56 protein-coding genes and 1 pseudogene (2 of these 57 only partly in view) are annotated in these 56387 nt (G+C 70.2%); 34 read left to right on the top strand and 23 right to left on the bottom strand.

From position 1 onward, the window contains the following. From Aph01nite_RS03990 to Aph01nite_RS03970, 5 genes are all read left to right on the top strand, one after another. Positions 1–44, top strand: partial view of an STAS domain-containing protein gene (locus tag Aph01nite_RS03990; RefSeq protein WP_204039334.1) — the 3' end only. It extends 307 nt beyond the left edge of the window; only the last 44 of its 351 coding nucleotides appear in the window; its start codon lies beyond the left edge, outside the window; the stop codon is at positions 42–44. A 2-nt stretch (positions 45–46) separates the two neighbouring features. Next, positions 47–514 carry an ATP-binding protein gene (locus tag Aph01nite_RS03985; RefSeq protein ID WP_204039333.1) on the top strand — a complete coding sequence of 156 codons (468 nt, stop codon included), beginning with the start codon at positions 47–49 and terminating at the stop codon, positions 512–514. A gap of 555 nt (positions 515–1069) precedes the next feature. Beyond that, positions 1070–3397 (top strand): sodium-translocating pyrophosphatase, encoded by a 2328-nt coding sequence (locus Aph01nite_RS03980; protein WP_204039332.1) that lies wholly within the window; start codon positions 1070–1072, stop codon positions 3395–3397. Between the two features lie 102 nt (positions 3398–3499). Then, a complete protein-coding gene (locus tag Aph01nite_RS03975) occupies positions 3500–3955 on the top strand; it encodes a SixA phosphatase family protein (protein ID WP_204039331.1) in 456 nt (151 codons plus the stop codon). 4 nt (positions 3956–3959) lie between these two features. After that, the gene (locus Aph01nite_RS03970) at positions 3960–6056 is read left to right on the top strand and encodes an FUSC family protein (RefSeq protein ID WP_204039330.1); all 2097 of its coding nucleotides are present in this window, start codon (positions 3960–3962) and stop codon (positions 6054–6056) included. A 4-nt stretch (positions 6057–6060) separates the two neighbouring features. Here the strand turns inward: Aph01nite_RS03970 and serB are convergent, their stop codons facing one another. Beyond that, a complete protein-coding gene (gene serB / locus Aph01nite_RS03965) occupies positions 6061–7278 on the bottom strand; it encodes a phosphoserine phosphatase SerB (protein WP_204039329.1) in 1218 nt (405 codons plus the stop codon). Positions 7279–7494: 216 nt separating this feature from the next. On the opposite strand from serB, the gene Aph01nite_RS03960 reads away from it, so the two are divergent. From Aph01nite_RS03960 to Aph01nite_RS03945, 4 genes are read left to right on the top strand one after another with little or no spacing between them, the layout of a single operon-like run. Further along, complete coding sequence (locus tag Aph01nite_RS03960; RefSeq protein ID WP_239161380.1) at positions 7495–8280, top strand: GNAT family N-acetyltransferase; 786 nt, start codon at positions 7495–7497, stop codon at positions 8278–8280. Then, entirely contained in the window at positions 8277–9197 is a 921-nt protein-coding gene (locus Aph01nite_RS03955) for a lysophospholipid acyltransferase family protein (protein ID WP_204039328.1), read from the top strand. The genes Aph01nite_RS03960 and Aph01nite_RS03955 overlap by 4 nt, the downstream gene beginning before the upstream one ends. A gap of 11 nt (positions 9198–9208) precedes the next feature. Beyond that, positions 9209–10114 carry an ABC transporter ATP-binding protein gene (locus Aph01nite_RS03950; protein WP_204039327.1) on the top strand — a complete coding sequence of 302 codons (906 nt, stop codon included), beginning with the start codon at positions 9209–9211 and terminating at the stop codon, positions 10112–10114. Further along, positions 10111–11154, top strand: coding sequence for an ABC transporter permease (locus Aph01nite_RS03945; RefSeq protein WP_204039326.1), 1044 nt, complete (start codon positions 10111–10113; stop codon positions 11152–11154). The genes Aph01nite_RS03950 and Aph01nite_RS03945 overlap by 4 nt, the downstream gene beginning before the upstream one ends. Before the next feature lie 71 nt (positions 11155–11225). Here the strand turns inward: Aph01nite_RS03945 and Aph01nite_RS03940 are convergent, their stop codons facing one another. From Aph01nite_RS03940 to Aph01nite_RS03930, 3 genes are all read right to left on the bottom strand, one after another. Next, positions 11226–11762: a DUF11 domain-containing protein gene (locus Aph01nite_RS03940; RefSeq protein WP_204039325.1), complete on the bottom strand. Its 537-nt coding sequence runs from the start codon at positions 11760–11762 to the stop codon at positions 11226–11228. A 151-nt stretch (positions 11763–11913) separates the two neighbouring features. Beyond that, positions 11914–12912 (bottom strand): S-adenosylmethionine:tRNA ribosyltransferase-isomerase, encoded by a 999-nt coding sequence (locus Aph01nite_RS03935; protein WP_204039324.1) that lies wholly within the window; start codon positions 12910–12912, stop codon positions 11914–11916. After that, positions 12909–13571: an SDR family NAD(P)-dependent oxidoreductase gene (locus tag Aph01nite_RS03930; RefSeq protein ID WP_204039323.1), complete on the bottom strand. Its 663-nt coding sequence runs from the start codon at positions 13569–13571 to the stop codon at positions 12909–12911. The genes Aph01nite_RS03935 and Aph01nite_RS03930 overlap by 4 nt, the downstream gene beginning before the upstream one ends. Before the next feature lie 161 nt (positions 13572–13732). Between Aph01nite_RS03930 and Aph01nite_RS03925 the strand changes: the two genes are divergently transcribed. Both Aph01nite_RS03925 and Aph01nite_RS03920 read left to right on the top strand, forming a co-directional pair. Beyond that, complete coding sequence (locus tag Aph01nite_RS03925) at positions 13733–14872, top strand: GAF domain-containing sensor histidine kinase (protein ID WP_204039322.1); 1140 nt, start codon at positions 13733–13735, stop codon at positions 14870–14872. Positions 14873–14942: 70 nt separating this feature from the next. Further along, positions 14943–15578, top strand: a complete 636-nt coding sequence (locus Aph01nite_RS03920; protein WP_204039321.1) for a response regulator — start codon at positions 14943–14945, stop codon at positions 15576–15578. A 243-nt stretch (positions 15579–15821) separates the two neighbouring features. Here Aph01nite_RS03920 and Aph01nite_RS03915 read toward each other — a convergent pair whose 3' ends face one another. Continuing rightward, entirely contained in the window at positions 15822–16514 is a 693-nt protein-coding gene (locus tag Aph01nite_RS03915; protein ID WP_204039320.1) for a hypothetical protein, read from the bottom strand. A 134-nt stretch (positions 16515–16648) separates the two neighbouring features. On the opposite strand from Aph01nite_RS03915, the gene Aph01nite_RS03910 reads away from it, so the two are divergent. Beyond that, on the top strand, positions 16649–18817 hold the full coding sequence (locus tag Aph01nite_RS03910; RefSeq protein WP_204039319.1) for a WD40 repeat domain-containing serine/threonine protein kinase: 2169 nt from the start codon (positions 16649–16651) through the stop codon (positions 18815–18817). Here Aph01nite_RS03910 and Aph01nite_RS03905 read toward each other — a convergent pair. Further along, a complete protein-coding gene (locus Aph01nite_RS03905) occupies positions 18804–19604 on the bottom strand; it encodes an Rv1486c family protein (protein ID WP_204039318.1) in 801 nt (266 codons plus the stop codon). The genes Aph01nite_RS03910 and Aph01nite_RS03905 overlap by 14 nt on opposite strands. A 70-nt stretch (positions 19605–19674) precedes the next feature. Between Aph01nite_RS03905 and Aph01nite_RS03900 the strand changes: the two genes are divergently transcribed. Continuing rightward, a complete protein-coding gene (locus Aph01nite_RS03900; RefSeq protein WP_204039317.1) occupies positions 19675–20463 on the top strand; it encodes an ABC transporter ATP-binding protein in 789 nt (262 codons plus the stop codon). A 74-nt stretch (positions 20464–20537) separates the two neighbouring features. Next, positions 20538–21569, top strand: coding sequence for an SPFH domain-containing protein (locus Aph01nite_RS03895; protein WP_204039316.1), 1032 nt, complete (start codon positions 20538–20540; stop codon positions 21567–21569). A 74-nt stretch (positions 21570–21643) separates the two neighbouring features. Here Aph01nite_RS03895 and Aph01nite_RS03890 read toward each other — a convergent pair whose 3' ends face one another. From Aph01nite_RS03890 to Aph01nite_RS03865, 6 genes are all read right to left on the bottom strand, one after another. Then, positions 21644–21853, bottom strand: a complete 210-nt coding sequence (locus tag Aph01nite_RS03890) for a DUF8836 family protein (RefSeq protein WP_239161379.1) — start codon at positions 21851–21853, stop codon at positions 21644–21646. A gap of 64 nt (positions 21854–21917) precedes the next feature. After that, entirely contained in the window at positions 21918–22673 is a 756-nt protein-coding gene (locus Aph01nite_RS03885) for a sulfite exporter TauE/SafE family protein (protein WP_204039314.1), read from the bottom strand. A gap of 15 nt (positions 22674–22688) precedes the next feature. After that, the gene (locus Aph01nite_RS03880) at positions 22689–23588 is read right to left on the bottom strand and encodes a Rieske (2Fe-2S) protein (protein ID WP_204039313.1); all 900 of its coding nucleotides are present in this window, start codon (positions 23586–23588) and stop codon (positions 22689–22691) included. A gap of 47 nt (positions 23589–23635) precedes the next feature. Continuing rightward, on the bottom strand, positions 23636–24238 hold the full coding sequence (locus Aph01nite_RS03875) for an HD domain-containing protein (RefSeq protein WP_204039312.1): 603 nt from the start codon (positions 24236–24238) through the stop codon (positions 23636–23638). A 51-nt stretch (positions 24239–24289) separates the two neighbouring features. Beyond that, on the bottom strand, positions 24290–26431 hold the full coding sequence (locus Aph01nite_RS03870) for a molybdopterin-dependent oxidoreductase (RefSeq protein ID WP_204039311.1): 2142 nt from the start codon (positions 26429–26431) through the stop codon (positions 24290–24292). 136 nt (positions 26432–26567) lie between these two features. After that, a complete protein-coding gene (locus tag Aph01nite_RS03865) occupies positions 26568–26789 on the bottom strand; it encodes a hypothetical protein (protein ID WP_204039310.1) in 222 nt (73 codons plus the stop codon). 347 nt (positions 26790–27136) lie between these two features. On the opposite strand from Aph01nite_RS03865, the gene Aph01nite_RS03860 reads away from it, so the two are divergent. From Aph01nite_RS03860 to Aph01nite_RS03830, 7 genes are all read left to right on the top strand, one after another. Further along, on the top strand, positions 27137–28000 hold the full coding sequence (locus Aph01nite_RS03860) for a helix-turn-helix domain-containing protein (RefSeq protein WP_204039309.1): 864 nt from the start codon (positions 27137–27139) through the stop codon (positions 27998–28000). A gap of 59 nt (positions 28001–28059) precedes the next feature. Beyond that, positions 28060–28254 carry a DUF397 domain-containing protein gene (locus tag Aph01nite_RS03855; RefSeq protein WP_204039308.1) on the top strand — a complete coding sequence of 65 codons (195 nt, stop codon included), beginning with the start codon at positions 28060–28062 and terminating at the stop codon, positions 28252–28254. A 302-nt stretch (positions 28255–28556) separates the two neighbouring features. Continuing rightward, positions 28557–28760, top strand: a complete 204-nt coding sequence (locus Aph01nite_RS03850; protein ID WP_204039307.1) for a DUF397 domain-containing protein — start codon at positions 28557–28559, stop codon at positions 28758–28760. A gap of 188 nt (positions 28761–28948) precedes the next feature. Next, on the top strand, positions 28949–30019 hold the full coding sequence (locus Aph01nite_RS03845) for a CapA family protein (RefSeq protein WP_239161378.1): 1071 nt from the start codon (positions 28949–28951) through the stop codon (positions 30017–30019). Between the two features lie 67 nt (positions 30020–30086). Then, entirely contained in the window at positions 30087–31382 is a 1296-nt protein-coding gene (locus Aph01nite_RS03840) for a DUF2252 domain-containing protein (RefSeq protein WP_204039305.1), read from the top strand. A 165-nt stretch (positions 31383–31547) separates the two neighbouring features. Then, positions 31548–32105, top strand: coding sequence for a TetR/AcrR family transcriptional regulator (locus tag Aph01nite_RS03835; RefSeq protein WP_204039369.1), 558 nt, complete (start codon positions 31548–31550; stop codon positions 32103–32105). A gap of 367 nt (positions 32106–32472) precedes the next feature. After that, positions 32473–33006, top strand: a complete 534-nt coding sequence (locus tag Aph01nite_RS03830; protein ID WP_239161377.1) for a YfgM family protein — start codon at positions 32473–32475, stop codon at positions 33004–33006. Between the two features lie 197 nt (positions 33007–33203). On the opposite strand, the gene Aph01nite_RS03825 is transcribed toward Aph01nite_RS03830, so the two are convergent. The 8 genes and pseudogenes from Aph01nite_RS03825 to Aph01nite_RS03790 form a co-directional block, all read right to left on the bottom strand. Further along, a complete protein-coding gene (locus Aph01nite_RS03825; protein ID WP_204039303.1) occupies positions 33204–34037 on the bottom strand; it encodes a hypothetical protein in 834 nt (277 codons plus the stop codon). A 287-nt stretch (positions 34038–34324) separates the two neighbouring features. Beyond that, positions 34325–36928, bottom strand: a complete 2604-nt coding sequence (gene clpB / locus Aph01nite_RS03820) for an ATP-dependent chaperone ClpB (protein WP_204039302.1) — start codon at positions 36926–36928, stop codon at positions 34325–34327. A gap of 166 nt (positions 36929–37094) precedes the next feature. After that, positions 37095–37353: pseudogene (locus Aph01nite_RS03815) on the bottom strand (heat shock protein transcriptional repressor HspR); the annotation flags it as partial. A 3-nt stretch (positions 37354–37356) separates the two neighbouring features. Beyond that, positions 37357–38523, bottom strand: coding sequence for a molecular chaperone DnaJ (gene dnaJ / locus Aph01nite_RS03810; RefSeq protein ID WP_204039301.1), 1167 nt, complete (start codon positions 38521–38523; stop codon positions 37357–37359). A 79-nt stretch (positions 38524–38602) separates the two neighbouring features. Beyond that, on the bottom strand, positions 38603–39241 hold the full coding sequence (grpE, locus tag Aph01nite_RS03805) for a nucleotide exchange factor GrpE (protein WP_204039300.1): 639 nt from the start codon (positions 39239–39241) through the stop codon (positions 38603–38605). Continuing rightward, positions 39238–41118 (bottom strand): molecular chaperone DnaK, encoded by a 1881-nt coding sequence (gene dnaK / locus Aph01nite_RS03800; RefSeq protein WP_204039299.1) that lies wholly within the window; start codon positions 41116–41118, stop codon positions 39238–39240. The genes grpE and dnaK overlap by 4 nt, the downstream gene beginning before the upstream one ends. Positions 41119–41315: 197 nt before the next feature. Beyond that, positions 41316–41750, bottom strand: coding sequence for a hypothetical protein (locus tag Aph01nite_RS03795; RefSeq protein WP_204039298.1), 435 nt, complete (start codon positions 41748–41750; stop codon positions 41316–41318). After that, positions 41747–42124, bottom strand: coding sequence for a hypothetical protein (locus Aph01nite_RS03790; RefSeq protein ID WP_239161376.1), 378 nt, complete (start codon positions 42122–42124; stop codon positions 41747–41749). Before Aph01nite_RS03790 ends, Aph01nite_RS03795 begins: the two co-directional genes overlap by 4 nt. 140 nt (positions 42125–42264) lie before the next feature. On the opposite strand from Aph01nite_RS03790, the gene Aph01nite_RS03785 reads away from it, so the two are divergent. The 13 genes from Aph01nite_RS03785 to Aph01nite_RS03725 all read left to right on the top strand — a co-directional run bounded on the left by Aph01nite_RS03785 (position 42265) and on the right by Aph01nite_RS03725 (position 53741). Then, a complete protein-coding gene (locus Aph01nite_RS03785) occupies positions 42265–42993 on the top strand; it encodes an ABC transporter ATP-binding protein (RefSeq protein ID WP_204039296.1) in 729 nt (242 codons plus the stop codon). After that, positions 42990–43724, top strand: a complete 735-nt coding sequence (locus tag Aph01nite_RS03780; RefSeq protein ID WP_204039295.1) for an ABC transporter permease — start codon at positions 42990–42992, stop codon at positions 43722–43724. Before Aph01nite_RS03785 ends, Aph01nite_RS03780 begins: the two co-directional genes overlap by 4 nt. A 44-nt stretch (positions 43725–43768) precedes the next feature. Continuing rightward, entirely contained in the window at positions 43769–44563 is a 795-nt protein-coding gene (gene proC / locus Aph01nite_RS03775; protein ID WP_204039294.1) for a pyrroline-5-carboxylate reductase, read from the top strand. A gap of 137 nt (positions 44564–44700) precedes the next feature. Then, positions 44701–45849 carry an MFS transporter gene (locus tag Aph01nite_RS03770; protein ID WP_239161375.1) on the top strand — a complete coding sequence of 383 codons (1149 nt, stop codon included), beginning with the start codon at positions 44701–44703 and terminating at the stop codon, positions 45847–45849. 25 nt (positions 45850–45874) lie between these two features. Beyond that, positions 45875–47245 carry an efflux RND transporter periplasmic adaptor subunit gene (locus tag Aph01nite_RS03765; RefSeq protein WP_204039293.1) on the top strand — a complete coding sequence of 457 codons (1371 nt, stop codon included), beginning with the start codon at positions 45875–45877 and terminating at the stop codon, positions 47243–47245. Next, entirely contained in the window at positions 47242–47934 is a 693-nt protein-coding gene (locus Aph01nite_RS03760) for an ABC transporter ATP-binding protein (RefSeq protein WP_239161374.1), read from the top strand. Before Aph01nite_RS03765 ends, Aph01nite_RS03760 begins: the two co-directional genes overlap by 4 nt. After that, on the top strand, positions 47931–49115 hold the full coding sequence (locus tag Aph01nite_RS03755) for an ABC transporter permease (RefSeq protein ID WP_204039292.1): 1185 nt from the start codon (positions 47931–47933) through the stop codon (positions 49113–49115). The genes Aph01nite_RS03760 and Aph01nite_RS03755 overlap by 4 nt, the downstream gene beginning before the upstream one ends. A gap of 33 nt (positions 49116–49148) precedes the next feature. Beyond that, positions 49149–50312 carry an acetoin utilization protein AcuC gene (locus tag Aph01nite_RS03750; RefSeq protein WP_204039291.1) on the top strand — a complete coding sequence of 388 codons (1164 nt, stop codon included), beginning with the start codon at positions 49149–49151 and terminating at the stop codon, positions 50310–50312. Beyond that, positions 50309–51091 carry a phosphatase gene (locus Aph01nite_RS03745; RefSeq protein ID WP_204039290.1) on the top strand — a complete coding sequence of 261 codons (783 nt, stop codon included), beginning with the start codon at positions 50309–50311 and terminating at the stop codon, positions 51089–51091. Before Aph01nite_RS03750 ends, Aph01nite_RS03745 begins: the two co-directional genes overlap by 4 nt. A 302-nt stretch (positions 51092–51393) precedes the next feature. Continuing rightward, the gene (locus Aph01nite_RS03740; RefSeq protein ID WP_030456159.1) at positions 51394–51597 is read left to right on the top strand and encodes a helix-turn-helix domain-containing protein; all 204 of its coding nucleotides are present in this window, start codon (positions 51394–51396) and stop codon (positions 51595–51597) included. Between the two features lie 156 nt (positions 51598–51753). Beyond that, positions 51754–51852, top strand: coding sequence for a 30S ribosomal protein bS22 (locus Aph01nite_RS03735; RefSeq protein WP_018654693.1), 99 nt, complete (start codon positions 51754–51756; stop codon positions 51850–51852). A gap of 54 nt (positions 51853–51906) precedes the next feature. Beyond that, a complete protein-coding gene (locus Aph01nite_RS03730; protein ID WP_204039289.1) occupies positions 51907–52929 on the top strand; it encodes an NAD-dependent epimerase/dehydratase family protein in 1023 nt (340 codons plus the stop codon). Next, the gene (locus tag Aph01nite_RS03725) at positions 52926–53741 is read left to right on the top strand and encodes a lysophospholipid acyltransferase family protein (RefSeq protein WP_239161373.1); all 816 of its coding nucleotides are present in this window, start codon (positions 52926–52928) and stop codon (positions 53739–53741) included. The genes Aph01nite_RS03730 and Aph01nite_RS03725 overlap by 4 nt, the downstream gene beginning before the upstream one ends. Positions 53742–54092: 351 nt before the next feature. Here Aph01nite_RS03725 and Aph01nite_RS03720 read toward each other — a convergent pair whose 3' ends face one another. The 3 genes from Aph01nite_RS03720 to Aph01nite_RS03710 form a co-directional block, all read right to left on the bottom strand. Beyond that, complete coding sequence (locus Aph01nite_RS03720) at positions 54093–54905, bottom strand: HAD family hydrolase (protein WP_239161388.1); 813 nt, start codon at positions 54903–54905, stop codon at positions 54093–54095. Between the two features lie 125 nt (positions 54906–55030). After that, on the bottom strand, positions 55031–55711 hold the full coding sequence (locus tag Aph01nite_RS03715) for a DUF5667 domain-containing protein (RefSeq protein ID WP_204039287.1): 681 nt from the start codon (positions 55709–55711) through the stop codon (positions 55031–55033). Positions 55712–55808: 97 nt separating this feature from the next. After that, positions 55809–56387, bottom strand: the 3' portion of a protein-coding gene (locus Aph01nite_RS03710; protein ID WP_239161372.1) for a sigma-70 family RNA polymerase sigma factor. Its footprint extends 18 nt past the window's final position; the window shows 579 of its 597 coding nt (coding positions 19–597); the start codon falls outside the window, past its right edge; its stop codon occupies positions 55809–55811.

Raw genomic sequence — 56387 nt, 5'->3', positions numbered from 1 at the left:
CCTCCGTGGATGAGGCCAAGGAAGCCCACGGCCGAGACAAGTAGTCATGGCCACCGTCGAGCTGACGTTCAGCGCGTTGCCGGCGCACGTGCGCACGGCGCGGCTGGTCGCCACGGCCATCGCCCGTCGCACGGGGGTGGCCGAGGCGTTGCTGGACGAGGTGCGGCTCGCCGTCGGAGAGGCGTGCTCCCGGGCAGTCGAGGCGCATCGCGTCCACTGCCCGGGGGAGCCGATCCGGATCGAGCTCCGGGATGATTCGGGGCGTTTCGAGGTGACGGTCACCGATTCCGCACCCAACGACGACCTCCAGTCTCCGTCCGGTACGGCCAACGGCTTCATCTCCACTCCGGCCGCAGCCGAAGGGGTCTTCGGGATCGTTCCGGAGATGCCGGGTCTGGGGATCGCGGTCATCGCCGGTCTGGCCGACGACGTCGAGGTCTCGCCCGGTCCGACCGGGGTGCGGATCCGGATGAGCTGGCCGGCCGCGACTCCCAACGGCGTCCCGGCCCACTGAGGACGACACCGCGACCCGACCGTGTGACCCAGGTGTGTGTCCCAAACGCGTAAGGTCTGGCGGCGCGTCCCCCGTGACCCTAAACGTGTAAGGCCAACGCGTAAGGCTTGCGGCGTGTACTCCGCAGTGATCCGAAGCGTGCAAGGCCGAGGTGCGTTCCGGTCTCGTGCCCCGCACACCCCGAACGGGCCTGCGGGTTTGGGTCCGGCCGAATCAAACCTCCACCAAGTTTCGGGCGTAGCTAACTCCCAAACGAGGCCGTCCGTAACCTTATGGAAACTTTTTACTTATGTGCCAAACAGCCTGTTTGGGTGGGGGTGTAACCGGGCCTTACTGGACGCGGCCCTAATTAGCGGGCCCCAGGCCTTTCGTATCCGTCGGCGGGCTGCGTAGACTCCCCGCACCGGCCAAGGTATTGCGGAACGCAACCGGAAGCGGCACTGCCAACCACCCGGAAGTGCGCCGCTGAGGCCCCGCTCGCGATGGGGCACCTGAAGAAACTGTGAGGCTGCGCCTCCCGGGCAGGACCTACCCGTCTGGCCGAGGAGGACGGAATTGTCTGCCTATCCCGCCGCTGTCGATGACGCAGTGGTATCCCTGAGCGGCTCGCATCTCACGATCGTGGTCGTGGTGGCCGCCGTGGCCATGATCGCGCTGGCCGTCGCAGGCGGTCTCGTGCGCGAGGTGCTGGCCGCGCCTCAGGGCACAGAACGTATGCAGAACATCGCGAAAGCCGTACAACTTGGAGCTGCCGCTTACCTGACGCGGCAGTTCCGGACGCTGGCCGTCTTTGTCATTCTGATTCCCTTCCTGCTGTTCCTGCTGCCGGCTGACTCCACCAGCGTGGCCATCGGGCGCAGCGTCTTCTTCGTCGTCGGCGCGGTGTTCTCCGCGCTGACCGGATTCATCGGCATGTGGCTGGCGGTGCGCGGCAACGTGCGCGTCGCGGCCGCCGCCCGGGATGCGGGCGAGAAGACCGCGATGCGGATCGCGTTCCGCACCGGCGGCGTGGCCGGCATGTTCACCGTCGGGCTCGGCCTGCTGGGCGCGGCGATCGTGGTGTTCGCCTACAAGGGCGACGCGCCGAGCGTGCTGGAGGGCTTCGGCTTCGGCGCGGCCCTGCTGGCCATGTTCATGCGGGTCGGCGGCGGCATCTTCACCAAGGCCGCCGACGTCGGCGCCGACCTGGTCGGCAAGGTCGAGCAGGGCATCCCGGAGGACGACCCGCGCAACGCGGCCACCATCGCCGACAACGTGGGCGACAACGTCGGCGACTGCGCCGGCATGGCGGCCGACCTGTTCGAGTCGTACGCGGTCATGCTGGTCGCCTCGCTGATCCTGGGCAAGGCGGCCTTCGGCACCGAGGGTCTGGTGTTCCCGCTGATCGTGCCCATGATCGGTGTGATCACCGCGATCATCGGCATCTTCGTGACCTCGCCGCGCGCCAACGACAGGAACGCGATGGCGGCGATCAACCGCGGCTTCTTCATCTCGGCCGCGATCTCGGCCGTGCTGGTGGCGGTCGCCGCGTACGCGTACCTGCCGGCCTCGTTCGCCGAGCTGACCTCCGCCTCGCCCGCGGTGCAGGCGATCACCGCCGACCCGCGGATCATCGCGATCGGCGCGGTGCTGATCGGCCTGGTGCTGGCCAGCGCGATCCAGATCCTCACGGGCTACTTCACCGAGACCAACCGTCGTCCGGTGAAGGACATCGGCGAGTCCTCCCGTACCGGACCGGCGACCGTCATCCTGGCGGGCATCTCGGTCGGCCTGGAGTCCGCCGTGTACTCGGCGCTGCTCATCGGCGCGGCCGTGTACGGCGCGTTCCTGCTGGGCTTCGGCAACGTGACCGTGGCGCTGTTCGCGGTCGCCCTGGCCGGCACCGGCCTGCTGACCACGGTCGGCGTCATCGTGTCGATGGACACCTTCGGCCCGGTCTCCGACAACGCGCAGGGCATCGCGGAGATGTCCGGCGACGTCGAGGGCGAGGGCGCGCGGGTGCTCACCTCGCTGGACGCGGTGGGCAACACCACCAAGGCGATCACCAAGGGCATCGCGATCGCGACGGCCGTGCTGGCGGCGACCGCCCTGTTCGGCTCGTTCCGTACGGCGGTCGAGGGCGAACTGGCCAAGGCCAGCCAGGCCGTCAAGGACTCGCTGGGCGTCTTCCAGAACTTCAGCCTGAGCGTGGACTCGCCGAACGCCCTGGTCGGCCTGGTCATCGGCGCGGCCGTGGTGTTCCTGTTCTCCGGTCTGGCGATCATGGCGGTCGGCCGGGCGGCGATGCGGGTGGTGTTCGAGGTGCGGGAGCAGTTCCGTACCAAGCCCGGCATCATGGACTTCAGCGAGCAGCCCGACTACGGCCGTGTCGTGGACATCTGCACCAAGGACTCGCTGCGGGAACTGGCCACGCCCGGTCTGCTCGCGGTGCTGACGCCCATCGCGGTCGGCTTCGGCCTCGGCTACGCCCCGCTGGGGGCGTACCTGGCGGGCGCCATCGCGGCGGGCACGCTGATGGCGGTGTTCCTGTCCAACTCGGGCGGCGCGTGGGACAACGCCAAGAAGCTGGTCGAGGACGGGCACCACGGCGGCAAGGGCTCCGAGGCGCACGAGGCGACCATCATCGGCGACACCGTGGGCGACCCGTTCAAGGACACGGCCGGTCCGGCCATCAACCCGCTGATCAAGGTGATGAACCTGGTCGCGCTGCTGATCGCGCCCGCGGTCGTGGTGTACGCGGACAACGTCGGCCTGCGGATCGGCGTGACCGTGCTCGCGGTGGTCATCGTGATCGGCGCGATCCTGGTGTCCAAGCGTCGTTCCGGTGGCGGCATGGAGTCGTCGGACAACAACAAGGAAGAGCTGGAGCCGGTCGCCGGCTGATCTTCCCAGCGCTCTGAGGGTCCCCCGGTCTCGGCCGGGGGACCCTCTCGCGTGTGCGGGCGGCCTTCATAGAATCTTGGGCATGGAAGAGCGCTGCGCGCCATGAAGACGTTGATCGTGCTGCGGCACGCGAAGGCGGAGCACACCCCGGGAGTGCTGGACTTCGAACGCGGGCTGACCAACCGGGGGCAGCGCAACGCGCGCGAAGCGGGTGAGCTGATCGGCCGGCTCGAACCGGATCTCATCTTGTCCTCCTCGTCCAAGCGGACCCGCCAGACGGCGGAGCTGCTCGGGCTTCCCGCGCCGCTGGAGCTGGAGCGGGACATCTACGAGGCGTACGCGGACGAGCTGCTCGTGCTGCTGCGGCAGGTCGGCCCGGACGTGGGGACGCTGGTGCTGGTCGGCCACAATCCGAGCGTGCACGAGCTGGTGATCGGCTTGACCGGGCACCAGGTGGAGACCTTCCCGCCGGGGGCGTACGCGGTGATCGAGCTGCCCGGGCCGTGGGCGGAGGTCGATTCCGGCACGGGCACGCTGGTGGACACGCACCGGCCGTAGCACCGTGGCCAGATTCGACGACAGTGGACTGGCCGTCGGCTACGGCCTGGTGGTCGCCGCCGCGCTGGTGGTTCCGCTGGTCGTGGGGGTGGCGAGCGGGCATGCCGTACGCGGTGGGGTGGTGGCCGTCGGGGCCTGGCTGGTGGCGTTGCGGGCCAACGCCGATCCGCCGGGTGTGGGGGCCGTGTCGATGCTGGCCGGGGTTCTGTCGCTGGCTTTCGGCACGCTGCTCGGCATGGCGGTCGTGGACCACGGGTGGCTGCTGATCCCGATCGCGCCGCTGGTCGCCGCAGTGGGCATCATGGTGCCGATGGTCGGCTCCACGGCGGCCATCGCGTTGCTGATCACGGCGGCCACGCCGGTGCCGGTGGACCCGCTGGCGCATCTGGGGTTCCAGCTTCTGGGCGGGCTGCTGGCGGCCGTGCTGATCACGCTGCCGTGGTCGTGGCGGCGGACCCGGCCGCTGCCCGGCACGCTGAGCGAGGCGGCCGAGGAGGTCGCCGTCCTGGTCGAGCTGACGCTCTCCGACTCCGGTTCCTGGGGTGTGCAGCGGGTCCGCGCCGCCTCCGTCCTCCAGAGCGCCCGTACGGCCTGCGCCCGCCACCGCTGGGAACGCCGCTCCCGCGAGGCCGAGCAGATCACCGCCGCCCTCAGACGGGTCTTCTACGAGGCCGTCGCCCTGCACGATCTCGCCCAGGCGGTCAAACGTCAGATCCCGCCGGAGCACGTCGCCCTGCCGGACCTGCTGGAGTCCCTGGCGGCCTCCGTACGGTCGGTCTTCCATCCGGAGGAGAAGGTTCCCGCGGTGGATTTCGCGGGCCGGGTGGACGAGCTGCGCGGGGAGGGGCCCGGCGACGAGCGGGAGCTGCTCGGCCTGGTGCTGCTCCGCCAGATCGATCACGCCGCGGACCGGATCCGGGAGGCCGTGGCGAGCATCCAGGCGCCCGCCCGTAGGCTCACGGACGCGGTGATCGTGATTCCGCAACTGCCCGAATGGACCGAACCGCCCGTGCTGCGGTGGAAGGTGTCACCCGGGGCCGGGCTGCGGCTGGTGCGGATGGGCCTGGACAGGCCCGACATCAGGCACATGCTGCGGGCCGCGCTCGGCACGCTGATCGCGTGCGTGGCGATCGTGCTGTTCAACCCGTTCCACGCGCAGTGGCTGGCCCTGACGGTGCTGCTGACGATCCAGCCCACGTACGGGGAGACGCTCACAAAGGTCTGGGCGCGGCTGCTCGGGAGCGTGATCGGCGGTGCGGTGGCCGCGCTGGTGCTGCTGCTCGCGCCGGGCGAGTGGGTGACGATCGTGGTGGTCGCGGCGTCGGCCGTGCTCGCGTTCGGGCTGGTGGCGGTGCACTACGCGTACTGGGCGACGTTCATGACCATGTGCGTGCTGCTGCTGGTCGACTTCCAGACGCCGCTGGGGCCGAGCGCCGCCGCCGAGCGGGTGGCGCTGACCGTGTGCGGCGTGGCGATCGCGCTCGCCTGCACACGCCTGCTGTGGCCGCGCGGCGAGGCGGTCCGGCTGGCCGAGCGGGTGGCCCGGCTGGTGGAGTCGCATGCGGAGGCCACCCGCATGGTGGCCGAGGTGAGCCGGGGCAACCGGCCGGAGGGCTCGGCCGAGGAACGCATCGGCCTGGCCGCCCGGGAGGCGGAGACCGTCGCCCAGGCGGCCGACTCCATCGCGCACGAACCGGGCGCGGTGCCGCCGGCGCACCTGGACGACGTCCTGGACGCCGCGCGCCGGATCAGGGACGACCTGATCGCGGTGACCACGGTCCTGCGTGAGGATCCCGGCGAGGTCGGGCCCGCGCCGGCCGTGCTCGACGCGGTGGCGGACCGGCTGGCCGGCGGGGCGGAGGCCGTCAGGATGGGCGAGCCGTACCAGTCGGGCGGGGACGTGGACAGCCGGCTCGCCGAGCTCCGCCGCTGGCTGGGCGGGCTCGCCGACCGCCGGCTGGGCGAGCTGGCGAGCGACCCGGGCGACAGCCGTACGGAGGTGCGCCGCGCGCTCCTCCACGCCGCCGCCACGGATCACGCCCTGCGTGCCCTCAACGAGGGCTCCGCCCAGCTGGTCACCCAGGCGAGCACGACCACGTGACCCGTTAGGGCTCGGTGAGGCCGTCCTCGGCGTCGGCGGCCTCCACCTCCTCGCGGGAGATGCCGAGCAGGTAGAGGATCGAGTCCAGGTACGGCACGGTCACCGCGGTGTCGGCCGCCTTGCGGACGACGGGTTTGGCGTTGAAGGCGATGCCCAGGCCGGCCGCGGCCAGCATGTCGAGATCGTTGGCGCCGTCGCCGATGGCCACCGTCTGGCTGAGCGGGATGCCGGACTGGAGGGCGAACCGCTCCAGGGCTCTGGCCTTGCCGGGCCGGTCGATGATCTCACCGGTGACGCGCCCGGTCAGGCGGCCGTCCACGACCTCCAGGGTGTTGGCGGCCGAGTAGTCGATGCCCAGGTCGGCTACCAGGCCGTCGGTGATCTGGGTGAAGCCGCCGCTCACGATGGCGAAGTGGTAGTCCAGCCGCTTGAGCGTACGGACCAGGGTCCGCGCGCCCGGGGTGAGCACGACCTCCTTGGTGACCTTCTCGAACACCTCCTGCGGGAGCCCTTCGAGCAGGGCCACCCGGCGGGTGAGCGACTCGGTGAAGTCGAGTTCGCCACGCATGGCCTCCTCGGTGACCCGGGCCACCTCGTCCAGGTTGCCCGCGTGCTTGGCCAGCAGTTCGATGACCTCGCCCTGGATGAGGGTGGAGTCCACGTCCATGACGATGAGGCGCTTGGCCCGCCGGTGGATGCCCCAGCGCTGCACGGCCACGTCCACCTGCTGCAGGTGCGCCTCGGCGGCCAGTTCGGCCCGGAGCGAGGCCGGGTCGGCGCCGGAGACGGCCATCTCGATGCAGGTCACCGGGTAGCTGGAGAGCCGTTCTATGCGGTCGATGTTGGCCCCGCTGGCGGCGATCCGGCCGGCGATCCCGGCCATCGCGGACGGCAGGAGCGGCTCGCCGAGCACGGTGATGTGCAGCCGCCCGCGGGGGCGCTTCTCCTTGGAGGCGGTGCCGGTGGTCAACTCCAGATCCATGTCAAGGTCGGCGGCCACCTGCTCGATGGCGGTCCACAGGCCGCCGATTGTGCCGCCGGTGCCGGTCGAGGGCCCGCCCGAGTACGCCACCAGGACGCCGAGGGTGAGCCGTTTCCGGATCACCACCTGCTCGACGTCGGCGACGGTGACGGGAAAGCCCGCGAGTACGGTGAAAAGTCTTGAGGTGACGCCGGGCCGGTCGGGGCCGGTGAGCGTGATCAGAAGGGTGCGCTGGTTCATCCGGATCTCTGCAAAGGAGCGGGGAACGTACGACGTCTCAACGCTACTGGTCTCCGTTCCGTGCCTGCGCACCAGGTTCACCATCCGGACGCATCCGCAACGCCAACCGGAGAACTGACCGTCATGTCCGCATGTCGTCATGTCTCCATGCAAAACAAAACTCCCCTTACCACACCGGCCGGTCCGGGCGATTCGCGGCGTAGCACCATGGTCGAGATGCCCGTGACCTCGTCGAACGGGACCCGGGTGAGCCCGGCGGTGGTCATGGCGACGCGGTCGTCCAAGGAGATGACCATCAACCTGGCGGACGCGCGCGGCCGCTACACCGTCAGCCTGGCCCGTACGGCCGCGGACGTGCAGGCCGCGCAGCGGCTCCGGCACGAGGTGTTCGCCGGCGAGATGGGCGCCACGCTGGACTCGCCCGTCTCGGGGCTGGACGTGGACCGGTTCGACGCCTACTGCGACCACCTGCTGGTCCGCAGCGGCACCGAGGTGGTCGGCACGTACCGGCTGCTCCCGCCCGGTCGCGTGGACCGGCTCTACTCCGACGGCGAGTTCGACCTGGGCAAGCTGGCGGCCATCCGCGGCGGCCTGGTCGAGGTCGGCAGGACCTGCGTGCACCGGGACCACCGAGCCGGCGCGGTGATGGCGCTCATGTGGGCGGGCATCGCGCACTACATGGTGAACGGCGGGTACTCGTGGCTGGCCGGCTGCTGCTCGGTGCCGCTGGACGACGGGGGCGTCGCCGCGGCCGGGGTGGTCGAGCGCATCGAACTCGGCCCGGAGGAGTACCGGGTGACGCCGCACCGGCCGTGGTCGGGCGGCGGCGCGCCGGAGCGTTTCGTGATGCCGTCGCTGCTGCGCGGCTACCTGCGGCTGGGCGGCTGGGTGTGCGGGCCGCCCGCGCACGACCCCGAGTTCGGCACGGCCGACTTCTTCGTGCTGCTCTCGCTGGCCAACGTCGACACCCGTTACCTCCGGCACTTCCTGGGCGAGCCATGACAGTCACCTTCATTCCCCCGTCCATTCCTCCGTCGGTCACGCCGTGGCAGCCGCTGGCGCCGTGCCAGCCGTCCACGTGCGTCAGCCCCGCCCGGTCGGCGGCGTCGCCGCTGCGCCTGCTGGGCCGGATCGTGAGCGCCGCGGCGGTGCTGCTCGGCGGTGTTCCCGTCGCCCTGGTGGCGCGGCGGTTCGACCCGGTCACGCGGGCCAGGGTCACCCAGGTCTGGGCGCGGCTACTGCTCTGGGCGCTCGGCATAAAAGTGCTGGCCAGCCGGGGCTTCTCGGTCCTGGGCGGCGCGCCCACGGTCAGCGCGGTCCCGTCCGGCGACGGCACGCTGCTGGTGGCCAACCACATCTCGTGGCTGGATCCCCTGGTCATGGCGGCGACCCTCCCGTGCCGGCCGCTGGCCAAGAGCGAGGTCGGGGAGTGGCCGCTGATCCGTACCCTGGCGCGGGGCGCGGGGGTGCTGTTCATCCACCGGGACCGGCTGCTGGCGCTGCCGGAGGCGGTCGAGGGCGTGGCCTCGGCGTTGCGCGCCGGCGACACCGTGGTCGCCTTTCCGGAGGGAACCACCTGGTGCGGCGGCGAGATGGGCCCGTTCCGTCCCGCGGTGTTCCAGGCCGCGCTGAACGCGGACGCCGCCGTACGCCCGGCCACCATCCACTACCGCGAGCGGGCGGTCACCTCGGCCAGGCCCTGCTACGTCGGCGGCGACACCTTGGTCGGCTCGATCCTGCGGGTGGCCGGCACCAGGGACCTCACCGTCACCGTCACCCTCTTCCCCCCGGTACGGCTGTCGCCCGCCGGCCGCCCCCACGAGGCCAGGAAGGCCCTCGCGTCGGTCGCGGAAGCCCAGGTCCGTACGGCATTGCACGGAACGCCACCGGGAGCGCATGAGCGTCAGATGATCGCCTAATCTAGGCAAATATGGGGCAAACAATCATCGTGCAGGACCTCCGGAAACGGTATGGCGACGTCCATGCCGTGGACGGCGTGTCCTTCTCCGTCGAGCAGGGCGAGTTCTTCGGAATCCTCGGCCCCAACGGCGCGGGAAAGACAACCACGCTGGAGATCATCGAGGGACTGCGGCAGGCGGACGCCGGCACCGTCGAGGTGCTCGGCATGTCGCCGTGGCCGCGCAACCCCCGCCTGCTCCCCAAGATCGGGGTGCAGCTCCAGGCGTCCTCGTTCTTCGAACGCCTGACGGCACGTGAGCAGATCCGCACGTTCGCCTCGCTGTACGGCATCCCGGCCAGGAAGGCCGACGAGATGCTGACCGTCGTCGGCCTGGAGGACAAGGCCGGCACGCAGTCGGAGAAACTGTCCGGCGGGCAGGCCCAGCGCCTGTCCATCGCCTGCGCCCTCGTGCACGACCCCGAGGTGCTGTTCCTGGACGAACCGAGCGCCTCACTCGACCCGCAGGCCCGCCGCAACCTGTGGGATCTGCTGCGTTCGATCAACTCGACCGGCCGTACCGTCGTGCTGACCACGCACTATCTGGACGAGGCCGAGTCGCTCTGCGACCGGGTGGCCATCATGGACCACGGCAAGATCCTGGAGCTGGGCCCGCCGGCCGCGCTCGTGCGCGGGCTGGACAGCGCCACCCACATCAGCCTCGCCACCGGCGTCGTCGCCGTGGCCGCCGCCCAGGAACTCGCCGGCCCCGACGCGACCGTGACCGACGACGGCGTCTCGCTGACCATCGCCACCCGCACGCCCGCGCCGGTCCTGGCGGAGCTGGCCGAACGGAACCTGCTGACCGGCATCCAGGTCAGGGGCGCGACCCTCGAAGACGTCTTCCTGCACCTCACCGGACGGGAGTACCGCGCGTGAGCCCCTTCAGGTCGCTCTCCCGGGCCATGCTGCTCGGCTTCGTCCGCGACAAGACCAGCGTCTTCTTCACGATCCTGTTCCCCCTCATGTTCCTGGTGCTGTTCGGCGCGCTCCTGACCAACCAGGGCGTCTCCAAATCGAAGATCATCCAGGTCGGCCCGGTGGCGGTCCTGGACCAGTCCCAGGGGCTCGGCGAGATCCTGGACATCACCAGGCGCAACGATCTCGCCGCCGCCCAGGAGGAGGTCCGCCAGGGCGACTTCGTGGCCGTGGTACGCCAGGAGGGCGACCGCTACCAGCTCTTCTACACCGCCGCCGACCAGGTCAGGGCCGGTACGGTCCGGGGCGTCTTCGGCCAGCTCATCGGCCAGGCCAACGCCGCCGGAGTCCCGCAGCGCTTCACCCTGGAGGCCGAGCAGGTCGAGGACAAGTCCCTGAAGGTCATCCAGTACGTGACGCCGGGACTGCTCAGCTGGGCCATCTCCATGGGCGCCACCTTCGGCGCGGCCATGACGCTGGTGACCTGGCGGCAGAAGAAGACCCTGCGCCGGCTGCGGCTGGCCCCGGTGCGCACGACCACGGTGGTGTCGGCCAGGGTGGGGGCGAGCGTCGCCATCGCGCTGGTGCAGACGGCGATCTTCCTGGGGGTGGCCAGCCTGCCGATGTTCGGGCTGCGGCTGTCCGACTACTGGTGGATGTGCATCCCGATGGTCATCGCCGGGACGCTGGTGTTCATGGCCATCGGCATGGTGGCCGGCGGCGTGGCCAAGACGTCCGAGGCGGCGGCGGGCATCGCCAACCTGATCGTGCTGCCGATGGCGTTCCTGTCGGGGACGTTCTTCCCGCTGGACGCGGCCCCCGCGTGGGTACGGACGGTGTCCAACATCTTCCCGATGAAGCATCTCAACGAGGGCATGCTCGACGTCATGGTGCGCGGGCAGGGACCGGCGAGCATTCTGCCGGAACTCGGCATCATTCTCGGGTTCGGCCTGGTCATCGGGCTTATCGCGGTGTTGCTGTTCCGCTGGGACGACGTTTAGGAATCCCCTTTCAAAAGTGAAACGAGTCGCTCGCCCGGTGCCTGGGCGAGCGACTCGTTCACTTCACGGCTTTACTTCACGGCGAGGGTGCGGACCTTCTTGGTGAAGACCCAGCCCTTGATGCCGAGCTCCTTCAGGCGCTGCCGGTCCAAGTCGCCGGCGCCGGTCGGCACGTCGTACGCGATGGCGCCGACCTCGCCGTACTGGTAACCGCGGACGTTCTTCTTGAGGCGGAAGCGCACGGAGAGCGTGTCGCTCTCGTCCACCTCGAGGATGTGCGGGGTCCAGCACCAGAACTCACGGCCGGCCCAGTCGCACTCGGTGCCCTCGGGACCGCTCCAGTACAGCTTCTTCTTGGTGTCGACGCCCTTGGGCAGGGTGCCGCCGATCCAGTAGTAGTCCGCGGCGTGCGGGCCGGTGTTGGTGGCCCGGAACGAGTACTTGACCCAGCCGCCGGCCTTGGCCTTCTTGGTGTACTTCACGTTGGAGATCTTGAAGACCGAGAACGGGTCGTCGGCCTTGGCCGCCGCCGGCGCGGTCGCGAACAGGGCCGCGCCCACGACGGGAGCGAGCACGAAACTTGCGATCTTGACGATCGGGTGAGGCATGAGGATGTCTCCAGGGAGGACGAAGGGGGGGTCAGAAATGCCCCCAAAATCAACCGGAAAGCTTTTTATCAGTCTTTGACGCAAAACGTAAACAACTTTTGCTTTCGATTCGTATCGTCCCTCAGCCCACTTGGAGCGGTCTTGTCACCGACTAGAGCAGCAGGTGGACGTCCCCGAACTCGTGCCACAGGTATCCCTCGGCCAGCGCCTCCGCGTACGACGCCGCCACCAGGTCGGCCCCGGCGACCGCCGAGAGCATCATCAGGTGGCTGCTGCGCGGCTCGTGCAGGCCGGTGACCAGCCCGTCCACCGCGCGTACGCCTTCGGCCGGCGTGACGATGTGGGAGGTCCAGCCGGAGACCGCCCGGACCGGTCCGTCCAGGGCCGCCGTCTCCAGGGCGCGGACCACCGTGGTGCCGACCGCGATCACCCGGCCGCCGGACGCGCGGGTCAGGTTGACGAGGCGCGCGGTCCGCTCGGGGATGGCGAAGCGTTCGGGATACGGGGGTTCGTCCTTCTCCGGGGAGGCGACTCCGGTGTGCAGCGTGATCGGGGCCACCGTGATGCCCCGGGAGACCAGGCCCGTGACCAGCGCCGCGGTGAACGGGCGGCCCGCGCTGGGCATCTCCGCGCTGCCCGGTTCGACCGCGAACACGGTCTGGTAGTGCTCCAGCGGCCAGTCCTGCTCGACGTAGGAGTAGCGGATCGGGGTGCCGTACCTGGCCAGGTAGGCGGGCACGTCGCGGTCGAGGCGGGCGCGCCACAGGCGGGAGGTCTCGGCGGCGATCAGGCGCAGGGTGGCCCGGCCGGGCAGCGGCAGCCACTCGCCGGGGGCGCCACCCGCGTAGGGCTCGGTGGCGGCAGGCGTACGGCGGCGCAGTTCCACCAGCCACTCGCCGGACGGGAGTTCGGTGGAGAAGTGCACGGCCAGCCGGTCCAGCCGGACGGCGGCCGGCAGCGTCGCGGAGTTGTTGACCACCAGCAGGTCGCCCGGCGTGAGGATGGAGGGCAGGTCGGTGAACGTGTGGTGGGTGATCTCGCCGGTGTCCCGGCGCGAGACCATCAGCCGGACGGCGTCCCTGGCCAGGCCGCGCGCCTCCGGCGGCTCGTGCGCCTCCCGTACCGGCGGGAGGGCGAAGTCGATGCTCATGCCAGGCCGTCCCGGGTGAACCGGCCGCTGGCCGGGCGGCGTTCGAGCAGCGTGACCAGGGCGGGCGCGACCGCCTCCGGTTCGTCGGCGGTGGCGGCCTCCTCCGCGCCGATCGCGTCGGCGAGCATCCCGGTCCGCATCTCGCCCGGGTCCACCCACCAGACCGCCACGTCCGGCTCCTCGGCGGCCAGCACGTGCGACAGCTGCTCCAGGGCCGCCTTGCTCGCGCCGTAACCGCCCCAGCCCTCGTACGCCTCCACGGCCGCGTCCGAGGAGATGTTGATGATCGCGCCCTTCCGTTCCCGCAGCGCGGGCAGGGTCGCCTGGATCAACCCCAGCGGCGCGAGCACGTTCGACTCCAGCACCTCCCGCAGCCCGTCCACGGGATAGTCGGCCAGCACCGGCAACGGCACGGGCCCCAGCCCGCTCGCGTTGTTCACCAGCAGATCCAGTTCCGGTACGGCTCGCGCCAGCCGCTCCCGGTGCGCCGCGTCGGTGACGTCGCCGGGGATGGCGGTCGCGCCCAGTTCCGCGGCGGCGGCGTGCAGGTCCGCCGCGCCGCGCGCGGTCAGCGTGAGCGACCAGCCCTCGGCGGCCAGCGCCCGGGCCAGAGCGAGGCCGAGCCCACGCGACGCGCCGGTGATCAGTGCGTGCTTCATGTCACACCCTCCTGGGAGTTCCTGGGAGCTTTCACGCTAGGAATCCGGGGATTCGCGCACATCGGGCGGAAGGTCCGGCGGCCGGGGGCTCATCGGCCTAGGCCGTACGGCCGAGGAGAATGGCCGAGGAGAATGTCGGTGCGGCGGCCTAGGGTGAGGGCATGGCGGGAGTGGACTCGGGGGAGCGGGACGCGGTGTTGCACGCCGTGAGCTCGGCCGTGCTCGCGGTGACCCGGCATCTGTCGGCCCGGGAGGTGCTCCAGGTGATCGTCCGCTCGGCCAGCCGGCTGCTGGACGCGCGGTATGCGGCGCTGGGGGTGCCCGACGACCAGGGGGCGTTCGCGCAGTTCGTGGCCGAGGGGATCTCCGACGAGCAGTGGGAGGCCATCGGCCCGACGCCGCGGCAGCACGGCATGCTCGGCGCGATGCTGCGCGAGGGCGCGCCGGTGCGGCTGCCCGACCTGAGACGCGACCCGCGCTTCGAGTGGTGGCCGAAGGCGCATCCGGTGCTGAAGGACTTCCTCGGGGTGCCGATCCTGGACGGGGACCAGGTTCTCGGGATCATCTTCCTGGCCAACAAGCGCACTCCCGGCGGCTTCACCGCCGCCGACGAGGAACTGCTCACCCTGTTCGCCGCGCACGCCGCGATCGCCCTCATCAACGCCCGGCTGTACGAGCGGAGCCGCGAGCTCACCGTCGTCGAGGAACGCACCCGGATGGCGCAGGAGCTGCACGACGCCGTCACCCAGAAGCTGTTCTCGCTCCGGCTGACCGCCCGCGCGGCCGCGGCGCTGCTGGAGTCCGATCCGAAGCGGGCGGCCCGCGAACTGGACCTGGTCCAGCGGCTGGCCGGGGAGGCCCTCGCCGAACTGCGCGCGGTCATCGTCGAGCTGCGGCCCGCCGAGCTGGACCGTCACGGCCTGGTGGAGACCCTGCGCAAACACGTGGCCCTGCTGGATCGGCTGCATCCGGTCCAGATCTCCTTCGCCGCCGAGGGCGAGCTGCCGGAGGACCTGTCCCCGGCCGCGGAGGTGGCCGTGCTCCGGGTCGCCCAGGAGGCCCTGCACAACGCGCTCCGGCACGCCGGCTCCTGCGTGATCACCGTCGCGCTCACCCGCGCGGATTCCCGGCTCACCTTGGAGATCTCCGACGACGGCAAGGGCTTCGACCTGGTCGACAGCGAGTCCCGCGGCCTCGGGCTGGCCTCCATGCGCGACCGCGCCGAGTCCGCGTGCGGCTCCCTCGACATCACCCCGAACCCGTCGGGCGGCACGGCGGTGCGGCTGGTGGTGCCGGTATGAGCGACGTCATCTCCTTCGATGTGACCCCTGAACCGTGGGGCTGGACGGCGGTGCGGCTGGTGGTGCCGGTATGAGCGACGTCATCCGCGTGCTGATCGCCGACGACCATCCGATCGTGCGTCAGGGTCTGCGGACGTTCCTGGAGGTCCAGGGCGACATCGAGGTGGTAGGCGAGGCCGCGGACGGCGAGGAGGCCGTGGCCCTGGCGGCGTCGCTCGATCCCGACGTGCTCCTGCTGGACCTGAAGATGCCCCGGCTGGACGGCCTCGGCGCGCTACGGGACCTGGCTTCCCGGGATCTGAAGGTGCGCGCCATCGTGCTCACCTCGGTCAGCGACCGCGCGGACGTGGCTCCGGCCATGCGCGCCGGGGCCGCCGGCTTCCTCTACAAGGACGTGGACCCGGCCGCCCTGGTCCGCGCCATCCGCACGGTCCACGGCGGCCAGGTCCTGCTGGCTCCCGAGGCCGCCGACGCCATGCTCGACGGCCCGCGGCCCGACCCTCCCGCGACCCCGGTCCTGCTGACCGACCGCGAACGCGAGGTTCTCTGCCTCATCGCCGCCGGCCGGTCCAACCGGGAGATCGCCCGCGAACTCCACGTCGCCGAGAAGACCGTCAAGACCCACGTCTCCAACGTCCTCATGAAACTGGGCGTCCAGGACCGAACCCAGGCCGCCCTCTACGCGGTCCGCCATGGACTGGCCTGATTGCGCCTCGTTGTCGGCGGGTGTGAGCTATTAACGAGAAAGTCGTGATCCGGACAGCCGTCGCGGAGAACCGCCTGGTCAGGGGGCGTGCGGCTGTCTATGGGACGGGTTTCTCGTTAATACGACCTCGTTAATCCGCTGTTCGCGAGGACGGTGGCCGGGGTGGGCGTGTCCGGGTAGCCGTGCTCGTGAGAGCGGACGGCCGGGTGGGAGGGGCTGGATTCCCCGGTTCAGGGCTGGGGGTCAGGTGCCCTTCTTGCGGTTGCGGTCGGGGGTGCGGCTGGGGGTGGGCTTGGGGGGCGGGGGCACGTAGACGCGGGAGCCGGGGGCGACGATCTTGGTCTTGACGGTTCTGGTGGTGATCCAGCCGTCGATGCCGAGCTCCTTGAGCTGGCGCTTGTCCAGGTTCTCCGCGCCGGTGGGGACGTCGTAGGTGATGGCGCCGAGCTTGGCCGTGGCGGTGCCCCGGGTGCCCTTCAGCAGGGTGACCTGGATGGTCAGCCAGGTGGTGTCGGTCTGGTTCTCCGCCGGGTTGGGGTAGAGGATCGGCGGCGGCCAGCACCAGAACTCGCGGCCCTCCCAGAGGCAGTCGGTGCCCTTCGGGCCGCCCCATTTGAGCTTGCTCACGATGCCCTTGGGCAGGATGCCGCCGATGTAGTAGTAGTCGGCGCTGTGCGGGCCGACATTGGTGATCTGGAAGCTGTATGTGATCTTGCTACCCGCCTTGGCCTTCTTCGGGTAGCTCACGTGGTGGATCTTGAAGTTGGCGTAGGGCTCGCGCTTCCCCGCGGCGGCCGCGGACGTCTTCGCGGCGGTGACGGCGGCGGTGGCAGTCGTGGTGGCAGTCGTGGTGGCGGCCGTCTTGGCGGTGGCGGGCGTCGCGGCGAGCGGAACTAAGAAGGCGAGCCCTGCGAGCATGCCGGCAGTGCGGCGCATGGAGTCTCCGTTGGATGAGTCATGGTAATCCCCGTATATCCGATGATTATCACTTTGGAATGAGGAAGGCGATCTTCTCTCACTACAATCTTGGTGGTAAATTTCGAGATTCGGGATGATGGGGGAAGCCCGACGTGGCGTACACACAACCACTCCGTCCCGAAGATCCGACCTCGCTGGGGGCCTACCGCCTGGTCGGACGGCTGGGCGAGGGCGCGCAGGGCGTGGTGTACGCGGGGACCGCCCCCGACGGCGCCGCGGTGGCGATCAAACTGCTCCGGGCCCGGATCGGCGAACGCAGCGCGGACGACGCCGACGGATTCATCCGGGAGGTGGAGGCCGCCCGGCGGGTCGCCCAGTTCTGCACCGCCCGGGTGCTCGGCGCGCACATGGACGGCGACCACCCGTACATCGTGAGCGAGTTGGTCGAGGGGGTCTCGCTCCAGCGGATCGTGCAGGACGAGGGGCCGCGCCGGGACGGCGCGCTGTACCGGCTGGCGGTGGGGACGATCACCGCGTTGGCCGCCATCCACCGGGCCGGGATCGTGCACCGCGACTTCAAGCCGAGCAACGTGCTGCTCGGGCCCGACGGGCCGCGGGTGATCGATTTCGGTATCTCGCGGGCGCTGGACTCCTCGATGACGCTGTCCAGCGGGGTGGTGGGCACGCCCGCGTACATGTCGCCCGAGCAGATCGGCGCGCAGCGGGTGGGGCCGCCGTCGGACATGTTCAGCTGGGCCGTCACCATGATCTTCGCGGCGACCGGCCGGCCCGCGTTCGGGTTCGACAGCCTGCCCGCCGTGATCTACCGGGTGATCAACGAGGAGCCCGACGTCTCGGGGCTGCCCGACACGCTGCGCCCGCTGGTGCAGGCCTGCCTGGCCAAGCAGCCGGACGACCGGCCGAGCGCCGCCGAGGCCCTGTTCAAGCTGCTCGACCAGCAGGGCGAGGACCTCGAACGTTCGATGACGGCGGGCCTCCAACTGGCCGCGCCCCCGCCCGCCGCGCCGACCCCGTTCGCGTCGCCGTCGTACGTGCCGGAGGAGGGGGACCATTCGGTCACCGTCAACCACCGGCGGCCCGACCCGGTGTTCTTCCCGGACGAAGATCCGCCGCGGAAGAACCACTCCAGGCTGGTGGCGGGCGGTCTCGCGGTGGTCCTGGCGCTGGCCGCCACCGCGCTGTTCGTCGTCCCGTCCGTGTTCTCCGGCGACGACCCCGCGGTGGAGCCGCAGGGCGTCGAGGTCACCTCCTCCGCCGTCGCCCTCCCACAGCCGAACGAGCCGGCCCCGACGCCCACGCCGACGCCCACACCGACCCCCGTCGCGACGCCGACGCCGCCGCCCGCGGTGGGCAAGGAGATCGGCAAGGCGCTCTCCGGCCACCGGGGCGCGGTCTACTCCGTGGCCGCCACGACCGTCGGCGGCACCCCCGTCCTGGTCTCCACCGGCCTGGACCGCCAGGTACGCCTCTGGAACGCCGACAGCCACAAATCCATCGGCAAACCCATGACCGGCCACTTCGACGAGGTGTACGCGGTGGCCGCCGCCAACGTGGACGGGCGCGCCCTGGCGGTCACCGGCAGCCGCGACGGCACCGTACGGGTCTGGGACCTCAAGAAGCGCAAGGCGGTCGGCGGCCCGATGCGGGGCCACTCCGACGCGGTCTACGCGGTCGCCGTAGGCAAGGTCGGCTCCAGGTGGGTGGCGGTCTCCGGCGGCGCCGACGGCCGTATCCGCATGTGGGACCTGAAGAAGCGCAAGCCCATCGGCCGCGCCATCGCCGCGCACAAGAACGTGATCAACTGGTTGACCCTCGGCAAGCGGGACGGCAAGAGCGTCATCATCTCGGCCAGCGAGGACCGTACCCTCCGGATGTGGAGCGCCGCCACCCGCAAACGCGTCGGCGCGACCTTCCGTGCGCACAAGAAGCCGGTCTACTCGGTGACGGCGGGCGTGGTGGACGGCCGGGATGTGATCGCCTCCGGCGGTGAGGACAACAAGATCAGGATTTGGGACGCCAAGACGGGCAAGGCCGTCGGCAAGACCCTCACCGGGCACAAGGACAACGTCTACTCGCTCTCCTTCGGGGTGGTGAGCGGGCATCCGGTCCTGGTGTCCGGCAGCACCGACGGCACGATCCGGCTGTGGGACCTGGAGACGTACCGGGCGCTCGGCAAGGCGATCAAGGCGCACAAGGGCGGCGTGCTCTCCGTGGACCTGGTCGAACTCGACGGCGAGCACGTCATCGTGTCCGCCGGCAAGGACCGCCGTCTCAAGGTCTGGGCGGTCAGGGAGTCCTGAGCTCCACGATCGCGTGGTGGGCCGCGACCCTGGCCCGCCGTACGGCGCGGTCGAGGTCGCGCAGGGCCTGACCGCGGGCGGTGAGCTGCCCGGAGGTGAGGCCGCGTTCCTCGGCGAGGCGCAGCGCGAGCGCGAGCCGGGAGGCCAGCGCGCCCAGCCGGTGCGCCCTGCCGGGGTAGCCGGGGGCGAGGGCCTCGTCGGCGCCGTCCAGCGAGGGGAAACCCTGCGCGGGGCCGTCCACGCCGACCAGCGCGTCGGTGGCCGAGCGCATGGTGAGCGTGAGCGCGTGCTCGGCCTCGGCCAGCTGCGGGATGTCCGCGTCGTTGGGGGCGGCGGGCATGGCCGTCCACCGGACGCCCGCGTAGGAGGAGCCGCGCCGGTCGGCGGCCGGCACCAGCCCGAGCCGCCGGCCGGCCAGGACGGCGATCGCCGCCTGCCCGGCGTCCAGCGCCGCGCGGGTGAACGGCGGCGGCCCGGTCAGCCCCAGCGGGTCGCCGGGCGCGGGCAGCGCCAGCCGGAACGAGGTCAGCCCGTCCGCGCGCAGGTCCGCCAGGAACCCGCGCAGCGGCACGTCGGTGACTTCCGCCACAGTGAGGTCGGCGGGCGCGGAAAGTTCGGGGTGATGCCCCGCTTCGGTGGCTGGGGACGCGTCCACGGGGACGGCCACGAGCTGCGGGCCCGCGGCGCGTTCGACCCGGTCCACGGCCTCGTCCAGCCCGACGTGCCCGGTCAGCCAGGCATTGGCCCAGGCGACGAGGGTGGGTGAGATCGGTGAATCGGTGCGCACCCGATCCACGATATGCGCTCGTCCTGCAATAGGTTTTGCTAGAGCTGGTTCGATCGGGAGGGGGACCGTCGTGGGCGGTCAGGTGCTTCGGCTGCAGGACGTGGCCGTCCGGAGAGACGGGGCGGCGCTCTTGCGCGGCATCGACTGGGCGGTGCGTGAGGACGAACGCTGGGTGGTGATCGGCCCCAACGGCGCGGGCAAGACGACGTTGCTGCAGGTCGCGGCGGCGTTGTTGTTCCCCACCGAAGGCTCGGTGGAGATCCTCGGCGAGCGTCTGGGCCAGACCGACGTGTTCGAGCTGCGGCCCAGGATCGGGCTGGCCAGTTCGGCGCTGGCCGAGAAGGTGCCGCCGGAGGAGAAGGTCATCGACCTCGTGCTGACCGCCTCGTACGCGATTCTCGGCCGCTGGACGGAGGAGTACGACTCCAACGACGTCACCCGCGCGGTCGAACTGATCGACCAGCTGGGCTGCGCGCACCTGATCCGGCGCCGGTTCGGCACGCTGTCGGAGGGGGAGCGCAAACGCGTACAGATCGCTCGTGCGCTCATGCCGGACCCTGAACTGCTGCTGCTGGACGAGCCCGCCGCCGGTCTCGACGTGGCCGCCCGCGAGGACCTGGTCCGGCGGCTGTCCGCGCTGGCCCTTGACTCGCGCTCGCCCACGATGGTGCTGGTCACCCACCACGTGGAGGAGGTGCCCGCTGGCTTCACCCACGGGATGCTGCTGCGGCACGGCTCGGTCGTGGCGCAGGGGCCGCTGGAGCAGGTCATGACCACCGACAATCTGTCCAAGACGTTCGGCGTGCCGCTCAGCCTGGACCGCGGCGACAATGGCCGGTGGTATGCGCGGCCTTTTTGATATGTCGGCTTAATCCACACGAATCAGCAAAACCAAATAGCATTCCAGCCGGGGTCAAAAGACTGGAGTGGAGCATGGTTGAGCTCATCGCCGCCCTGATCGTGGTTGGTGTCGCTGGCTTCGCTTTGGCCAGGACGATCAGAATCGTCCCGCAGGCCACCTCCAGGATCGTGGAGCGGTTCGGCCGCTACCACCGCACCCTCAACGCCGGTCTCAACATCGTGGTGCCGTTCATCGACCGGATCAAGGTCGAGGTGGACCTCCGCGAGCAGGTCGTCACATTCCCCCCGCAGCCGGTGATCACCTCGGACAACCTGGTCGTGTCCATCGACACGGTCATCTATTTCCAGGTCACCGACCCGAAGGCGGCCACGTACGAGATCGCGAGCTTCATCGTCGCGGTGGAGCAGCTGACGGTGACGACGCTGCGGAACGTCGTGGGCGGCATGGACCTGGAGCGTACGCTCACCTCGCGCGAGGAGATCAACACCGAACTGCGCGGGGTGCTGGACGACGCCACCGGCAAATGGGGCATCCGCGTCAACCGCGTCGAGCTCAAGGCGATCGACCCGCCGGCCTCCATCCAGGATTCGATGGAGAAGCAGATGCGCGCCGACCGGGACAAGCGCGCCGCCATCCTCACCGCCGAGGGCAACAAGCAGTCGGCCATCCTCACCGCGCAGGGCGAACGCGAAGCGGCTGTGCTCAAGGCCCGCGGCGAGGCCGAGGCGGTCGTGCTGCGCGCCCAGGCGGACGCCGAGGCCAAGGCGATGCGCGCCAAAGGTGAGGCGGACGCCATCGCGATGGTCTTCAAGGCCATCCACGACGGCGCGCCCGACGACCGCCTGCTCGCTTACCAGTACCTGAAGACCCTCCCCGAGATCGCCAGGGGCGACGCCAACAAGCTCTGGATCGTCCCCTCGGAGATGGGCCGGGCGCTGGAGAACCTGGGCGGGCTGTTCAACCAGAGAGATCAGCCGTCACGGGACGGGGAGATCGGCCGCATCGCCGGCCCGCCCGCGCCGCCCGTGCCTTCGCGGGACCCGGAGCTCGGGCGCGCCTCCAGCCCGGCCGCGCTCCCCGGAGAGCCGTCCCAGGGTTCCTAATCAATGAGAAAGTTGTGATCTGGACAGAATCGCCTGGTCAGGGCCATACGGCTGTCTATGGGACGGTTTTCTCGTCAATGAGCCGGGGCGGGGCCGTCGTCCACCGGGTGCTCGACCAGGGCGAGAATGCGGTTGGACATGAAACGGGCGGTACGGACAGGGGTTCCGTTCCTGGTGACTTCGCTGACTTCGACGATGCCGCGGCCGGTGGTCACCTCGACGCGACGGCCGGCCTTGGTGGCGACGACTTCGTAGGTGCGCGGGGTGCCTCCCGCATCGATCACGATTTCTACTCGATCCCCTTTCACACCAGAGTCATACCCACATTCGAGCATTTGTACGCATTTTTTAGGATGTGAGGAGCTTAACGATCGCGGTGACGCCCACCACCACGATCAGCACCCGCAGGACCACGGCGGGCAGTTTCCGCCCGACCCGGGCGCCCACGAAGCCCCCCAGCGCGGACCCGACCGCGATCAGCGCCACCGCCGCCCAGTCGACCTGGGCGATGACGATGAAGAGCAGCGCCGCCGCGGTGTTGACCAGCAGTGAGAGCAGGTTCTTGGCCGCGTTGATCCGCTGGATCCCCTCGTCCAGGAAGACCCCCAGCAGCCCGATCAGCACGACTCCCTGCGCCGCGCCGAAGTAGCCGCCGTACATGCCGGCCCCGAACACGCCCAGCCAGAGCCACGGACCGCCGTGCGGGTGCGTGTGCGGCCGCCGCTCGGCCAGCCAGACGTTGAGCTTCGGCTGCGCCACCACCAGCACGCACGCCACCGCGATGAGCACCGGCACGATCACCTGGAACGCCTGCTCCGGCAGCCGGAGCAGCAGCAATCCCCCGACCAGCGCCCCGGCCACCGACCCGGCCCCGAGCCGCAGCAGCCGGGCCCGCTGCCCGCGCAACTCGGCCCGGTAGCCCAGTACGCCGGTGACGCCGCCGGGAACCAGTCCGACGTTGTTCGACACGTTCGCCACGATCGGCGGATAACCCACCGCCAGCAGCGTCGGGAACGTGATCAACGATCCCGACCCGACCACGGCGTTGATCCCACCGGCCGCGACTCCCGCCGCGAAAACCGCGAGCGCCTCAAGGGGCGTCACAAAATTCTCGTCCCGCTACACACAAACCTGGACTATGCCATCCTCCCGGAGGCGGGTTCGCAGGCAGGGCTGGGGAGAGGTCGCCGGGCCGTGCACGACGGACCCGTCGCTGAGCCGGAAAACGCTGCCGTGCCAGGGGCAGATGACGCAGGGATTGCCGCCCTCGATGGCGAGCCGGCCCTGATGGAGCGGACCGGCCAGATGCGAGCAGCCGTCGGCGAGCACGTGCACGGTCTCCTTCAGCCGCAGCACGAAGAGGTCGATGTAGCCGAGGCGGCGGATGACCGGACGGCCGTGCGGCAGGCTCTGCAGGGAGCAGAGGTCGTGCCAGCCGGTGGGCACCAGGTGGGTGACCGATTCGGCGTGATTGGCCCCCGCGGCCTGGCGGTAGGCCAGATGCCCGCCCAGATACCCCGCCAGCCCGGCCGCCCCCAGGCCCGCGAAGGCCATGGCCCGGCCGGAACGCCCGGTGACCCGCAGGAAAAGGGATCCGGAGTAGAGGCAGAGCGCCGTCAGGTTGGCGAGCCCGTGGACGAAGCCGACCCGCTGCTGCTCGCGGTGGAGGGTGGACCAGTCGGTCACGCCCGCCATCGCCGTGGGCAGCGCCGTCACCAGCCCGGCCGCCAGCAGTCGCCGCGCCGCGCGCGGATTCGCCGAGGTCAGGTCCAGGACGGACGTGCTGATCAGGGACCCCAGTGTGAACGTGGCCAGCGCCGGGTGGAGCGGATGCCCGATCGGCACCCCGTGGAGCAGATCCCGCAGCTTCCCCGGCCTGATCCTGGCCCGTACGGCCTTCGCGAGCCCTCTGATCGGCGGGTCGAGCCGGCGGGTGTGCTCCAGCCGGTCCAGGGTGTCCCCGGGCGGTGCGAGCAGCGTGAACCGGTTTGACCGGCGTGGTTCGGTCGATTTATCCATCGATTTCACCCCCTGACCGACGTACCCCCACGTCCAGGGCACGAACATCAGGGCTGGAGGTGCCCCCGCGCCACGGAGGTCTCCACCAGGTCCGTCGCGAAGGCGCCCAGCCTCGGGGAGCCGTCCGTGATGAGCGCGACCTTCTCCAGGACCTGCCGCGCCGTCACCCTGTACAGCGCCCAGGTGCCGCCCTCGTTGTGGTGGTTGGCCATCATCGGCGCCAGCCGGTCCAGCGCCTTCGCGAACCGCGCCTCAGGCGTCTCACGGGCCTCGAACTCCTCCCAGAGCGCACGGAACTCACGCGCCTGCTCCTCCGGCAGCAGCCCGAAGAGGCGTTCGGCCGCCGCGATCTCGGCCGCCGCCTGCGCCTCCACCGCGACCACGTCGTAGATGAAGGTGTCGCCCGCGTCGATCTCCACGATGTCGTGCACGAGCAGCATGCGGACCACCCGGCCCAGGTCCACGCCGGGCTCGGCGTGCTCGGCCAGGACCAGGGCCAGCATGGCCAGGTACCAGGAGTGCTCGGCGTCGTTCTCCCGCCGGGAGCCGTCCATGAGCAGGTTGCGCCGCAGCACGCGCTTGAGCTTGTCGATCTCCAGGATGAACGCGATCTGGGCGTGCAGGCGGTCCTCGTGGTGCGCGGTGGTCACCTGCGCAAGCCTAAACCGCCGTGATCACGCCCGGTGGCCGGGGTTAGGAGATCATGGCGTCGTCAGCACCACCGGGACACCGTTGAAGACGGCGTTGCCGGAGAGCGGGTCGATCACGTCCTCGTCGGTGAGCACGTTGACGTTCAGGCCCGCGTTCTTGGCCGCGACCGCCTGTGAGCTGCCCTCATGGCCCCAGCCGTGGGGCAGGCTGACCACCCCCGGCATGATCGTGTCGGTCGGCTCCAGCGGCACGGTCAGCGTGCCCTTGGCCGAGCGCACCACCGCCTCCCGGCCGAGCCCCAGCCGGGCCACGTCGGCCGGGTTGATCTGTAACGTGCAGCGGTTGGTGCCGCCGACCAGCGGGCCCACGTTGTGCAGCCAGCTGTTGTTGGAGCGCAGGTGCCGCCGTCCGATGAGCAGGAACTCGGGGGTGTCGGCGGTGAGGCGGGCGCGGAGCCGTACCAGGTCGGACAGGATCTGGGCGGGGGCGAGTTCGACGCGGCCGGAGGCGGTCGCCAGGTTGCCCGGCAGGCGGGGCTCCAGCGGGCCCAGGTCGAGGCCGTGCGGGTTGTCCAGGAGTTTGCGCAGGGACAGGTCCCCGCCGCCGGACCACTCACCGTACGGGCCGAGGCGGAGCATGGCGTCGAGCCGCTGCTCCGCGCCCGAGGAGCCGTCCAGCGCGGCCCGCCGCTCGGCGGGATCGCCGGTGTCGCGGAGCAGGCCGTCCAGGATCAGCTCGTCCAGCAGGGCCGGGTCGGCGTCCGCGCCCTGCCCGGAGGCGATCATCGCGAGCCGGGCCAGGATCTCGGTCTCGGGCGGCGCGCCGTCCGAGGGCAACGCCGGAGGCGAGTACCTGGCGTAGTTGCGCACCGCGAAGCCCAGCAGCGCGAAGTCGAAATGCCCGGCGTTGAGGATGCGCGGCGGCGGCAGGATCACATGCGCGTGCTTCGTCGTCTCGTTCAGGTACGGATCGACGCTCACCATGAACTCCAGCCCGCGGAACGCCCGGTCCAGCCGGGCCCCGTTGGGCGCCGACAGCACCGGATTCCCGGCGATCGTGATCAGCGCCCGGACCTGCCCCTCGCCCGGCGTCTCGATCTCCTCGGCCAGCGCCGCCACCGGCAGCTCCCCGTTGGCCTCCGGCAGCCCCCGCACCCGGCTGTGCCACCGCCCCGTCGCGTACGGCTTACGCCGCCGCGCCCCCTCGGTCGCCGGCCGCGGGAACATGGCCCCGCCCGGCCGGTCCAGGTTGCCGGTGAGCACGTTGAGCACGTCCACCAGCCACTGGGTGAGGGTGCCGAACTCGGCCGTGCAGGTGCCGATCCGGCCGTACACGGCGGCGGCCGGGGCGGCGGCGAGCTCGCGCGCGAGCCGTACGATCACGTCGGCGGGCACCCCGCACGCCTGGGCGGCCGTCTCGGGGGTGAAGTCCCGTAGTGCCTCCGCGACCTCGGCCAGGCCGTTGACCGGCACGTCCACGGTGACCAGGTCCTCGGCGAAGAGCGTGTGGGCGATGCCGGCGAGCAGGTAGGCGTCGGTGCCGGGCCGGACGAAGACGTGCTCGTCGGCCAGGTCGGCGGTACGGGTCCGGCGCGGGTCGACGACGACCAGGCGCCCGCCGCGCTTCCTGATGGCCTTCAGCCGGCCGGGGAAGTCGGGCGCGGTGCAGAGCGAGCCGTTGGACTCCAGCGGGTTGGCGCCCAGCATGAGCAGGTAACCGGTGCGGTCCAGGTCGGGCACCGGGATGGTCAGCGGGTGGCCGAACATGAGCCCGCAGGAGACGTGTTTGGGCATCTGGTCGGCGGTGCTGGCGGAGAAGACGCTGCGGGTGCCGAGGCTGCGGATGACGGCGCCGCCGTACAGGGCGCCGGCCATGGTGTGGGCGCTCGGGTTGCCCAGGTAGACGGCCCGGGCGGGGCCGGGTACGGCGGCCAGGCCGCGCTCGACGGCGGCGAACGCCTCCGGCCAGGAGACCTCCCGCCACTGGTCGCCGTCCCGGACGAGCGGGGCGCGCAGGCGGTCGGGGTCCTCGTCCAGGCGGCCCAGCGAGGCGCCCTTCGGGCAGATGAAGCCCTTGCTGAACGGGTCTTCGCGGTCGCCGCGCACGTCGGTGACGTGGCCGGCGTCATCCAGGGTGATCGTGAGGCCGCAGACGGCCTCGCAGAGCGGGCAGGTGCGGAAGACGGTGCTCATGTGCGCTCCTCCGTGGAAGGTCGGAAGCCCCAGAACGGAATATAGCTCTGTTCTGGGGCTTCCGGGCGCCCTGGCGCCCCCGCGGTACGCCAAGGCGGCCCCTGAGCCCTCCCCGAGGGGAGGCGCGGGGAAGGGCTCAGTTCAGGAGGGCCATCCGGCCGGCCTCTTCGACTTCCTGGACAAGATCGAAACGCGGGTCCCGGTAGCGCCTGGCGCCGAACCCGGCCCGCTTGATGGTCCACTCCAGCTCGTACGCCCAGCGGTCCTGGGCGGCGCAGAGCCGGCGGTCCGCGCCATCGAGAAGCAGTATGAGCTGGGCCTTGCATAGCAGGAGGGCGTTGGTACCGTGGAAGTGCATAGGAGACTCCTTTTCGGTGGCTTCGACTGGAGCTCTCAGGCCGGGTCGTCGGTGGCAGCCTTCGACCCGGCCTTTTCCTTGCTTCGTCGCAAGGACGTCTTCGGGTGTGGGGAACGGCGCCTTTGCCGGATAGGGAGCCCGGGCCGGACGATCATCGGCGGGCTCAGTGATCTTCGATGTAACCTTCCTGCTTTGATGGTCGCTCAGAAGACATTTGTCTGCAAGACGTGACGTAAGAAATCCCCCCCGTATGCGTGCAATAGCGTCTGCAATTTGCATACGATGGGACCGGTCCCTCCGATAGGGGCCGACCAGCCCAGCGCGAGTTGTAGGGGACGGTGGTCGGGATGGCGGATTTCGAGTCGCCCAGCCCCCGGCGCCGACGCCTCGGGCAGGAGTTGCGCCGCCTTCGTGAGACCACCGAGATGACCGGTGAGGAAGCGGCGAAACTCGTGGGTTGGTCCGCCGCGAAGCTCAGCCGCATCGAGAACGCGAAGACGCTTCCCACGGAGGACGACGTCGTCAAACTGCTCGACCTGTTCGGGATCGACGCCGTCGTCTTAGGGGATGTACTCACTCTCCGTAAGAACGCCACCCAAAAGGGCTGGTGGGAGAAATATAGCGCGGCCCTTGACCAGGGCTATATCGCCTACATCGGGTTAGAAGCGGAAGCGACCGTGATGCGTAACTGGGAACCGCAGGTGGTTCCCGGCCTCCTCCAGACGGAGGAGTACGCACAGGCGCTTCTCGGCAACGTCATCCAGCCGATCAACCAGATTCCACCGGTCTGGTCGAACGCGCGAGTGGAGGCGCGGATAAGGCGCCAGCACACGCGCCTGTTCACCCAGGAACCGCTGATGCTGCTGACCGTCATCGACCAGGCGGTGCTGACCCGCATGGTCGGCGATCCCGCGGTCATGCGAAAGCAGCTCCAGCACCTGGCGGAGATCTCCGAGAGGGAGCACGTGGACGTGCGGGTCATCACTCGCGCGACTCAACTGCCTATGGCCACGGGTCCCTTCGTGCATTTCACGTTCCGTGACGTCCCTGACGCCGTCTACCTGGAAGACCTCTTGGGTGGCCGGTTCATCGACGGAGCGGAAGGCGTCTTCGTGTATGAGCGAGCCTTCGAGCACCTGGCGAAGGCCGCGCTGAGTGAGCTCGCGTCGCGGCAACTCATCAAGGAAACGATGGCGCACTGGGCGGCCTAGGTCAGGGTGCCTAGGGGGCGCCTGGCCGGCGGTCGTCGCCGCGCGGAGATGGACGATAGTTGAACACGCATGGCGTGGACTGGAAGAAGAGCTCATGGAGCATCAACGGCAACTGTGTCGAGGTCGCGCGCCTCGGCAACGGCTCCGTGGGGGTCCGCGACAGCAAGGACCAGGAAGGGCCGGCGCTGTTCTTCACGGCGGATGAGTGGACCGCGTTCGTGAAGGGCGTCAAGGGCGCCGAGTTCGACTTCTAGCACGAGATATAACGGCTCCGATGTCTTCCACCGGAGCCGTCGCCGGATTCTCGCCAGCCGTGTTCTCTCGCGCCGGCCGACCAGATCTGTCCAGGGTCCTGTCGGCCAGCCGATATTCCGGATTGCTAGATCATCCGTATGCCACGCCATGCTACAACGCACTGAGCTTCCCGATGTTCTTCGCTCTGACCAGCTAAAACGCGAAATTTCGACCTTCAGAGTAGTTCCATCACGTTTGTAACCTTGAGAGATTGCTCGCACACGTTCATCCTGGTATCGGTTTCGACGAAAAGGGGTGGGCAGTGCTGGATTCCGACCTGTCCAAGGCCGTCTGGCGCAAGAGTCGCCGCAGCGCCAATGGGAACTGCATCGAGGTGGCCCAGCTGAACCTCACGCATGTGGGCATCAGGGACAGCAACGATCGGAGTGGGGTGGCTTTGATCGTGTCCGTGGAGGATTGGCGGGCCCTTGCCGCCGGGATCAAGGATGGGGAGTTCGATTTCTGAGGGCCCTTGAGGGGCCCTCAACCATGACTGGCCCGCGTCTCCCCGGTGGGGACGCGGGCCAGTCACGTGCCGAGGGCCCTTTACCTGACTACAAAGATCTTGAACCGTTCCAGTCTGGTGGAGGGCAAATCGGGTCATATCGGGTTTGATCCGCCCGTTGGGGCGTCCGAGATGGCATGCTCAACGTCGTGAAGAGCCATTTGGTCACCGTGCTCGCCCTTGCTGTCCTCGCGCTGGGCTGCAGCGCGGCCGAGGGGGAGCCGGTCTCCGATTCGGCCACGGAGGCGCCCGAGGTCACGGCCACCGCGTCCCCGAAACCGCAGCGTAAGCCGTTCACGATCGCGTTCGGCGGGGACGTGCACTTCGAGGGCCTCCTGCGCAGCCGGCTCGACGCCAATCCGCGTACCGCGCTGGGCCCGATCGCGAAGGTGCTCAGCAAGGCCGACCTGGCCATGGTGAACCTGGAGACGGCGATCACCACGGCGGGCACGCCCGCGCCCGGCAAGCAGTACACGTTCCGGGCTCCGGCCAGCGCGTTCACGGCGCTCAAGGCGGCCGGGGTGGACGTGGCGTCGATGGCCAACAACCACGGCATGGACTACATGGACAGCGGGCTGCAGGACACGCTGGCCGCGATCAAGCGCAGCAAGTATCCGATCGTCGGGATCGGGAAGAACGCGGCGGAGGCGTACCGGCCGTGGCGGACCACGGTGAACGGGAACCGGGTGGCGATCATCGGGGCGACGCAGGTGCTGGACGCCGAGTTCATCTCGGCCTGGACGGCGACCGGCACGAAGGGCGGGCTGGCGTCGGCCAAGGAGGAGGCGCGGCTGCTCCAGGCGGTACGGCAGGCGCGGAAGAACTCCGACACCGTCATCGTGCACCTGCACTGGGGGACCGAGCTGCAGAAATGCCCCAACGAGGCGCAGCGGTCGCTGGCGCCGCAGCTGATCGAGGCCGGGGCCGACGTGGTCGTCGGCGGGCACGCGCACATCCTGCTGGGGGCCGGCTACCTCGGCAAGGGCTACGTGAGCTACGGGCTCGGCAACTTCGTCTTCTACAACTGGGGTCCGGACACCGGGCAGACCGGCGTGCTCACCCTCACCATCAACGGCCGCCGGGTGCTGAAGGACCAGTGGACCCCGGCCCGGATCAACGGCGGGATCCCGATCCAGGTCACCGGGTCCGCCGGGAAGCAGGCGGTGACCAACTGGCGGGCCCTGCGCGGCTGCACGGGCCTGACGGCAAAACCCGCCTAGTCGGGGTCACCAGAATTTCGGCACGCTGACATGGTGCGGGACACGTGTGGCGCACTACCGTCCCCTCATGACGCAGCGGTCTCAGTACATCCTCGACGTTCTCATGGCCGAGTTCGGGGACTCGATCGTGCGGGAACCGGCGGCCTTCCGGCGCAAGTTCCGCAAGATGGCGGCGACGCCGTTCGCCTTCTACCGGGGGAGCGCGTGCCTGTTCTACGCGGATCTGTCCGGTGAGCTGGCCGACGACTCCTACCTCGACGAGCTGACCCGCCGCGTCTGGATCCACGGCGACCTGCACGCGGAGAACTTCGGCACGTACATGAACGCCTCCGGGGTGCTGGTGTTCAACGTGAACGACTTCGACGAGGCGTACGTGGGGCCGTACACGTGGGATCTGAAGCGGTTCGCGGCGAGTGTGGCGCTGATCGGGTACGCGAAGGCGCTCTCCGATGACGTGATCAGCCACCTGGTGGGCGACTTCGCGCGTTCGTACCTGGGGGAGTTGCTGGGCATCGCGCACGGTGGGGACGACGCGATCGGGTCGCTCACGCTGGACACCACCTCCGGGGTGCTGCACCGGGTGTTGCAGACCGCGCGGCTGAACACGCGGGTGTCGATGCTCGATCTGGAGACCACGATCGACAACTTCGAGCGCCGGTTCACGATCACCGAGAGCAGGCTGACGGTGGACGCGATCACCCGGGCCACGGTGATCGACGCGTTCCAGGACTATCTGGGCACGCTGCCGGCGCCGCTCAGCCCGGTGGAGCACGTGATCAAGGATGTGGCGCTGCGGAAGGGCATCGGGATCGGGTCGGCGGGGCTGCCGTCGTACAACCTGCTGCTGGAGGGGCACACGCAGGCGCTGGAGAACGACGTGATCCTGTACATGAAGCAGGCGCAGGTTCCGGCGGTGGCGCGCTACATCACCGACGAGAAGGTGCACGGATATTTCCGGCATCAGGGGCATCGCACGGCGGAGTCGCAGCGGGCCCTGCAGGCGTACGCCGATCCGTGGCTGGGCTACACGGTGCTCAACGGGGTCGGGCAGCTGGTCGCGGAGGTCTCGCCGTACTCGGCGGATCTGGACTGGAGTGACGTCAACGAGCCGGCCGACCTGGCGTCTGTGGTGCGGGACCTCGGCAGGGCGGTGGCCCGGATGCACTCGGTCGCCGACGACGAGTCCAGCCACGACCTGGTCGACTTCTCCACCGAGGAGGCGATCGCGAGCGTGCTCAACGGCGACCACGACGGTTTCGTGGCGATGCTCGTGGAGTTCGCGCACACCTACGGCGCGCGGGCTCGGCAGGACCACCAGCTCTTCGTGGACCTTTTCCGCAACGGCCGTTTCGCCGGACTCTGACGCCCGCAAAAATGAGTAACTCGCCGGTAAGGCCTGACCCGTGCTGTGAAGAACGGGCAAAATGGGGACGTGTCCAGCCAGCCTCTTGACGACTGCGACGAGATGGAGAGCACCTCGTTACGCCGTCAGCCCACGCAGCGCCGCAGCGCACGCCGGGTCGAGCGCATGCTCGACGCGTGCGCCTCACTCCTGGACGAAGCCGGCTACGAAGCGCTGTCCACCACGCGCATCGCCGAACGCGCCGGCGTCGCGATCGGCTCCGTCTACCAGTTCTTCCCCGACAAACGCGCGATCAGCCAGGCGCTCACCCGGCGCAATGTGGAACTCTTCGTCTCCCGGGTCGGGCGTAAGTTCATGTCGGAGGATTTCGACGGCTGGTGGGGCGCGGTCGACACCATCATCGACGAATACGTCGACATGCACAGGACCGTGCCGGGATTCCGCTCGCTGCATTTCAGCGACGCCGTCGACCTCAACCTGCTCGACTCGGCCTCCGACAGCAACACGGTGATCGCCGGACGCCTCCGCGGCATGCTCCTCGACGAGTACGGCACCGCCGACAGCGCCCACATCGACCTGGCCGTCCTGGTCGCCGTGGAAGCGGGGGACGCCGTGCTCAAGCTCGCCTTCCGGCGCGACCCCGACGGCGCCCCCGAGATCATCGCCCAGGCCAAAGAACTGATCCGCAGTTACCTCTCCCGTCAACTCCGGGAACGGTACTGAAATCCCCGGCGATGGCCGGGTCGTCGCGTTTGCTGTAAAGAATCCGCCCGTCCGATCGGGCTTCCCGGAGATCGGCGCGCAGCCGTGCCAGTTCTTTCTTCGCCTGGTCGTACGCCTCGAATTTGGCGGAGGCGTACCCCGCGAAGCCCGGCAACACCGCGGAAAGTACGGCAGCGCACATCACCGTGAAGGTCGTCCGCTTGGATACGGTCATCAGCCGCCCCCTCACCTCGACGCACTTCAGGGTGCAATATGCCCGGTGCCTCCAGTGACACACGTTCCGTAAGAGGTCATGTGCGAATCGTGGCCAGACGAATGCCTGCCGTTGTCCAGCAAAAAACCCGGCTCTCTCGATAGCCTCATCCCTGTGGCACATGTGACGCGGGAGCAGCTTGATCGACTGCTCGAACAGGCCCTCCTTCTCGACGACCACGGTGCCCTCGCCCGTCAGCTGGACGTGCTGGCCGAGTCGTACGAGAGCGGCGAGGTGTCGAGGGCGGCGATCCTCGTCCTGGCGGCGGAGGAGTGGCGGCAGTCGGGCCAACCGGCGGCCGCGCTCGACCGTTTCCAGCGGGCGGCCGACGACGGCGGCGAAGTCCCGGTGGACCCGCGTGCGGGCATCGCGGACACCCTTTTCGAACTGGAGCGACCCGACGAGGCGCGGGACATGATCGCCGCGATCGGCGCCTCGGGCTGGACCCCGGCCACCGCGCTCACCATCGCGGAGACCCTCGTCGCGTACGGCGACCTGGACGGCGCGCACACCTGGGCGACCGACGGGGTGGACTCCTGCCCGCCCGGACTGCTCCGCGAGTCCCTGCTGAGGACCCGCTACCGCATCCGCATCGACCTCGGCCTGCCGGAGGACGACCTGGACGCGCTGCTCGACATCTCCCGGTAAAGGCGGACACGCGAACGAGGAGGCCACGCGGGCGCGCGGCCTCCTCGTCGATGTCCGGCCAGAGGTGTCCGGCCTGAGATGTCCGGCTTGGTGTGCCCGGCACCAGCCGCTCGCCGTTATCCGGCGCCGTCAACGCAGGTGACTCTCCTCGCCGCACCGGCGCCAAGAGTGACCGGGCTCATTCTGATCCGGGATTCCTAGGGCAGGAGTGCGTGGCCGAGCAGGCGTTCGGCGATGTCCGTCACCGTGAAGGCGTCCGGCAGGGCCGGGGTGGCGGGGAGCGAAGCGGTCTCGGGCAGCACCGACGCCGGCGGGAAGAGCTTCTTGGCGGGCATCGCCGGCGACACCGGCATGGCCGGGGCCGCGGGCAGCCCGGACGTGGCGGGAATGCCCGCCGCGAGGCCGCCCAGCTCCCCCGGCATGCCCTTGACGAGCATCAGGTTGGGCACGGGCGACTTCGGCGTGCCCGGCAGCAGCGGCACTCCCGGCAGTTCGGGCAGCGTGACCAGGGCGCTCGCGTCCGGCAGGCCCGGCACGTGGGGCAGCCCGGACAGATCGACCGTGCCGCCCGCCGTCCCCGCCTCGGCCACGTCGGTCAGCTCGGGCAGGCCGGGCAGCGCGAGCGCGCCAGAACCCGCCGCGACGCCCGCCGCGTCGGCGACGCTGAGCACGCCCGACGCCATCGACAGGCCGGGCAGCCCCGCCATCGCGGCCAGCCGGTGGACCCGCCTGCGCGGGTCGTGGTCGCACGGCAGCGCCGAGAAGACGCCCGTACGCCCCACGGCCACCAGCGCCGTGCCGACGGCCGCCCGTGCCCTGGGCCCGGCCGCCATCCCCGTCGTGGCCGTGACCCGATTAGCGATCTTGTTGCCGACCCCGATCACGGCCGTCCGCAGACAGCTGTCCGGCGCCGTGGCGGCCTGCGCCTGGCCGGCCCCCGCCAGCCAGCCCGCCCCGGCCACCGCCAGCACGGCACACCCACGTGCCGCGGCCTTCGCGGCCCTGGCAGGCCGCCCGATCTTTCGTGACACGCGTATCCCCCTGTTCGCGTACGGTAGTCCGACAAGCGCCGAACGTAGCAGCGGGGTTCGGGGCGGGGGCGGGCTTGCCCCAAGCGTGGCGAAGACCTTACGCGTCCCCGGCGGGTCGCGCCGGCTGACGATTCCACGGGTCCGGGCACGTCCGAGGCAGGGCGCGACCGGGCTGCCGGCACCGCTTACGGTTTCACGGGTCCGGGCGAGACCGGGCAGCCGGTGCCGCTTACGTTTTCACGGGTCCGGGCGGTGCGACGCTGGGGACCGGGGCCTGTCGGTGCCGCCTACTGTTCCGCGGAGTCCGGGAGGTCCGAGGCCGGGCGGACGATCAGGCTGTCGGTGCCGCCGTCGAGGTCTACGAGGACCTCGTCGCCGTCCCTGACCTGGCCGGACAGCAGCTCCTTGGCCAGCTGGTCGCCGATCGCGGACTGCACGAGCCGCCGCAGCGGGCGCGCGCCGTAGATCGGGTCGTAGCCGGTCAGGGTGAGCCAGTCGCGCGCCGCCGGGGTCACCGTCAGGGTGAGCCGCCGCGCCGACAGCCGCCGGGCCAGATGCTCCACCTGCAGGTCCACGATCTGCGACAGCTCCTCGGAGCCGAGCGCGTCGAACAGGATCACCTCGTCCAGCCGGTTCAGGAACTCCGGCTTGAACGCGCTCCGCACGGCCGTCATCACGGCCTCCCGCTTGGCGCCGTTCTCCAGCTTCGGGTCCACCAGGAACTGCGACCCGATGTTGGAGGTCAGGATCAGGATGGTGTTCCTGAAGTCGACCGTACGCCCCTGGCCGTCGGTCAGCCGCCCGTCGTCGAGCACCTGCAGCAGGACGTCGAAGACCTCCGGGTGCGCCTTCTCCACCTCGTCCAGCAGCACCACCGTGTACGGCCTGCGCCGCACGGCCTCGGTCAGCTGACCGCCCTCCTCGTACCCGACATAGCCGGGAGGGGCGCCCACCAGGCGGGCCACGCTGTGCTTCTCGCCGTACTCGCTCATGTCGATGCGGGTCATCGCCCGCTCGTCGTCGAACAGGAAGTCGGCCAGCGCCTTGGCCAGCTCGGTCTTGCCGACGCCGGTCGGGCCCAGGAACAGGAACGAGCCGGTCGGGCGGTCCGGGTCCGAGACACCCGCGCGGGCCCGCCGTACGGCGTCGGAGACGGCCTGGACGGCGGCGCGCTGACCGATCAGGCGCTTGCCCAGCTCCTCCTCCATGCGCAGCAGCTTGGCGGTCTCGCCCTCCAGCAGGCGCCCGGCCGGGATGCCGGTCCAGGCGGAGATGACCTCGGCGATGTCGTCGGGGCCGACCTCCTCCTTGACCATGGTCTGCTCGCGCTGGGCGGCGTGGGTGGCCTCGGCCAGCTCCTTCTCCAGGCGGGGGACCTCGCCGTACATGAGGCGGGCGGCCTCCTCGAACGTGCCGTCGCGCTGGGCGCGCTCGGCCGCGCTGCGGGTGTCGTCGAGCTGCTTCTTCAGGTCGCCGACCCGGTTGAGCCCGGCCTTCTCCTGCTCCCAGCGCCCGACCAGCCCGTTCAGGTCCTCCTGCCGGTTGGCCAGCTCCTCGCGCAGCTTCTCCAGCCGCTGCAGGCTGGCCTCGTCGGTCTCCTTGGCGAGGGCCAGCTCCTCCATCTTCATCCGGTCCACGGCGCGCTGCAGCTCGTCGATCTCGACCGGGCGGGAGTCGATCTCCATGCGCAGCCGGCTGGCCGCCTCGTCCACCAGGTCGATGGCCTTGTCCGGCAGGAAGCGGGCGGTGATGTAGCGGTCGGAGAGGGTGGCCGCGGCCACCAGGGCGCCGTCCGAGATCTGCACCTGGTGGTGGGCCTCGTACCGGCCCTTCAGGCCGCGCAGGATGGCGATGGTGTCCTCGGCGGTGGGCTCGCCCACGTACACCTGCTGGAAGCGCCGCTCCAGCGCCGGGTCCTTCTCGATGCGCTCGCGGTACTCGTCCAGGGTGGTCGCGCCGATCATGCGCAGCTCGCCGCGGGCCAGCATCGGCTTGAGCATGTTGCCCGCGTCCATCGCGCCCTCGGCCGCGCCCGCGCCGACCATGGTGTGCAGCTCGTCGATGAACGTGACGATCTGCCCGTCGCTCTCCTTGATCTCGTTCAGGACGGCCTTCAGCCGCTCCTCGAACTCGCCGCGGTACTTGGCGCCCGCCACCATCGCGCCCAGGTCGAGCGAGACCAGGCGCTTGTTGCGCAGGCTCTCCGGCACGTCACCGGCGACCATGCGCTGGGCCAGGCCCTCCACCACGGCGGTCTTGCCCACCCCCGGCTCCCCGATCAGCACCGGGTTGTTCTTGGTACGGCGGCTGAGCACCTGCACCACCCGGCGGATCTCGGCGTCCCGGCCGATCACCGGGTCCAGCTTGCCGTTCCTGGCCCGCTCGGTCAGGTCCACGCCGTACTTGGCCAGCGCCTGGTAGGTGTCCTCGGGGGTCTCACTGGTCACCCGGGCGTGGCCGCGCACTTTCTCGAAGGCGTCCAGCAGCGCGTTCGCGGTCGCGCCCTGGGCCTTGAGCAGGTCGGCCACCTGACCGCCGTCGGTGGCCAGGCCGACCAGCAGGTGCTCGGTGGAGACGTAGTCGTCCTCCAGCTGCTTGGCCCGCTGCGCCGCCGTGTTGAGCACGGTGAGCAGCTGCCGCGACGTGGCCGGCGCGCTGACCGTCGCCCCCTGCGCCTTCGGCAGCCCGGCCAGCAGGTGCTCGGCCTGGGTGCGCAGCACCTTCCAGTCCGTGCCCACGGCCTCAAGCAGCGGGACGGCCGTGCCCCCCGTCTGGGCGAGCAATGTGGTCAGCAAATGGGCGGGCGAGATCTCAGGATTGCCTTCGGCCGCGGCCCGGCGCATCGCCCCCGCCAGCGCTTCCTGGCTCTTCTGAGTGAGCTTGTAATCCACTTTAAATGGCCTCGCTTTGCTCGGCGGCCCGGCCGCTTCTCGGCCGGTCAATTCCTACAAACGACAAGGGAATTGAGTTAGGCGGGGGGAAGTTGGTAGCGGATCAAGGCGCGGATCATCGTGAGTTCGCTGCGCAGGCGGGACAGCTCGTCCCGCTGGCGCAGGTTCTCGGTCTCGAGTTCGAGGATGCGCTTGATCCCCGCGAGGTTGATGCCCTCCTCCTGGGAGAGCCGCTGCACCTCGCGCAGCAGGATGATGTCGCGGGTCGAGTAGAGCCGGCCGCGCCCGGCCGTACGGCCGGGGCTGACCAGGCCGAGGCGGTCGTACTGCCGCAGGGTCTGCGGGTGCAGACCGGACAGCTGGGCCGCGACGGAGATCACATAGACGGGGGTTTCATCGGACAGGTCGAAGAAATTGGCGTCCATCGGCTACTCGCTTCTGGCCTGCTTGATCAGTTCCTCGCGTAGGTCCACACCCTCGGTCGCGTCGCGGAACTCCTCCAGCGCGGCCCTGGCCTTGTCGTCCAGTCGCTCCGGCACGGTCACCTGCACGGAGACCAGCAGGTCGCCCTTGGTGCCGTCCTTGCGGGCGGCGCCCCGGCCGCGGACGCGGAAGGTACGGCCGTTCGGCGTGCCCTCCGGGATGCGGAGCGTGACCGGCATGCCGCGCAGCGTCGGAACCTTGATCTCGGCGCCCAGCGCGGCCTCGGGGAACGTCACCGGCACCGCCACGGTGAGGTTCTCGCCGCTGCGGCCGAAGACCGGGTGCGGCGTCACGTGCACCAGCACGTAGAGGTCGCCGGCCGGGCCGCCGTTCTCGCCGGGCGCGCCCTTGGCCTTGAGCTTGACCCGCTGGCCGTCGCTCACCCCGGCCGGGATCCTGGCCTGGATGTTCCTGGTGCTCTTGCCCCGGCCGCTGCCGTCGCAGACCGGGCAGGGGTCGTCCACCAGCAGGCCGCGGCCGCGGCAGTCGCGGCACGGCTCGGAGAAGGCGAAGTTGCCCAGGTTGCGGCTGGCCGCGCCGGTGCCCTCACAGGTGGGGCAGACCCGTGGCGTGGTGCCCGCCTTGGCCCCCGTGCCCGCGCAGGCGGCGCAGGCCGAGGAGCTGGTCAGCCGGAGCGAGACGGTCGCGCCGTCCACCGCCTCGGCGAACGACAGCGTCACCTCGGACTCGATGTCCTGGCCGCGCCTGGCCCGGCCGGCCGAACTGGGGCGCTGGCTGCCGCTCCGGTTGAAGATCCCGCCGAACAGGTCGCCGATGCCGCCGGCGCCCTGCTGGGTGGAGCCCCCGAACAGGTCGCCGAAGTCGAAGCCGCCCCGGCCGCCGCCCTGGTTGCGGGCGAAGCCGCCGAGCCCGGAGCCGAACAGCGTGCGAGCCTCGTCGTACTCCTTGCGGCGTTTGAGGTCGGAGAGCACGTCGTAGGCCTCGGAGACCTCCTTGAACTTCTCCTCGGTCTCCGTGTTGCCCTTGTTCGCGTCCGGGTGGTACTTCCGGGCGAGCTGCCGGTAGGCCTTCTTGATGTCTTCGGCGGTCGCGGTCTTGGGCACACCAAGGACGGCGTAGTAGTCCTTCTCCAGGTAGTCCTTGGTGCTCATCTACCGCTTCCTCCGGTTGTGCTGCCGCATATGTGGTCGGGTCCCCTCCCGTCGCGCGGGAGGGGGCTCCCGGGAAATGTCAGTCTTTCTCCGGCTCGTCGGAGAGCAGGTCGCCGCCAGTGACGACCTCCTCCTCCGGCTGGGCCGCCGCGGCGGGCTCGCCGCCGTCCTCCGGCTCGGCCACGGCCACCCGCGCCGGGCGCAGGATCCGCTCGCCGATCCGGTATCCGGGCTGCAGGATCTCCACGCAGGTCGGCTCGGTCACGTCGGACGAGTAGCTGTGGATGAGCGCCTCGTGCACGGTCGGGTCGAACGGGTCGCCCTTCGTGCCGAAGGTGTTCAGGCCCAGCTTGCCGACCGCGGCCTCCAGCGACTCGCTCACCTTGGCGAAACCGCCGGTGAGCTCGCCGTGGTCGCGGGCCCTGCCGATGTCGTCGAGCACGGGCAGCAGCTCGGCCAGTACGCCGGCCACCGCGTGCTCCTTGACCAGGGTCCGGTCCCGCTCGACCCGCTTGCGGTAGTTGGAGTACTCGGCCTGCAGCCGCTGCAGGTCGGCCGTGCGCTCCGCGAGTATCTCCGCAGCCGCGCCACCGAGCGCGGTGGCGTCGGCGGGGGACTCCTCGGGCGCGGTCTCCCGCGCCTCCAGGGTCTCCGGATCGATCTTGCGGTTGTCGCGGATCACCGGCTCCTGCTCGGAACCGTTCTCGCGCGCTGTCACTTGGCGCCGCCCTCCCGCTTCGGCTCGTCGTCGACGATCTCGGCGTCCACCACGTCGTCGTCAGCCTTGGCCTGCTGGTCGGCGCCCGGGTTGGGGCCGGGGTTGGCGCCCTCGGCGCCCGCGGCGGCCTGGGACTGGGCGTAGATGGCCGAGCCCATCTTCTGGCTGACCGTGGCCAGCTTCTCGGCGGCGGCGCGGATGGTGGGCGTGTCGGTGCCCTCCAGAGCCTTCTTCAGTTCGGCCAGCGCGTCGTTGACCTCGGTCTTGATGTCGGCCGGGATCTTGTCGTCGTTCTCGCCGAGGAACTTGTCGGTCTGGTAGGCCAGCGAGTCGGCGTTGTTGCGGACCTCGGCCTCCTCGCGGCGGTTCTTGTCCTCTTCGGCGTAGGACTCCGCCTCCCGCATCATGCGGTCGATGTCCTCCTTGGCCAGCGCGGAGCCGCCGGTGATGGTCATCGTCTGCTCCTTGCCGGTGCCCAGGTCCTTGGCGCCGACGTTGACGATGCCGTTCGCGTCGATGTCGAAGGTGACCTCGATCTGCGGGATGCCCCGCGGCGCCGGCGCGATGCCGGTCAGCTCGAAGGTGGCCAGCTTCTTGTTGTACGCCGCGATCTCGCGCTCGCCCTGGTAGACCTGGATCTGCACGGACGGCTGGTTGTCCTCGGCGGTGGTGAACACCTCGGAGCGCTTGGTCGGGATCGTGGTGTTCCGCTCGATGATCTTGGTGAAGATGCCGCCCTTGGTCTCGATGCCCAGCGACAGCGGGGTCACGTCGAGCAGCAGGACGTCCTTGACCTCACCCTTGAGCACACCGGCCTGGAGCGCGGCGCCGATGGCGACGACCTCGTCCGGGTTGACGCCCTTGTTGGGCTCCTTGCCGCCGGTCAGCTCCTTGACCAGGTCGCTGACGGCCGGCATCCGGGTCGAACCGCCGACCAGCACCACGTGGGCGATGTCGGCGACCTTGATGCCCGCGTCCTTGATGACCTGGTGGAACGGGCCCTTGCAGCGCTCGAGCAGGTCGGCGGTGATGCGCTGGAACTCGGCGCGGGTGAGCTTCTCCTCCAGGTGCAGCGGACCCTCGGCCGAAGCGGTGATGTAGGGCAGGTTGATCGAGGTCTCGGTCTGCGAGGACAGCTCGATCTTGGCCTTCTCGGCCGCCTCGCGAAGGCGCTGGGTGGCCATCTTGTCCTTGGACAGGTCCACGCCGTGCGCGTTCTTGAAGCGGTTCACCAGCTCGTCCACGACGCGCTGGTCCCAGTCGTCGCCGCCCAGGTGGTTGTCACCGCTGGTGGCCTTGACCTCGACGAAGCCGTGCCCGTCCTCGGAGCCGACGTCCAGCAGGGACACGTCGAAGGTGCCGCCGCCGAGGTCGAAGACGAGAATGGTCTGGTCCTGGTCCTTGTCGAGCCCGTAGGCCAGCGCGGCCGAGGTGGGCTCGTTGATGATGCGCAGCACGTTGAGGCCCGCGATGGTGCCGGCCTCCTTGGTGGCCTGGCGCTGCGCGTCGTTGAAGTACGCCGGGACGGTGATCACCGCGTCGGTGATCTTCTCGCCCAGGTAGGCCTCCGCGTCCTGCTTGAGCTTCTGCAGGACGAAGGCGCTGATCTGCTGGGGGGTGAACTTCTTGCCGTCGATCTCGACGGACCAGTTCGTGCCGATCTCTCGCTTGACCGACCGGATGGTCCGGTCGACGTTGGTCACGGCCTGGCGCTTGGCGACCTCGCCGACCAGCACCTCACCGTTCTTGGCGAAGGCCACCACGGACGGCGTGGTCCGCGAGCCTTGGGCGTTCGCGATGACGGTGGGCTCACCGCCCTCAAGGATCGAGACGACGGAGTTGGTCGTCCCCAGGTCGATACCTACCGCACGTGCCATGAGTACGTCCTTGTAGTCAAAGTTGAGTCAGACAGACTCAATAGTGGAATGGGATCCCCGCCCTTGTCAATCGGGGGACTGTCAAACAGCTTGAGTCTATGTCGCTCAACCCTCAGGCCGCGCCAAAAGTTCCCGATCTCCCGCACACAGATACGGCCCGCGCCGCCGTCGTGGCGCGGGCCGTACCGGACGATCTTTCAGTTCTTGGCGCCGTCCACGATCCTGCGGGTGCCCAGCGGGGACTTGAGCTTGACCAGGGTGGCCTTCTTGACCGCGATCGCGATGCACATGCCGTTGTCGCGGACCGAGCCCTCGTACAGGGTGACGGTGACCTTCTTGCGGGTCTCCTTCACCTTGACGTGGTCCAGCGCGGTGCACTCCTGCGGCCCCGACCACCAGGTCACCTTGAGATACCTGCTCTTCTTGCCCTTCTTGTACGGCTTCGCCGACGTCCACCGCACCTTGTGCGGCTTGATCGTGCCCGGCTGCGGCGTCACGATCGGATCGGCTGCGCCAGAGGCCGCGGCAGAGGGGGCAGTGGCGGGCCGGGCCGCCTGCGCCTGGGCCGGTACGGCCCCCACGCCCAGGGCCAACGCCGCGGTGAGGGCCACGGCGACACGTCGAATGATCATTTCGCACCGTCCACGATCTTCCGGTCGCCGACCGGCTCGGTGAGTTTGACGATCGTCTTCTTCTCGATGGCGATCTCGATGCAGATCGCGTCCTCGTCGGTGGTGCCCTCCCACAGCGTGACGGTCACCTCCGCCGCGGCGTACGCGACGTCCACCCGGTCCAGCGAGTTGCACGGCTCCACGCCGGAGACCCAGGTGATCTCCAGGTCGCCGCCTGCCGGCCGCGCGGTGGTCCACGGGATCTTGCGCGGGTTCAGGGTGTTCCCGACGGGCACGGTCATGGAGGGCCCGGCGCTCGGCGTGCCGGAGCCGGCCGGGGTGCCGACCGGCGTGCTCACCGGCTGTTCCGGGTCGGCCGGTTGGCCAGTGGTCACGGAATTCCCCCCTCCGCACGCGACCGCCGTCAGCAGGAGCGCGATCAGCCAGATCCGTCTCATGTCCGTATGACGGCCGAGTTCCGGCGCGGGTTCAGTCATGCATTGACTCCGGTATGGCCCGAAGTTAAATTCATCACATGATGAGTTTATCTCAGCCCGCGATCTCGGTCCGGGATCTGCGGGTGACCCGGGGCGGCCGCGAGGTGCTGCACGGGGTTTCCTTCGAGGTGCCGCGCGGCCAGATCACCGGCGTGCTCGGCCCCAGCGGGTGCGGCAAGACGACCCTGATCCGTGCGATCGTCGGCGTGCAGGTGGTCGCCGGCGGCGAGGTCACCGTGCTCGGCGAGCCCGCGGGCAGTCCGGCCCTGCGCCGCTCGGTCGGTTACTCCACCCAGAACCCAGCCATCTACCGGGACCTGTCCGTGCAGGAGAACCTGCGCTACTTCGCGGCCGTCCTGGGCGCGCCCGCAGGCGACGTGGACCGCGTGCTGGCCGAGGTCGGCCTGACCGGCCAGCGTCGCCAGCTCGGCGGCACCCTGTCCGGCGGCCAGCTGAGCCGGGCCAGCCTGGCGGTCTCCCTGCTCGGCAGCCCGCAGCTGCTGCTCCTGGACGAGCCGACGGTGGGCCTCGACCCGGTTCTCCGCAAGGAGCTCTGGACGCTCTTCCAGGGTCTGGCCGACCGGGGCGTCACCGTGGTGGTCTCCAGCCACGTGATGGACGAGGCGGGTCGCTGCCAGCGCCTGCTCGTCCTACGCGACGGTGACCTGCTCGCGGACGACAGCCCACAGGTGCTGCGCGACCGGACCGGTACGGCGGACCTGGAGGAGGCGTTCCTGCGCCTGATCGAGGAGAGGCAGGCGGCGTGAACGCGACCATCACCCTGGCCACCGCCCGGCGGATCATGAACCAGCTCCGCAACGACCACCGCACGGTGGCGCTCATGGTCCTGGTGCCGACGCTGGTCATCGTGCTGCTCTACTACGTCATGGACAACCAGCGCGCCTTCGCGGCCTGGGCGCCGGTGCTGCTGTGCGTGTTCCCCTTCCTGGTGATGTTCCTGGTCACCTCCATCGCCACGCTCCGGGAGCGCACCTCCGGCACCCTCGAACGGCTGATGGCCTCCCCGCTCGGCCAGCTCGACCTCCTCCTCGGGTACGGCCTGGCCTTCGGCTTCATGGCCTGCCTCCAGGTCGGCGTGGCCCTGGCCGTCTCGCTCACCTGGCTGGACCTGGAGCTGGCCGGCTCGCTCTGGCCGCTGGTCCTGGTGGCGCTGCTCAACGCCCTGCTGGGCACCGCCATGGGCCTGCTGTGCAGCGCGTTCGCCCGCAGCGAGTTCCAGGCCGTGCAGTTCATGCCGCTGGTGATGTTCCCGCAGCTCCTGCTGGGCGGCATCCTGGTCCCGCGCGACCAGATGGCCACCGTGCTGGAATGGATCTCCAACGTGCTTCCCATGTCGTACGCGATCGAGGCCATGAAGCTGGCGGCCGTGAGCGCGGAGCTGGGCGGCGACTTCTGGCGCGACGTGGCCGTGGTCTCCGGATCGATCCTGCTCGCCCTCGGCCTCGGCGCGGCGACGCTGCGCCGCCGGACGCCCTAGTACTGGGTAAGCTGCGGCCGTCCCCTAGCTGCGAGGTGTACGGCATGATCGCGATTCTGGGAACCGGCAAGATGGGCGAGGCCCTGCTGTCCGGCCTGGTCAGGGCCGGGCGGCGGCCCGGCGACATCATGGCCACCGCCCGCCGCCAGGACCGCGCCGAGGCCCTGCGCGTGCGGTACGGCGTGCGCGTGGTCAGCAACGCCGAGGCCGCCAAGACCGCCGACACCCTCATCCTGGCGGTGAAGCCGCAGGACATGGCCGCCCTGCTCACCGAGATCGCCCCCTTCGTGCCCGCCGACCGGCTGGTCGTCTCCGTGGCGGCGGGCATCACGACGGAGTTCGTGGAGTCCCGCCTGGGCGCCTCCGTGCCGGTGGTCCGGGTGATGTCCAACACACCGGTGCTGGTGGACGAGGCGATGAGCGTGATCTCGTCGGGCGCGCACGCGGCCGAGGAGCACATGCGGCAGACCGAGGACCTGCTCCGGCCGGTGGGCAAGGTGCTGCGCATCCCGGAGTCCCAGCAGGACGCGGCGACCGCGCTGTCCGGCAGCGGGCCCGCGTACTTCTTCTATCTGGTCGAGGCGATGGTGGACGCGGGCATCCTGCTGGGCATGCCGCGGGCGGCCGCGCTGGACATGGTGACGCAGTCGATCGTGGGCGCGGCGATCATGCTGCGGGACTCGGGGGAGCACCCGGTGATCCTCCGGGAGGCCGTGACGTCTCCGGGCGGAACCACCATTTCGGCCATCGCCGAGCTGGAGCGCCACCGCGTGCGCGCCGCCTTCCTGGACGCCATCGAGGCCGCCCGGGACCGGAGCCGGCAACTCGCGTCGGGGTGACCCCGGGTTTAGGCGACCTGCCCTTATGTAGATAATCATAAGGAAACTTTCCGATATTTCGGACTTCGGGGCGGGTCGGGGTGGCGGTCGTACTAACGCGTCGTGCGCTGTGGTCGAGGGATTTCTCCCTGTATTTCGTGGCGCGGTCGGTCGCCCTGATGGGCGATGCCATGCTCCCCATCGCGGTGACTTTAGGCATCCTCAGCCTGTACGGCCCGGTCGGCGTGGGCTTGGTGCTGGCCTCCTGGATGGCCTCCTTCGGGGGGCTCGTCCTGTTCGGCGGCGTGTTCGCCGACCGGTTCACCGCCCGCAAGATGATGATCGGGGCCGACCTGCTGCGGGTCGTCACCCACCTGGTCATCGCGTTCGCGTTCTTCGCCGGCCGCCCGGCGCTCTGGCTGCTGATCGTCATGTCCGCGCTCAGCGGCCTCGGCGCGGCGCTCTTCCAGCCCGGCGTGAACAGCATGGTCCCGCAGATCGCCGACGACCCGCAGCGCGCCAACGCCGTCCTGCGGGTGGCCGACGCGATCGCCCGGCTGCTCGGCCCCGGCCTGGCGGGCGCCATCGTGCTGCTCGGCGGCGCCGGCGTCGTCTACGCCGTCAACGCCGGCGGCTTCGCGGTCAGCGCCCTCTGCCTGCTCGCCCTGCGGGTGCGCCTGCTCGCCGTACCCGGCACCAAAGTGATCAGGGACCTGCGGGAGGGCTGGCGGGAGTTCCGCTCCCGGACCTGGATGTGGTCGGTGATCCTGGTCTGGTCGGTGTACGGCATCACGCTCTTCGGCCCGAGCTGGCCGCTGGGCGCGGAACTGGTCACCAAGAGCCTCGGCGAGACCGCGTACGTGATCGGCGTGACCGGGGAGGGCGTCGGAAGCATCATCGGCGGCCTGATCGCGATGCGCTACCGGCCCTCCCGGCCGCTGTTCTCCGGCGCGCTCGCGATGACGCTCTTCATGGCCATGCCGCTGATCATCGCGCTGCGGCTGCCGTTGCCTTACCTGGTGGGCGGGATGGTGCTGGCGGGGGCGTCCTGGGCGTTCTGGTCGGTCATGTGGGCGACCAGCGTGCAGACGCAGGTGCCGGGGGAGGTGCTCAACCGGGTCACCGCGTACGAGGTGGCGGGGTCGGTGCTGAGCATTCCGATCGGGCAGTCGCTGGCGCCGGTGGCGGGCGAGTGGCTGGGCGCGGAGAACGTGCTCATGTTCGGGTTCGCGACCGGGCTGGCGGGGATCGCCGTGCTGATCGCGACGCCTGCCGTGCGAAACCTGAGAGCCGTTCCCAGGGCCTAGTAATCGTCCCATTACGATGGGTCGAGTGACGATTCGTCGCGGTTTCCCCCCGCTTCTCATCATGACCTTCCTGCTCACCGGTTGCACCGGGGACGAGCCGCCGAAGGTGCAGATCGCACAGGTGACCCGGGCGTCGGTGAGCGAGGTCGTGGAGGCCCCGGGAACCGTGGGCGCGCGGGCCACCGCCACGCTCACCTCGCCCGCCGCCGGGACGGTCGGCAAGCTCTACGTGAGCGACGGCGACACGGTGAAGAAGGGCCAGCTGCTGGCCAAGATCACCTCCAAGCAGGCGCGTGACCAGCTGAGCCAGGCCCGCAAGGCGGACGCCCAGGCCGCCAAGGCCGCGCCCGCCGGCGGCGGCGCCCCGGCGATCACGCTGCCGCGGCTCAAACTCTCCGGCAAACTCGACACCAAGGTACGGCGCAGCCTCGCGAAGGCCCGTACCTCGGCCAAGAAGATCGAGGACCCGGTCGTCCGCGAGCAGCTGCTCACCGCGCTGGACGCGGCCGAAGCCCAGCACGAAGCGCAGCACGAGGCCCTCGGCGAGATCGTGACCGGCCTCAACACCTCGCTGAACCGCACGCTCTCCCAGGTGACCGGCCAGCTCGGCGCGGGCCTCGGCGGCCTCACCGAGTCGATGAGCTCCCTGCGGGCCGCCTCCCGGACGCAGACCAAGGCGGCCGTCGAGGCCGCGGAGTCGACCGTGGACGCCCTCACCATCAAGGCGCCCTTCAGCGGCGTGGTGACCCTGGGCGGCGCGGGCTCCGGCGGCGCCCAGCCGGACCTGAGCGCCCTGCTCCCCGCCGGCCTGGCCCCGCCGTCGGGCGGCGCCACCGGCCGCTCGGCCGGCGTGATCGCCGTCGGCGTGCCCGTGGCCGCCGGGGACGCGATCGTCACGATCACCGACGTCTCCGAGCTCAGCCTGGCCGCCGACGTGGACGAGACCGACGTGCTCCTGGTCGAGGACGGCACCGAGGCCGTCGTCGAGTTCGACGCCGTGCCCGGCGCGTCCTACACCGCCCGCGTGACCGGCGTCGGCGTCACCCCCAAGGAGGGCGCCACCGGCGGCGTCAGCTACCCCGTCCGCCTCTCCCTCGGCGACGGCCTGTACGACGACGGCGACGAGGCCCCCGCCCCCAAACCAGGCATGAGCGCCGTCATCCGCCTCACCGTCAAGGACTCTCCGGACACGGTGGCCGTGCCCGCCTCCGCGATCGTCTCCAGCGGCAGGGAGAGCGTGGTCTGGCTGGTCCAGCAGGGCAGGGCCGAACGCAGGACGGTCAAGCTGGGCGCGCAGGGCGACGCCATGGTGGAGGTGCTCGGCGGCCTGGCCGTGGGCGACCGGATCGTGGTGAAGGGCGCCGACACCGTACGCGAAGGCCAGGAGCTCGAGTGAGCGCGCCGGCTTTCGAGGCGGTGGCGCTGACCCGGTCGTACCAGCTGGAAGGGGTGTCGGTGGACGCGCTGCGGGGGGTGGACCTGACCGTCTCGCCCGGGGAGTTCGCCGCGATCATCGGCCCGTCCGGGTCCGGCAAGTCCACCCTCATGCACCTGCTCGGCTGCCTGGACCGCCCGACCTCCGGCGTGCTCAGGGTGGGCGGCGTGGACGTGGCGACGCTCAGCGACACCGAGCTGGCCGAGTTACGCAACCAGACGATCGGCTTCGTCTTCCAGTCCTTCCACCTGCTGGCCAGGACCTCGGCGCTGGACAACGTGGCGCTGCCGCTGGTCTACCGGGGCGTGCCCCGCGCCGAACGCAGGAACCGGGCCCAGGCCGCGCTGGAGGCGGTCGGGCTGGCCCACCGGCTGACGCACCGGCCCGCCCAGATGTCCGGCGGCGAGCAGCAGCGGGTGGCCATCGCCCGCGCGCTGGTCGGCGACCCCAAGGTCGTGCTGGCCGACGAGCCGACCGGCAACCTGGACTCGCGCAACGGCGCCGAGGTGATGAACCTGCTGGAACGCCTCAACCACGACAGCGGCGTGGCCATCGTCCTGGTCACCCACGAACCCGAGGTCGCGGGCCGGGCCCGCCGCCAGATCCACGTCAGGGACGGCCTGATCGAGCACGACACGGGGGCCTCGTGAGGACCGCCGAAGCGCTCCGGATGGCGCTGGAGGCGCTGCGCGTCAACCGGCTCCGCAGCGCGCTGACCATGCTGGGCGTGATCATCGGCGTCTCCGCCGTGGTCGTGCTGGTCGCCATCGGCACCGGCGCCAAGAACGCCGTCGAGCAGGAGATCGCCGGACTCGGCAGCAACATCATCCTGGTCGTGCCCGGCCAGCTGAACTTCGCCGCCGCCCCCACCCAGAGCCGCCTGGACCTCGCCGACGTCGCGTACGTGCGGCGGGTGGTCGGTGACGAGTCCCGGGTGACCGTGTCCGTGCAGTCCGGCGAGACGGTCAGGGTCGGCCGGGACGAGGCGTTCGTGACCGTGGTCGGCACCGACCAGTACGTCGCCAACATCTTCGACCGCCCGCTGCGGCGCGGCAGATACCTGAGCGAGACCGACGTGGACACCCGCCGCCGGGTGGTCATCCTCGGGTCCGAGGTGGCCTCCCGGCTCTTCGGCGACGTGGACCCGGTCGGCCGCCAGGCCACCATCTCCGGCGTGCGGTTCCGGGTCATCGGCGTCTACGAGAAGGTCGGCGCGACCTTCGGGGTGGCCCGCGACCAGGAGGTGCACGTCCCGGTCACCACCGCGCAGCGCCTCATCGGCGTGGCCAGGATCAACGGCATCGCCATCGGCGCGTCCGGGCCCGACGAGATCGAGGGCCTGCAACAGCGGGTGGTGGACGCGCTGGTCCAGCGGTACCCGGGGGAGAAGTTCTCCGCCGTCACCCAGACCCAGCTGCTCGGCACCATCGGCACCGTGCTCGGTATGCTGACCGGCGTGCTGGCCGCCATCGCCGGCATCTCGCTGCTGGTCGGCGGGGTCGGCGTGTCCAACATCATGCTGGTCAGCGTGCGGGAGCGGACCAAGGAGATCGGGCTCCGCAAGGCGCTCGGGGCGCGGCAGCGCGACATCCTCGGCCAGTTCCTGATCGAGGCCGTGCTGCTCACCACCATCGGCGGCGTGACCGGCATCGTGCTCGGCGTGGGCGGGGCGCTGCTGATCGCGGCGGTGTCGCCGGTGCCGGCCGCGATCACCTGGTGGTCGATCGCGCTCGCGTTCGGCGTCTCGGTCGGGGTCGGGGTGTTCTTCGGGGTGGCTCCGGCGCGGCGGGCGGGCCGGCTCGATCCGGTGGTGGCGTTGCGGGCCGAATAATCTGATGCGCCGGGCGTACGGTAATTTCGTGGCATGAGCGACTCGGTGCGGGTGGTCTGGGATGACGCTCTCACGTCGTACGACTTCGGCCCCCGGCATCCGCTCGCGCCCGTACGGGTGGAGCTCACGATGGCGCTGGCCCGGGAGCTGGGCGTGCTGAACGCCGTGGAGCTGGTCGGCTGCCTGCCCGCCGAGGACGACGAGCTGGCTCTGGTGCACGACCGGCACTACATCGAGGCGGTCAAGCGGGTCTCCAAGACCGGCAGGGCCGACCTGAGCGTGGGGCTGGGCACGTCGGACAATCCCGCCTTCCCGGGCGTGCACGACGCCTCCGCGCTCGTCGCGGGGGCCACCCTGACCGCGGCCAGGTCCGTCTGGTCGGGGGAGGCGGAGCACGCGGTCAACGTGGCGGGCGGGCTGCACCACGCGATGCGCTCGGCCGCCAGCGGCTTCTGCGTCTACAACGATCCGGCCGTCGCGATCGCCTGGCTGCTGGAGCAGGGTGCGAGGCGGGTGGCGTACGTGGACGTGGACGTGCACCACGGCGACGGGGTGCAGGCCGCGTTCCTCCACGACCCCCGGGTGCTGACGATCAGCCTCCACGAGTCTCCGCGCACCCTCTTCCCCGGTACGGGCTACCCGCACGAGACCGGCGCCGAGGGCACTTCGGTGAACGTGGCGCTCCCGGCCGGCTGCGGGGACCCGGGCTGGCTGCGGGCCTTCCACGCGGTGGTGCCGCCGCTGCTGCGCGAGTTCGGCCCGGAGATCCTGGTCACCCAGCACGGGTGCGACAGCCACGCGCTGGACCCGCTGGCCAACCTGATGCTCAGCCTGGACGGGCAGCGCACCGCCTACCAGGAGCTGCACAGGCTGGCGCACGAGACCGCCGGCGGGCGGTGGGTGGCCACCGGAGGCGGTGGCTACGAGCTGGTCCAGGTGGTTCCCCGGGCCTGGACGCACCTGATCGCCGAGCTGGCCGGGGTGCCGGTCGCCCCGGAGACGCGGACGCCGGAGGAGTGGCGGGCGTTCGTACGGCGGCGGACCGGCGAGATCCCCCCGCTCACCATGACCGACGGCAGAAACCCGGAATATCGCGATATCTCGCAGGGTTTCGATCCGGCGGATCCCATCGACCGCGCCATCATGGCCACCCGGAACGCGGTCTTCCCCTTCCATGGTCTGGACCCGATGCCATGACGAATGCCCCGTCCCGCGACGAGCTGATCGAGCAGCTGATCATTACCCGGGTAGCCGGGGAGGTGGCCACCCCCCGCGACAACAACCTGGACCACTACCGGTCCCTGGCCGTCGGCGATCCGCACTATCTGCTCGGGCTCACCTTCGAGGGCGCCTGGACGTACAAGGACGTGCTGGCCCTGATGGCCAAGTCGGCCGGCGTCGTCGCCGACCCCGACCACCGGTACGGCCAGGACACCATCGACCCCGAGCGCACGGTCGCCGCCACCGAGGCCATGGGCGACCGCATCGCCGCCGCCCTGAGCCGTCCGGGCACCCGGTTCGCCCTGGCCACCGGGCACCCCACCGGGATCATGGTCATCCACCTGGCGCTGGCCGGGTTCCTCGCCGCGCGCGGCGCCACCGTGATCAGCCCGGCCGAGGGCTGGACGTACCAGCCGGGCTCGTTCGGCCGCCGCAGGCGGATCAGGTACGTCGGCGACGTCGCCCTGCTGGACGACGGCGGCGCGCTGGTGCACACCCACGACTCCACGCCGATGCGGGCGATGCTGGCCGAGGAGCGGCCGGACTTCGTGATCGCCGACCACGGCTGGGCGGGCGCCGCCGGAGAGGCCGGAATTGAGACCGTGGCCTTCGCGGACAGTAACGACCCCGGCCTGTTCGTCGGCGAGGCGGAGGGGAAAATCGCGGTGACTGTGCCGCTAGATGACAATGTGCTCCCCAGATATTACGGTCCGTTGACGCGGTATCTGCTGGCTTGGATCACCGCGGGGCTTTAGGACCTCCCATTTGGGGTATTTCGCGCCCGCTTTTGCACCAGTGTGTCGACCGGTTGCCAACTTTTTTGTGATCCTGGGCGACTCTAATGTGAGAGAAGTTGGTCCGTTCCAAGATCTTGGCGAGGGGCACGGTCCGGCTGCTGGCCAGCGTTTTTCCCGGTTTCGGCGGCACCAGCCCGCGAGGACTGATGAAATGGGGGGTTTGCCTTCTCGGGGTCGCGACTTACGCTGACGGCAGTACACGTGCGTGAGCAATGGCACCAGTGGGGATAACCCGTAAACACGTGCGGAAGAGGCGTCCGATGGGTGCAGGCGAAAGACCTCTCAGCGAGGTGAAGTTCCTGACGGTGGCCGAGGTGGCCACAGTCATGCGGGTGTCCAAGATGACGGTGTACCGGCTCGTGCACTCGGGTGAGTTGCCGGCCATCAGGGTAGGCCGATCCTTCAGAGTGCCCGAACAGGCGGTCCACGACTATCTGAGGGATGCTTTCATCGAGGCTGGATGAACTGACCGAGGCGGCGGAACCAGCGCTCACCAGGCGATGGTTCATTAGTGACCCCGCGGGAGCCCCCCGGGGGAGCGATCGAGGGCCGATCGCCGGTAGTCTGTTGAGCCGGTGTGCGAGCGCACGCCGGCTCGGCAACCGACTCCTGGGGGTCCCGTGGGCTCTGTCATCAAGAAGCGTCGCAAGCGCATGGCCAAGAAGAAGCACCGCAAGCTGCTGAAGAAGACCCGTATTCAGCGCAGAAACAAGAAGTAACGACGGAGCCGCTCGCCCCTGCGGGCGAGCGACCGTGCATCCTGCGAGGCGGCATTGACCCACACCGTCCTGGTCACCGGGGTCGGCCGGCACGTCGGCGCCCGAGTGGCCGCCGTGCTCGCGGGCGACCCGGCCGTCCGGGTCATCGGAGTGGACACGGTGCCGCCGACGTCGCCGCGGGGCGAGCGCGATGGCGGCGCCCAACTCCCTGACTCCCTGGAGTTCGTCCGGGTCGATCTGCGTTCCCCCGACCTGGCTCGGGTGATCGCCACGGCCGACATCGACACCGTGGTGCACGTGAGCCTGCTCAGCGGGCCCGCCCGGAGCCGGTCGGCCATGAAGGAGCACAACGTCATCGGCACCATGCAGGTGCTGGCGGCCTGCCAGCGCTCCGGCACGGTGCGCCGTGTCGTGGTGCGCTCCACCACGGCCGTGTACGGCTCCTCGCCCCTGGACCCCGCGGTCTACACCGAGTCCACCGACCCCGCGGAACCGCCGTCCTCCGGTTACGGCAAGGACGCGGTCGAGGTGGAGGGGTTCGTCCGCGGGTTCGCGCGGCGGCGACCGGACGTGGCCGTGACCACGCTCAGGTTCGCCAACCTGATGGGCCCCGGGGTCGACTCGCCGCTCACCCGCTTCTTCACGCAGCCGGTGCTGCCGACCGTGCTCGGGTTCGACCCCCGGCTGCAGTTCATCCACGAGGACGACGCGGTCGAGGTCCTGCGCAGGAGCGCCACCGAGGACCATCCCGGCACGTTCAACGCCGCCGGATCCGGCGTGCTCCTGCTCTCCCAGTGCGTACGGCGGGCCGGCCGGCCCACACTCCCCGTGCCCGCCCCGGCGTTCCGGCTCCTCGGGGAGCTGGCCCGGGGGCTGGAACGGCTGGACTTCTCGCCGGAGCAGGTCGCGCTGATGAGCCACGGGCGCGCGGTGGACTCCACCCGGTTGCGGGCCGAACTCGGCTGGAACCTCACGTACGACACCGCCTCCGCGTACGACGACTTCCTGCGCTCCCGGGGGCTCACCGGCAACCTGCCGCTCGCCGTGTTCGACGCGCTCGCGGGACTCGTCCGGTGAAGGACCTGCCCGAGCTGCTCGCGTTCCTGCGGCGGCGGATCGCCGGCGAGTACGAGGTGGACGAGTTCGGCTACGACGCCGAGCTCACCGACACCGTGGTGCTGGAGCTGCTCCGGCCGCTCTACCGGCACTGGTTCCGGGTGGAGACCTCCGGCCTGGAGCTGCTGCCCGCCGACGGCGCCCTCGTCGTCGCCAACCACTCCGGCACGCTGCCCCTGGACGCGCTCATGCTCCAGGTCGCCCTCCACGACGAAGCCCACCGCCCGGTACGGCTGCTCGCCGCCGACCTCGTCTACCGCCTGCCCTTCCTCGGGCACCTGTCCAGGAAGACCGGCCACACGCTGGCCTGCCCGGAGGACGCCGACCGGTTACTGCGTCAGGGCGAACTCGTGGGCGTGTTCCCGGAGGGCTTCAAGGGCATCGGCAAACCGTTCGGCCAGCGGTACCGGCTGCAGCGGTTCGGGCGGGGCGGGTTCGTGGCGTCGGCGATCCGGGCCGGGGTGCCGATCGTGCCGTGCGCGATCGTCGGCGCGGAGGAGATCTATCCGAAGATCGGCGACTTCGGCCTGCTGGCCCGGACACTCGGCCTGCCCTACCTCCCGATGACACCGCTCTTCCCCTGGCTGGGCCCCCTCGGCCTCGTCCCTCTGCCGTCCAAGTGGATGATCGAGTTCGGCGACCCCATCAAAACCGACCAGGCCGACGCCGACGACCCCATGACCCTCTTCAACATCACCGACCACGTCCGCGAAACCATCCAGCACCAACTGGACACCCTCCGCACCCGCCGAGGCCCGGCCTTCCAACGCTGATAGGGGCTGGCCGCCGTAATCCGGCGCCGTCTACCGCCGCACTCCTCCTCGCCGCCCCGGCGCCAAAATTCCCTGCCGCGGGGAGGGGACGGGGCCATTCCTTTCGCGCAGAGGGGAGGGGACGGGGCCATTCGTTTCGCGCAGAGGGGAGGGGACGGGGCCATTCGTTTCGCTCAGGGGGGAGGGGACGGGGCCATTCCTTTCGGTCAGAGGTCCAACTGATTGGGTCGGCCGCTCTTGGCGGCACCGGCCAGGCCACCGAACCTCTGGCCGCGCGAGGCCACCCGGTCGTCGCCGATGCGGCGGGAAGCGTCACCTGCGATGACGGCGCCGGATGACGGCGAGATGTGTTCAGTGGGTTTTGTAGTGCTTGCGGAGGGCGATTCCGGCGGCTACGCCGCCTGCGACGGCGCCGGCGGCGGCGGCCACGGGGAGGCCGATCATGGTGGCTTTGCGGCCGGTGCGGAAGTCCTTGATGCCCCAGCCCTGCTCTCGGGCGTGGTCGCGGAGTTCGGAGTCGGGGTTGATGGCGTAGGGGTGGCCGACGATGGAGAGCATGGGGAGGTCGTTGGCCGAGTCGCTGTAGGCGGAGCAGCGGGTGAGGTCGAGGCCCTCCTGGCGGGCCAGGGCGCGGACGGCGTCGGCCTTGGCCGGGCCGTGCAGGAGGTCGCCGACCAGGCGGCCGGTGTAGGCGCCCTGGTCGGTCTCGGCGACCGTGCCGAGCGCGCCGGTGAGGCTCAGGCGGCGGGCGATGACCTGGGCCAGCTCCACCGGGGTGGCCGTGACCAGCCAGACGCGCTGGCCGGCGTCGAGGTGGGCCTGGGCGAGGGCGCGGGCGCCCGACCAGATGCGGTCGGCCATCACCTCGTCGTAGATCTCCTCGCCGAGCCGGACCACGTCGTCGACCTTGAGCCCGGCGACGAAGGCCAGCGCCATCTCCTTGGCCTTGGCCACGTGCTCGGGGTTCTCGTCGCCCCTGACCCGGAACATGGCCTGGCCGAGCGCGAACTTGACCAGGTCACGCGTGGTGAACAGGCCGCGCGAGGCCAGCCCCCTGGCGAAGTGGTAGATCGACGCGCCACGGATCATCGTGTTGTCCACGTCGAAGAAGGCCGCCGCCGTGAGGTCGGGCTCGACCGGCGGGGGCGGCGCCGCGGGGGACATCGCGCCCGCCGCCTCGGCCGCGATCTCCGCCGGGTCCTGCCGTCTCAGTAGCCGCCTCATAGCCCATCAGCTTAACCGCCGGGTGGGACAGGAACGCGTACGCGCTGTTAGCGGCGTATGACGGTCTAGTAGCCGCTCACCGTGTACCCGTCGATGAAGACCAGGTACTCGTTGGCGCGCTCGCGGTTCTCCTGGTCCATCTTGGGCAGCATCGGCTCGATCCGGTTGCGCTGCTCCCGGGCGAACTTGCGCACCTTGGCCTGCTCCTTGGCGTCCACCCGGGTGCGCGGCTTGACCCGGTTGAGGGCGGCGCGCGTGGTGCTGTCCATGTCCTGCAGGGTCTCCTTGAGCAGCTCCTGCCGGTCGGGCGTGGCCGCCTGTAAGAGCGCCGCCGCCTCCCCGGCCCGCGCCTTGGCCGCGGTCATCTGCCGGTCGGCCAGGTCCGCGTCGTCGGTGGTGAAGGTCAGCAGCGTCGACTCGGCCGCCCGCTTCAGCGGGTAGAGCAGGTCGCCCGGGACGGTCGTGTACGTCACCATGGCCGTGCTCAGCGTGGCCACGATCATCGCGCCCAGACCGGCCCAGGGCCGGATCAGCACCCAGCGGGACACGGTGCTGATGGCCGGGCGGTCGTGCGGGGGCTGCTCGGCGGTGACGCGCTCGTTCTCGTGGGTCTTGAGCAGCTCGTCACGCAGCCGGGCGCGGAACTCGGCCCGCGGGCCGGTGCCCAGCCGGTGGCTGAAGTCTCCCAGGCGCGCCACGACCTCGCCGGAGAAGCGACCGGCGCGCCACCGTCGCCACCACCCCATGAACGCTCCCGCGCCTCGACAGCCCCGGACAACCGGATGATCCCCGCCCTGCGTCCTGCCCAACGACGCGCAGGCGGCCTAGGTTACGGTACGTGTCTTAACCGAGATCCTTCGGCAGTGCCCGGGCCAGGGCCTTGATCGCACGGAACTGCAACGCCTTGATCGCGCCGGCCTTCTTGCCCATCACGAGGGCGGTCTCGGCCAGCGACATGCCGTACAGGAAGCGGAGGATCACGCACTCCTGCTGTTCGGGTCCGAGTTGCTGGACGGCGCGCATCACGTGCTCGTTCACCATGTTGGTGACCACGGCGTTCTCGGGGATGTGCGGGCCGTCGAGCGGGGTGTCGAGGATCTCGGCGGTGGAGACTTCTAGGCGGTTTCGGCCTGATTTGAAATGGTCTGTCACCAGATTCCTGGCGATTGTCACGAGCCAGGCCCCGAAGTCCCGGCCCTGCCAGGTGAAGTCGGCGATGCCGCGCAGCGCGCGCAGGAAGGTGTCGCTGGTCAGATCCTCGGCCAGGGTGTGCGACCCGACTCGGAAGAAGACGTAGCGGTAGACCAGCTCCACATAGCGGTCGTAGAGCATGCCGAACGCTTCGGTGTCACCGGTCTTGGCGCGCAGGACCAGCGTGCGCATCTCGTCGTGTTCCGGCGAGAGCGGGATGGTGCTCGGCTC

The organism is Acrocarpospora phusangensis (assembly GCF_016862995.1).
Classification (GTDB): Bacteria; Actinomycetota; Actinomycetes; order Streptosporangiales; family Streptosporangiaceae; genus Acrocarpospora; species Acrocarpospora phusangensis.
Note: the sequence above shows the minus strand (reverse complement) of the source record. Positions and strands in the feature narration are given on the sequence as shown.

Excerpts from the sequence above, each read along its gene's own strand:
- Aph01nite_RS03975 (WP_204039331.1), top strand. The coding sequence starts at position 3,500 with ATGAAGACGTTGATCGTGCTGCGGCACGCGAAGGCGGAGCACACCCCG.
- Aph01nite_RS03865 (WP_204039310.1), bottom strand. The coding sequence starts at position 26,789 with ATGCACTTCCACGGTACCAACGCCCTCCTGCTATGCAAGGCCCAGCTC.
- Aph01nite_RS03985 (WP_204039333.1), top strand. The coding sequence starts at position 47 with ATGGCCACCGTCGAGCTGACGTTCAGCGCGTTGCCGGCGCACGTGCGC.
- proC (WP_204039294.1), top strand. The coding sequence starts at position 43,769 with ATGATCGCGATTCTGGGAACCGGCAAGATGGGCGAGGCCCTGCTGTCC.
- Aph01nite_RS03920 (WP_204039321.1), top strand. The coding sequence starts at position 14,943 with ATGAGCGACGTCATCCGCGTGCTGATCGCCGACGACCATCCGATCGTG.
- Aph01nite_RS03835 (WP_204039369.1), top strand. The coding sequence starts at position 31,548 with ATGCTCGACGCGTGCGCCTCACTCCTGGACGAAGCCGGCTACGAAGCG.
- Aph01nite_RS03930 (WP_204039323.1), bottom strand. The coding sequence starts at position 13,571 with ATGAAGCACGCACTGATCACCGGCGCGTCGCGTGGGCTCGGCCTCGCT.
- Aph01nite_RS03750 (WP_204039291.1), top strand. The coding sequence starts at position 49,149 with ATGAGCGACTCGGTGCGGGTGGTCTGGGATGACGCTCTCACGTCGTAC.
- Aph01nite_RS03740 (WP_030456159.1), top strand. The coding sequence starts at position 51,394 with ATGGGTGCAGGCGAAAGACCTCTCAGCGAGGTGAAGTTCCTGACGGTG.
- Aph01nite_RS03940 (WP_204039325.1), bottom strand. The coding sequence starts at position 11,762 with ATGCCTCACCCGATCGTCAAGATCGCAAGTTTCGTGCTCGCTCCCGTC.
- Aph01nite_RS03950 (WP_204039327.1), top strand. The coding sequence starts at position 9,209 with ATGGGGCAAACAATCATCGTGCAGGACCTCCGGAAACGGTATGGCGAC.
- Aph01nite_RS03925 (WP_204039322.1), top strand. The coding sequence starts at position 13,733 with ATGGCGGGAGTGGACTCGGGGGAGCGGGACGCGGTGTTGCACGCCGTG.
- Aph01nite_RS03795 (WP_204039298.1), bottom strand. The coding sequence starts at position 41,750 with ATGATCATTCGACGTGTCGCCGTGGCCCTCACCGCGGCGTTGGCCCTG.
- dnaK (WP_204039299.1), bottom strand. The coding sequence starts at position 41,118 with ATGGCACGTGCGGTAGGTATCGACCTGGGGACGACCAACTCCGTCGTC.
- Aph01nite_RS03870 (WP_204039311.1), bottom strand. The coding sequence starts at position 26,431 with ATGAGCACCGTCTTCCGCACCTGCCCGCTCTGCGAGGCCGTCTGCGGC.
- dnaJ (WP_204039301.1), bottom strand. The coding sequence starts at position 38,523 with ATGAGCACCAAGGACTACCTGGAGAAGGACTACTACGCCGTCCTTGGT.
- Aph01nite_RS03840 (WP_204039305.1), top strand. The coding sequence starts at position 30,087 with ATGACGCAGCGGTCTCAGTACATCCTCGACGTTCTCATGGCCGAGTTC.
- Aph01nite_RS03915 (WP_204039320.1), bottom strand. The coding sequence starts at position 16,514 with ATGCGCCGCACTGCCGGCATGCTCGCAGGGCTCGCCTTCTTAGTTCCG.
- Aph01nite_RS03860 (WP_204039309.1), top strand. The coding sequence starts at position 27,137 with ATGGCGGATTTCGAGTCGCCCAGCCCCCGGCGCCGACGCCTCGGGCAG.
- Aph01nite_RS03960 (WP_239161380.1), top strand. The coding sequence starts at position 7,495 with ATGCCCGTGACCTCGTCGAACGGGACCCGGGTGAGCCCGGCGGTGGTC.
- Aph01nite_RS03715 (WP_204039287.1), bottom strand. The coding sequence starts at position 55,711 with ATGGGGTGGTGGCGACGGTGGCGCGCCGGTCGCTTCTCCGGCGAGGTC.
- Aph01nite_RS03895 (WP_204039316.1), top strand. The coding sequence starts at position 20,538 with ATGGTTGAGCTCATCGCCGCCCTGATCGTGGTTGGTGTCGCTGGCTTC.
- Aph01nite_RS03935 (WP_204039324.1), bottom strand. The coding sequence starts at position 12,912 with ATGAGCATCGACTTCGCCCTCCCGCCGGTACGGGAGGCGCACGAGCCG.
- serB (WP_204039329.1), bottom strand. The coding sequence starts at position 7,278 with ATGAACCAGCGCACCCTTCTGATCACGCTCACCGGCCCCGACCGGCCC.
- Aph01nite_RS03955 (WP_204039328.1), top strand. The coding sequence starts at position 8,277 with ATGACAGTCACCTTCATTCCCCCGTCCATTCCTCCGTCGGTCACGCCG.
- Aph01nite_RS03720 (WP_239161388.1), bottom strand. The coding sequence starts at position 54,905 with ATGTCCCCCGCGGCGCCGCCCCCGCCGGTCGAGCCCGACCTCACGGCG.
- Aph01nite_RS03785 (WP_204039296.1), top strand. The coding sequence starts at position 42,265 with ATGATGAGTTTATCTCAGCCCGCGATCTCGGTCCGGGATCTGCGGGTG.
- Aph01nite_RS03745 (WP_204039290.1), top strand. The coding sequence starts at position 50,309 with ATGACGAATGCCCCGTCCCGCGACGAGCTGATCGAGCAGCTGATCATT.
- Aph01nite_RS03880 (WP_204039313.1), bottom strand. The coding sequence starts at position 23,588 with ATGGATAAATCGACCGAACCACGCCGGTCAAACCGGTTCACGCTGCTC.